At 62.9% G+C, this 55866-nt stretch carries 54 protein-coding genes and 2 pseudogenes (2 of these 56 cut by a window edge); 18 read left to right on the plus strand and 38 right to left on the minus strand.

Annotation, left to right across the window (positions count from 1 at the left end):
• The 5 genes from ACTJJX_RS25035 to ACTJJX_RS25055 form a co-directional block, all read right to left on the minus strand.
• On the minus strand, window positions 1-26 hold the 5' portion of the coding sequence (locus tag ACTJJX_RS25035) for a right-handed parallel beta-helix repeat-containing protein (RefSeq protein WP_016852706.1). It extends 1906 nt beyond the left edge of the window; 26 of the gene's 1932 nt are visible here — the first part of the coding sequence; its start codon is at window positions 24-26; its stop codon lies off the left edge, out of view.
• Between the two features lie 328 nt (window positions 27-354).
• Window positions 355-645 (minus strand): hypothetical protein, encoded by a 291-nt coding sequence (locus tag ACTJJX_RS25040; RefSeq protein WP_004344446.1) that lies wholly within the window; start codon window positions 643-645, stop codon window positions 355-357.
• Between the two features lie 93 nt (window positions 646-738).
• Window positions 739-1335 carry a hypothetical protein gene (locus ACTJJX_RS25045; protein WP_016852705.1) on the minus strand — a complete coding sequence of 199 codons (597 nt, stop codon included), beginning with the start codon at window positions 1333-1335 and terminating at the stop codon, window positions 739-741.
• Window positions 1336-1414: 79 nt separating this feature from the next.
• Window positions 1415-2449: a hypothetical protein gene (locus ACTJJX_RS25050; RefSeq protein WP_003124470.1), complete on the minus strand. Its 1035-nt coding sequence runs from the start codon at window positions 2447-2449 to the stop codon at window positions 1415-1417.
• Window positions 2450-2715: 266 nt separating this feature from the next.
• Window positions 2716-3372, minus strand: a complete 657-nt coding sequence (locus ACTJJX_RS25055; protein ID WP_016852704.1) for a GntR family transcriptional regulator — start codon at window positions 3370-3372, stop codon at window positions 2716-2718.
• A 104-nt stretch (window positions 3373-3476) separates the two neighbouring features.
• Between ACTJJX_RS25055 and ACTJJX_RS25060 the strand changes: the two genes are divergently transcribed.
• The 6 genes and pseudogenes from ACTJJX_RS25060 to ACTJJX_RS25085 all read left to right on the plus strand — a co-directional run bounded on the left by ACTJJX_RS25060 (window position 3477) and on the right by ACTJJX_RS25085 (window position 7690).
• Window positions 3477-4691 (plus strand): MFS transporter, encoded by a 1215-nt coding sequence (locus ACTJJX_RS25060; RefSeq protein ID WP_003090864.1) that lies wholly within the window; start codon window positions 3477-3479, stop codon window positions 4689-4691.
• Window positions 4692-4718: 27 nt separating this feature from the next.
• Window positions 4719-5312, plus strand: a complete 594-nt coding sequence (locus ACTJJX_RS25065; protein WP_016852703.1) for a cysteine hydrolase family protein — start codon at window positions 4719-4721, stop codon at window positions 5310-5312.
• Window positions 5313-5904: 592 nt separating this feature from the next.
• Window positions 5905-5973 (plus strand): annotated as a pseudogene (locus ACTJJX_RS25070) (hypothetical protein); the annotation flags it as partial.
• Window positions 5974-6199: 226 nt separating this feature from the next.
• On the plus strand, window positions 6200-6715 hold the full coding sequence (locus ACTJJX_RS25075; protein WP_023082393.1) for a hypothetical protein: 516 nt from the start codon (window positions 6200-6202) through the stop codon (window positions 6713-6715).
• 125 nt (window positions 6716-6840) lie between these two features.
• Complete coding sequence (locus ACTJJX_RS25080; protein ID WP_023082392.1) at window positions 6841-7218, plus strand: helix-turn-helix domain-containing protein; 378 nt, start codon at window positions 6841-6843, stop codon at window positions 7216-7218.
• Window positions 7208-7690 (plus strand): ImmA/IrrE family metallo-endopeptidase, encoded by a 483-nt coding sequence (locus tag ACTJJX_RS25085; RefSeq protein WP_023082391.1) that lies wholly within the window; start codon window positions 7208-7210, stop codon window positions 7688-7690. Before ACTJJX_RS25080 ends, ACTJJX_RS25085 begins: the two co-directional genes overlap by 11 nt.
• A 393-nt stretch (window positions 7691-8083) precedes the next feature.
• Here the strand turns inward: ACTJJX_RS25085 and ACTJJX_RS25090 are convergent, their stop codons facing one another.
• The 26 genes from ACTJJX_RS25090 to ACTJJX_RS25215 form a co-directional block, all read right to left on the minus strand.
• Window positions 8084-8350, minus strand: coding sequence for a hypothetical protein (locus ACTJJX_RS25090; protein ID WP_023082390.1), 267 nt, complete (start codon window positions 8348-8350; stop codon window positions 8084-8086).
• A gap of 37 nt (window positions 8351-8387) precedes the next feature.
• Window positions 8388-8882 carry a DUF4124 domain-containing protein gene (locus tag ACTJJX_RS25095; RefSeq protein ID WP_071536974.1) on the minus strand — a complete coding sequence of 165 codons (495 nt, stop codon included), beginning with the start codon at window positions 8880-8882 and terminating at the stop codon, window positions 8388-8390.
• A gap of 67 nt (window positions 8883-8949) precedes the next feature.
• Window positions 8950-9543 (minus strand): DUF1737 domain-containing protein, encoded by a 594-nt coding sequence (locus ACTJJX_RS25100; RefSeq protein WP_019486210.1) that lies wholly within the window; start codon window positions 9541-9543, stop codon window positions 8950-8952.
• 10 nt (window positions 9544-9553) lie between these two features.
• Window positions 9554-10075, minus strand: coding sequence for a hypothetical protein (locus tag ACTJJX_RS25105; protein ID WP_023082389.1), 522 nt, complete (start codon window positions 10073-10075; stop codon window positions 9554-9556).
• 3 nt (window positions 10076-10078) lie between these two features.
• Complete coding sequence (locus tag ACTJJX_RS25110) at window positions 10079-10606, minus strand: glycoside hydrolase family protein (RefSeq protein ID WP_023082388.1); 528 nt, start codon at window positions 10604-10606, stop codon at window positions 10079-10081.
• Window positions 10590-10829, minus strand: coding sequence for a holin (locus tag ACTJJX_RS25115; protein ID WP_004354898.1), 240 nt, complete (start codon window positions 10827-10829; stop codon window positions 10590-10592). Before ACTJJX_RS25115 ends, ACTJJX_RS25110 begins: the two co-directional genes overlap by 17 nt.
• 112 nt (window positions 10830-10941) lie before the next feature.
• On the minus strand, window positions 10942-22293 hold the full coding sequence (locus tag ACTJJX_RS25120) for a PLxRFG domain-containing protein (protein ID WP_023082387.1): 11352 nt from the start codon (window positions 22291-22293) through the stop codon (window positions 10942-10944).
• A gap of 15 nt (window positions 22294-22308) precedes the next feature.
• Window positions 22309-24483: a hypothetical protein gene (locus ACTJJX_RS25125; protein ID WP_223813022.1), complete on the minus strand. Its 2175-nt coding sequence runs from the start codon at window positions 24481-24483 to the stop codon at window positions 22309-22311.
• Between the two features lie 356 nt (window positions 24484-24839).
• On the minus strand, window positions 24840-26732 hold the full coding sequence (locus ACTJJX_RS25130) for a hypothetical protein (protein ID WP_023082384.1): 1893 nt from the start codon (window positions 26730-26732) through the stop codon (window positions 24840-24842).
• Window positions 26732-27895, minus strand: a complete 1164-nt coding sequence (locus tag ACTJJX_RS25135) for a hypothetical protein (protein WP_023082383.1) — start codon at window positions 27893-27895, stop codon at window positions 26732-26734. The genes ACTJJX_RS25130 and ACTJJX_RS25135 overlap by 1 nt, the downstream gene beginning before the upstream one ends.
• Window positions 27888-30497: a hypothetical protein gene (locus tag ACTJJX_RS25140; protein ID WP_023082382.1), complete on the minus strand. Its 2610-nt coding sequence runs from the start codon at window positions 30495-30497 to the stop codon at window positions 27888-27890. Before ACTJJX_RS25140 ends, ACTJJX_RS25135 begins: the two co-directional genes overlap by 8 nt.
• A gap of 4 nt (window positions 30498-30501) precedes the next feature.
• A complete protein-coding gene (locus ACTJJX_RS25145) occupies window positions 30502-31092 on the minus strand; it encodes a hypothetical protein (RefSeq protein ID WP_023082381.1) in 591 nt (196 codons plus the stop codon).
• A 67-nt stretch (window positions 31093-31159) separates the two neighbouring features.
• A complete protein-coding gene (locus ACTJJX_RS25150) occupies window positions 31160-32350 on the minus strand; it encodes a hypothetical protein (protein WP_019486217.1) in 1191 nt (396 codons plus the stop codon).
• A complete protein-coding gene (locus ACTJJX_RS25155; protein ID WP_023082380.1) occupies window positions 32350-35313 on the minus strand; it encodes a hypothetical protein in 2964 nt (987 codons plus the stop codon). Before ACTJJX_RS25155 ends, ACTJJX_RS25150 begins: the two co-directional genes overlap by 1 nt.
• A 2-nt stretch (window positions 35314-35315) precedes the next feature.
• On the minus strand, window positions 35316-36173 hold the full coding sequence (locus ACTJJX_RS25160) for a hypothetical protein (RefSeq protein ID WP_023082379.1): 858 nt from the start codon (window positions 36171-36173) through the stop codon (window positions 35316-35318).
• Window positions 36173-36598, minus strand: a complete 426-nt coding sequence (locus ACTJJX_RS25165; protein WP_010793300.1) for a hypothetical protein — start codon at window positions 36596-36598, stop codon at window positions 36173-36175. Before ACTJJX_RS25165 ends, ACTJJX_RS25160 begins: the two co-directional genes overlap by 1 nt.
• Window positions 36599-36621: 23 nt before the next feature.
• Entirely contained in the window at window positions 36622-37029 is a 408-nt protein-coding gene (locus ACTJJX_RS25170; RefSeq protein WP_004349209.1) for a hypothetical protein, read from the minus strand.
• Window positions 37010-37216 (minus strand): hypothetical protein, encoded by a 207-nt coding sequence (locus ACTJJX_RS25175; RefSeq protein ID WP_004349207.1) that lies wholly within the window; start codon window positions 37214-37216, stop codon window positions 37010-37012. Before ACTJJX_RS25175 ends, ACTJJX_RS25170 begins: the two co-directional genes overlap by 20 nt.
• A complete protein-coding gene (locus ACTJJX_RS25180) occupies window positions 37213-37890 on the minus strand; it encodes a phage adaptor protein (protein WP_023082378.1) in 678 nt (225 codons plus the stop codon). Before ACTJJX_RS25180 ends, ACTJJX_RS25175 begins: the two co-directional genes overlap by 4 nt.
• Window positions 37887-38759: a RyR domain-containing protein gene (locus ACTJJX_RS25185; RefSeq protein ID WP_023082377.1), complete on the minus strand. Its 873-nt coding sequence runs from the start codon at window positions 38757-38759 to the stop codon at window positions 37887-37889. The genes ACTJJX_RS25180 and ACTJJX_RS25185 overlap by 4 nt, the downstream gene beginning before the upstream one ends.
• Before the next feature lie 64 nt (window positions 38760-38823).
• Window positions 38824-39303: a hypothetical protein gene (locus ACTJJX_RS25190; RefSeq protein ID WP_016263604.1), complete on the minus strand. Its 480-nt coding sequence runs from the start codon at window positions 39301-39303 to the stop codon at window positions 38824-38826.
• A 58-nt stretch (window positions 39304-39361) separates the two neighbouring features.
• Window positions 39362-40654 (minus strand): phage capsid family protein, encoded by a 1293-nt coding sequence (locus tag ACTJJX_RS25195; RefSeq protein ID WP_023082376.1) that lies wholly within the window; start codon window positions 40652-40654, stop codon window positions 39362-39364.
• A 12-nt stretch (window positions 40655-40666) separates the two neighbouring features.
• The gene (locus ACTJJX_RS25200) at window positions 40667-41797 is read right to left on the minus strand and encodes a hypothetical protein (RefSeq protein ID WP_065423640.1); all 1131 of its coding nucleotides are present in this window, start codon (window positions 41795-41797) and stop codon (window positions 40667-40669) included.
• Window positions 41798-41943: 146 nt separating this feature from the next.
• Window positions 41944-44262, minus strand: a complete 2319-nt coding sequence (locus tag ACTJJX_RS25205) for a hypothetical protein (protein WP_023082375.1) — start codon at window positions 44260-44262, stop codon at window positions 41944-41946.
• A gap of 9 nt (window positions 44263-44271) precedes the next feature.
• A complete protein-coding gene (locus ACTJJX_RS25210) occupies window positions 44272-45555 on the minus strand; it encodes a PBSX family phage terminase large subunit (protein WP_023082374.1) in 1284 nt (427 codons plus the stop codon).
• Window positions 45552-46118, minus strand: a complete 567-nt coding sequence (locus ACTJJX_RS25215) for a hypothetical protein (RefSeq protein WP_004349191.1) — start codon at window positions 46116-46118, stop codon at window positions 45552-45554. Before ACTJJX_RS25215 ends, ACTJJX_RS25210 begins: the two co-directional genes overlap by 4 nt.
• Window positions 46119-46270: 152 nt before the next feature.
• On the opposite strand from ACTJJX_RS25215, the gene ACTJJX_RS25220 reads away from it, so the two are divergent.
• Window positions 46271-46495 (plus strand): DUF7364 domain-containing protein, encoded by a 225-nt coding sequence (locus tag ACTJJX_RS25220; RefSeq protein ID WP_023980885.1) that lies wholly within the window; start codon window positions 46271-46273, stop codon window positions 46493-46495.
• A 2-nt stretch (window positions 46496-46497) separates the two neighbouring features.
• Here ACTJJX_RS25220 and ACTJJX_RS25225 read toward each other — a convergent pair whose 3' ends face one another.
• From ACTJJX_RS25225 to ACTJJX_RS25250, 6 genes are all read right to left on the minus strand, one after another.
• Complete coding sequence (locus ACTJJX_RS25225) at window positions 46498-46992, minus strand: hypothetical protein (RefSeq protein WP_004349189.1); 495 nt, start codon at window positions 46990-46992, stop codon at window positions 46498-46500.
• 78 nt (window positions 46993-47070) lie between these two features.
• On the minus strand, window positions 47071-47685 hold the full coding sequence (locus ACTJJX_RS25230; protein ID WP_023082373.1) for a recombination protein NinG: 615 nt from the start codon (window positions 47683-47685) through the stop codon (window positions 47071-47073).
• A 55-nt stretch (window positions 47686-47740) separates the two neighbouring features.
• Entirely contained in the window at window positions 47741-48292 is a 552-nt protein-coding gene (locus ACTJJX_RS25235) for a hypothetical protein (protein WP_023082372.1), read from the minus strand.
• Complete coding sequence (locus tag ACTJJX_RS25240; RefSeq protein ID WP_021264627.1) at window positions 48285-49142, minus strand: hypothetical protein; 858 nt, start codon at window positions 49140-49142, stop codon at window positions 48285-48287. The genes ACTJJX_RS25235 and ACTJJX_RS25240 overlap by 8 nt, the downstream gene beginning before the upstream one ends.
• On the minus strand, window positions 49129-50097 hold the full coding sequence (locus ACTJJX_RS25245; RefSeq protein ID WP_023082371.1) for a hypothetical protein: 969 nt from the start codon (window positions 50095-50097) through the stop codon (window positions 49129-49131). The genes ACTJJX_RS25240 and ACTJJX_RS25245 overlap by 14 nt, the downstream gene beginning before the upstream one ends.
• A gap of 37 nt (window positions 50098-50134) precedes the next feature.
• Entirely contained in the window at window positions 50135-50374 is a 240-nt protein-coding gene (locus ACTJJX_RS25250; protein ID WP_004354958.1) for a transcriptional regulator, read from the minus strand.
• 109 nt (window positions 50375-50483) lie between these two features.
• On the opposite strand from ACTJJX_RS25250, the gene ACTJJX_RS25255 reads away from it, so the two are divergent.
• Entirely contained in the window at window positions 50484-50957 is a 474-nt protein-coding gene (locus ACTJJX_RS25255; RefSeq protein ID WP_196696653.1) for a hypothetical protein, read from the plus strand.
• A gap of 437 nt (window positions 50958-51394) precedes the next feature.
• Here ACTJJX_RS25255 and ACTJJX_RS25260 read toward each other — a convergent pair whose 3' ends face one another.
• Complete coding sequence (locus ACTJJX_RS25260) at window positions 51395-51991, minus strand: hypothetical protein (RefSeq protein ID WP_023082370.1); 597 nt, start codon at window positions 51989-51991, stop codon at window positions 51395-51397.
• A 76-nt stretch (window positions 51992-52067) separates the two neighbouring features.
• Here ACTJJX_RS25260 and ACTJJX_RS25265 point away from each other — a divergent pair, with 76 nt between their 5' ends.
• The 10 genes and pseudogenes from ACTJJX_RS25265 to ACTJJX_RS25310 form a co-directional block, all read left to right on the plus strand.
• A complete protein-coding gene (locus tag ACTJJX_RS25265) occupies window positions 52068-52280 on the plus strand; it encodes a hypothetical protein (protein ID WP_023082369.1) in 213 nt (70 codons plus the stop codon).
• Between the two features lie 34 nt (window positions 52281-52314).
• Window positions 52315-52491: pseudogene (gene csrA, locus ACTJJX_RS25270) on the plus strand (carbon storage regulator CsrA); the annotation flags it as partial.
• Between the two features lie 278 nt (window positions 52492-52769).
• Complete coding sequence (locus tag ACTJJX_RS25275) at window positions 52770-52982, plus strand: hypothetical protein (RefSeq protein WP_023082367.1); 213 nt, start codon at window positions 52770-52772, stop codon at window positions 52980-52982.
• A gap of 3 nt (window positions 52983-52985) precedes the next feature.
• Complete coding sequence (locus ACTJJX_RS25280; RefSeq protein WP_023082366.1) at window positions 52986-53249, plus strand: hypothetical protein; 264 nt, start codon at window positions 52986-52988, stop codon at window positions 53247-53249.
• A gap of 166 nt (window positions 53250-53415) precedes the next feature.
• Window positions 53416-53568, plus strand: coding sequence for a hypothetical protein (locus ACTJJX_RS25285; protein WP_023082365.1), 153 nt, complete (start codon window positions 53416-53418; stop codon window positions 53566-53568).
• Window positions 53552-53773 carry a hypothetical protein gene (locus ACTJJX_RS25290; protein ID WP_023082364.1) on the plus strand — a complete coding sequence of 74 codons (222 nt, stop codon included), beginning with the start codon at window positions 53552-53554 and terminating at the stop codon, window positions 53771-53773. The genes ACTJJX_RS25285 and ACTJJX_RS25290 overlap by 17 nt, the downstream gene beginning before the upstream one ends.
• The gene (locus ACTJJX_RS25295) at window positions 53770-54141 is read left to right on the plus strand and encodes a hypothetical protein (RefSeq protein WP_004354971.1); all 372 of its coding nucleotides are present in this window, start codon (window positions 53770-53772) and stop codon (window positions 54139-54141) included. Before ACTJJX_RS25290 ends, ACTJJX_RS25295 begins: the two co-directional genes overlap by 4 nt.
• Window positions 54142-54253: 112 nt before the next feature.
• Window positions 54254-54391 carry a hypothetical protein gene (locus ACTJJX_RS25300; RefSeq protein WP_004354975.1) on the plus strand — a complete coding sequence of 46 codons (138 nt, stop codon included), beginning with the start codon at window positions 54254-54256 and terminating at the stop codon, window positions 54389-54391.
• 20 nt (window positions 54392-54411) lie between these two features.
• Complete coding sequence (locus ACTJJX_RS25305) at window positions 54412-55110, plus strand: ERF family protein (RefSeq protein ID WP_023082363.1); 699 nt, start codon at window positions 54412-54414, stop codon at window positions 55108-55110.
• Window positions 55107-55866, plus strand: partial view of a YqaJ viral recombinase family protein gene (locus ACTJJX_RS25310; protein WP_023082362.1) — the 5' end (the start) only. 878 nt of this gene lie beyond the right edge of the window; 760 of the gene's 1638 nt are visible here — the first part of the coding sequence; its start codon is at window positions 55107-55109; its stop codon lies off the right edge, out of view. The genes ACTJJX_RS25305 and ACTJJX_RS25310 overlap by 4 nt, the downstream gene beginning before the upstream one ends.

A 55866-nucleotide genomic window follows, 5' to 3' on the forward strand; every position in this document is an offset into this window, starting at 1 on the left:
ATGGAACCGGTCGTGTCGTAGCTCATGCTTCCTCCTGAAAAATCCGTTTCGCACTTCACCGGGAGAAGGGCAGCCGCAATCGCCATGCTCCCTTGTCAGCAGCCCATGATATGACCGGGATCGTGACAAAGCCCCACCGCCCCAAGTCCTCTGAGCCCCATCGCACCGTGACATCAACTTCCGTCCCAAGCTCGGCATCATTCCTGCGAAAACGAAGCTACGCTACACGGTCTACTGGCGGGGCCGGCTGAACGTCCACCCATTGAAATGGACAACACACTCATTGCCCCCAGGAAAATGATGAAACGGCCCTCATGGCTTGTCGCTCTGCGGGTTGAGGGGAAGTACATCGGGCTAGACGCTGGCAAGGACATAACAAAGCGGCGCCATCCACAGCACCAGGTTGATCGTCCATTGCAGCGCTCTTTCGCGAGCGCTCCCCAGCTTTCGCTGCTGCAGCACGAATGCCAACGCAGTGGAATGCAGCAACAGGGCGCAGGCAGGAAAGACCAGCAGGTAGGCGAACAGCCCAGGCGCATTCATATTGGGATAGCTATGGCTGTCGAGCGATCGCCAGTACGCCACCAGGAAAGCGCTCGCGACCGCGAGGCTGAGCCCCAGGCTGATGCGGCTATACCACTTCATCGATACCCTCCCGACGCGCCTTCCGGACCTACGCCGATCGTCCCGGAAAACGGCCCGATCCGCCTCGCTTCACCCTGCTTCAGTCAGAGCGGCTCAGGGCTTCCGGGGCTCGTTGCCGAGCAGACGATCGAGTTCGCCCATGACGCGATCGCTCTTGGCCTCTTCGAGCTTGCGCCGGGCCTCGGCGAGATTGGCCTGGGCGCGCTCCATCTCGACCATGCCGACGGCGGTGATCACCGCCTGCAATGGCACGCCCCTGCCGGTGGAGCGCATGCCGTTGCGTTCGCGTTGCTGCGGCGCGCAGATGAACTGGAGGACAGCCTCATGGCTTTCGTTGGGCAGCGGGGTCCAGCCCTTGGCGAAGGTGAACTGGAGGTTCGTGGGTTGCCCGTTGTTGGAGAAGGTCTTGGCGTTGACCACCTTCACCTCTCGCGTATCGCAGCGGTACTGGTGCGCGCTGAGCAGATGGAAAGAGTCGAACAGCATGGCGATCTGCACCTGCCAGGCGTTTTCCATACCCGGCACCGGTGCCAGCGAATCGGCATCGGCCAGGAACACGTCAAGCTCGGCAGGGTCATCGCCCTTGTGTACCACCCACCAGTCTTCGGCCCAGGCATGGCCGGATGCGGCCAGCAGCGCGGAGCACAGCCAAGTCACGGCACTGCGGGAAACCTTGCGATAGACGTTCATGTCACCTTCCTTTGTGGGGAAACGCTTCCCTGCCGATCGTGGATAGGGGCGGCACCCGGCGCCCCTGAGCGAACACCCGCTATTTCAATGACAGCGGCACGCCCCAGACCGGGTCTTCCATGCCCTGCTTGCGCAGCGGTGTGATCTGCAGGGGCTGGAGCCTGGACAGCAGTTGCCGGTGCTTGTCGCTCAGGGCCCGCTGGGCGATCAAGGACTGGCTGAAGTCCATCGGCGCCGGCCAGGTGTAGACGGTCAGGTTTTCCAATGGGCATTCGATCTTCTTCGGATCGATCGCCCGGCACTTCGACTGCTGGTACTTGTAGCCGGGGGTCTTGAGGTGCATGCGCGGGGCCAGCAGCAATTGCCCGCCCTGCACGCTGAAGCTGGCCAGCGCCTTGTCGACCGGCAGGCGTGCCTGGATCTTGATCGAAGGTACGTCGCGGGAGTCGGTCTGCTGGTAATAGCCGGCCTGGGAGCCCTGGGTCGTCTGCGTATATTGCTGCTCGCCCCAGCTCACGCAGGCGCCCGAGGCCACATGCACGGCGGTGCAGACCTTCTCGGTCTTGATCTCGCTGCCATAGGTGGCATCTTTCCAGACTTCTTCCCGGTAGTACTCGCGATACAGCTCGGGGGACAGGTACGCGGTGCCGTTGGCGCCATGGCCCGAACCGGGCGGACCGCTGCGGGCGCCTACCTGGTCGAGCAAGCCATGGATCTGGTAGTCGTCGCCGCCGGTCAGCAGGTACTTGCCGGGCGGCAGGATATGCACCTCGAAGGCCTTGAACAGATAGGTCTCGTCGGGCTTCCGCTGCAGCGCGTTGGTCTGGAACTTGCGACCGAAGGTCACCTTCGGGTCCTTCTCGTACTCCCAGATCGCCGTTGGCGTCCACTGGGTCATGGTCAGGGCATCGCTCAGGGACTTGTGCGGCATCACGTCGGCCACCAGTACCACGGCCATGTTCCCTTTCAGCGCCTGGTCGACCAGGTCCAACATCTGCGCGTTGCGCGGATCGTCCATGCTGCCATAGGCGCCCGAATCGAGTTCCGACACGCAACCGGAAAGGCAAAGCAGCAAGGCGGCGGAAAGGGCAAAACGCGGGCGGGGCAGTCTCATGCATCGATCCTTGATAGAGGCTGGTGCGGGTCGTCGGACGGCCCATCTTACTGGCCCCAGCCTGGATCGCAATATTTCAAATGAACTAGGTCGGCAGGGGCACACCGGCAGGGCCAGGAGCTGCCACGGCCCGCCGGCCCTCGTTGGTTCGGCTCCTCCCGATCAGACTGCCCACAACCGGCTGCAGACCTTCAGGCGTCGGAATCGGCGCCGCCTGGCATGCCCCTCCTCGGGAAACGAGACCGAATCGCCCTGCCCGGCCGGCATCACTCAGGAAGAATGGTGATTCCGCGTGCCCTGAGACTGCGCCGGTCTTTTCGGAGAGTTTCCAGCAACCGGTCCCTTGTCTCCCGGACGTGCGATTCGACCATCCCCGCGGCGCGTTCGATATCGCATGCCCTCAAGGCGGCGATGATGGCGCGATGCTCGGCCCAGCCGTGATGTTCCGGTTGGCTCTCCAACCATCTGACACGCTGGAGGCGCGTCAGGGCCTCGCCGAGCCCCCGACTGATGAATTCATTGCGGGCCAAACCGGCAATCCAAAGGTGGAATTGGCGTCCGGCAGACTCGGTCTCTTCTGCCGAGGCATTTATCGGCACCGCATCCAGTATGGCCTCCCCCTCCCGGAAATAGCTTTCTTCCGCCTCTTTTCCACCGAGGCGAACTGCCGTTACCTCAAGCATCTCCCGGTATACGAACAATTGTTCTATTTCCTGAAGATCGATGGGCGGCACCAGCCATCCCCGGCCCTCCCTCGCAACGAGACCTTCAGCCTCAAGACGAACCAGTGCCGTGCGGATAGAGCTTCGCGAGGCCCCTGTCTGCCCTTCGAGCCAGCGCTCCGTCAGGCGCTCTCCAGGGCCGATCTCCATATCCAGAATCAAGCGGCGCAGCCGCTCTTCAGCCTGCTGAATGACCGTCATTAGGTGCCTCCGATTGACAGATCCATTGGCCAACGTCAATGTATACCAAATTGGTATACCAAATTGACTGTGTGGTATCGAGTGTCTCTGATCGGAGTCTGCTGATGCAAGGCAACATGAACGAACCCGCTATCGACTGCTGGCAACGCAACCTCGCCGTGTGCTTGTTCGGAGCCTTCACCACCGTCTTCGCCATGACACTTATCCTGCCGTTCCTCCCGGTCTACATAGGTCAACTCGGGGTATCGGGCCACGCTGCAATCGTGCAGTGGTCGGGTATCGCCTACGCCGCCACTTTCGTCACCGCCGGGTTGGTAGCACCGCTTTGGGGGATGCTTGGCGACCGCTACGGTCGCAAGCCCATGCTGGTCCGAGCTAGCCTGGGAATGGCGATCACCATGTTGCTGATGGGGCTGGCCTCCGATATCTGGCAATTCATCGGCTTGCGCTTGTTGGCGGGAATCGCCGGCGGGTACTCGTCGGGGGCAACGATCCTGGTCGCGGTGCAAGCTCCGAAATCCCGTTCGGCATGGGCATTGGGTCTTCTTTCCTCGGGCGTGATGGCCGGCAATCTGTTAGGGCCGCTGGTTGGCGGCTTCCTGCCTCCTCTGATCGGCATACGAGCCACATTCTGGGGCGCCAGTGGATTGATCTTCATTGCGTTTGTCTTCACGACCTTCATGTTGCGCGAGACTGCACGCCCCTCCGTCCCCGCCGTCGAAGAACCTCCCAAGGTCGGTTGGTCGAATATGCCCAACAAGGCGGTGATCCTCGCCATGCTGGCGACAGGCCTGCTGCTGATGATTGCCAACATGTCGGTCGAACCGATTATCACCGTCTATATCGAAACGCTGCTCGAGGACTCGAGGCGGGTGACGTCTGTGGCGGGTCTGGCCATGTCGGCGGCAGCGCTCGGAAGCATCATCTCCGCGACCTATCTGGGTAAGGTGGCCGACCGGATTGGCTACGGCGTCATCATGATAGCCGCGCTGAGCGTCGCGGCCGTCCTGCTGATTCCCCAGGCTTTCGTATATGCGGGGTGGCAACTCATCGCCCTGCGCTTCCTGATGGGCATGGCGCTTGGCGGCCTGCTTCCGTGCATGGCCGCTGTAATCCGCCATAGCGTCCCGGAGCGATTCGTCGGCTCGGCAATGGGCTGGTCGCTATCCGCGCAATTCGCCGGCCAGGTAATCGGGCCGGTAATCGGAGGGTTCGTCGGTGGCCAGTTCGGGATGCGCAGCGTTTTCCTGGTAACCAGCCTGTTGATGCTGGCAGGGGCGCTATTCAACTGGCGAGCCCTTGGGCACTCCACCCGCTAGACGGTTTTCCACCACCCAGAGGTCGTCATGACTGAGCTCGTGCTTGAATCTCCCTTTAATTCCGCCCTGCTGCTGATGGATTTCCAGGAATTCGTGCTGAACAACTTCGTGCCCGCACCTCGCGCAGCCGAGGTAGTGGCCCGCACCTCCAGATTTCTTTCCAGGGTACGGCAAACCGATATGCTTGTAGTTCATGTAACGGTGGGCTGCCTGCCCGATGGTCCGCCAATGGACAGGCGCAACAGGCTATTCCGCGAGCTACGTGAAAGTGGCTTGATCGAACCGGGAAGCCCCGGGTTGGCGATCACCGCCGCCTTGCAGCCGATCGAAAGCGAACCGGTCATTACGAAGAGTCGCGTCGGCGCCTTCACGGGTACGGAACTGGACGAGCTTCTCTGGGCGCATGATATTGAAACATTGCTCATCGCTGGAGCCACTACCTCAGGCGTAGTGCTGACGACGGTTCGCCAGGCGTTCGATCTGGACTACCAGTTGGTTGTGCTCAGAGACGGCTGTGTCGATGGCGATGCAGAGTTGCATGACTACCTCATGGCCAGAGTCATTTCCGACCACGCCACGATCACCGAAATCGATGAAGTGGCGAAAACTCTACGCATGTAGAGTGCGCCAGCCATACAGAAGCAACGGTCGTTCCCGCGTACCGCCGCCCAGACCCTTGGCAACTTCCCTCGCTCGATCCCACCTCCGATAAAAGCATCGGCGATGTGCTCGGCGACTCCTCGGGGCTATCGAAGCTGACCATCAGTAGCGTCAAGGCCACTCACCGGGAGCGCTCCTTTGGGCTGGAACCCGCCTCCCTGTCAAAAGGCTTTCAAGATCCGGGAGCTCGATACTATCGTCGAGCGCATGTAGAGAGGCCCAGTGGAGGGTAACGACTACCTCCTCGGGTCTGGCAACCATTTTGCCTGGCAGCGCCCCAGAAAATGGCGATCGAGTCCATCCCCACGAAAGATGTACCAGGGGCGGAGATTCTGGTCAGTGACTGAAAAACGGTGGCGGCCCAGGTCGAGAGGCTGATGGAGACATCATCCGAATCGAAGTACTGATGACAGCCTACGAGCCGTGCTGGAAAGCCTCGGGTTATCGGACACCGACGCTGGGCGGGTGGAACTGCTCATTACCGACGATATGGCAAAGGCCCCATCCCTGATAAAATCCCTCGCCCTGCTCCGCTCCCCCTACCGAAGTCCCGATGCGCCCAGAACCGACCAACGCCCCCGCCGCCCTCTCACGCCGATTCTCCGTTGCGCCGATGATGGATCGGTCAAACTAGAAAAAATTACCCAATAAAATCATATAGACACTGGATCAACTCAATTTGCTGTAGCAAATTCGTAGCAAGCCCCTCCCGGGCAAGCATTCTTTACCAGTCCCTCCACTGACACGACCGCTTCTCCTACGACCAGCTTTCCACTCGTCGCCTCCCCGAGAAAGACTGTATATTCATACAGCATAATTTCCGGCCCACCCGACCGCCGGAGATTTCCATGTCCTACTCCGACCCCAGGCATTGCCACAACCAGCGCGTCACCCAATGGCTTGCCGCGATACGGCAGCATGCCGCCTGGCTGTACGCCGCGGATGAGCAGTACCTGTACCTTGTGGCCGAGGCTAACGAGCTATACCAGTGCGGAATCGTGGGCCTGCAGGACCGCCACGACATGGTCACCGACGCCTTGGGGATGTACGGCTGGGCGATCGAGCACGGCATCACACGCGAGACGCACTACTGCGCGGACTGCTGCTACGACGTGCTCGACGGCGGCGTCGTCGTCGGGAGCGTGGACGACGAGGGCATCTACCACGGGCCCGCACCCGCACGACAGCGGCTGGGCTACCTCGGCCGGGATCCCTTGGACGGGATAACATACTTGCGCCTGGGCCAGACGCTTGAGCGCGCCGGCGTTGTGCGCGGTCTGGAGATCGAACTCGACGCCGGCGGCACGCTGCTGCTCCTCGAACAGATACCCGATGACTTCCGGCCATGGCGGTGGGACACCTGATCAAGCATCACCTTCAACGCTTGACGACCGCCAACCTGTCAAGCATTATAGTTTTCAACTAGATTGCTTGAATCGCCGAGAGGCGAGTCAAACCGTAGCATCAGAGGACCAACAGGGAGCTACTTATGTCGCTTACAAAATTTGGTATCGCCGTCCGAGAGTATCGGCGCCAATTGGGGCTGACACTCAGCACAATGGCTGCCTCGCTCAGCACCTCGCCTGCATTTCTAAGTGCCATGGAGACTGGTCGAAGCAAGATTCCAATGGAGTGGGTGGAAAAAATCTCTGAATATTTTGCCGTTAAGGGAATTCCAGTCAAAACCAGAGACCTCAAAGCGCTCGCGTGCGAAGACAACGAAAGCGTTTCTCTAGAGGGCCTGCCTCAACATCACAAAATGCTAATCGCAGGATTCGCCAACTCCGACCTCACCCAAGAACAGCTCGCCAACTTCGGCAAATTGCTCGCCGAAATCTACGAGGAGAAACCCAAAGATGACCGTTGAGGAATTGCCATACCGGATGAGGGGCCACAGGGTCCCCGAATTCTCCTCAGTTCAGATCCGAGCCGTTGCGCAAAAAGTTTGCGATGTGCTCCATCTGAGCCGGAGGTCATTCCGACCTGGAGCTGTGGAAAGCTTGGTCGCCGCGCTCGAGCACTACAGGATCTACGTTGACCCAATTGAAGATGAGGAATGGCTCGACGCCACGAGAGCAACGGTCAATCCGCAGACGGGAATGATCTATATGCCCCTAAAGCTCTACAACGAGCTGTGCCGCGGGAAGCCAGAAGCCATCCGAATCTTCCTACATGAATTGGGGCACATCATCCTGTGCCACAAACCAATGCTTCACTTCTCGGAGGGCCCGAGTAAAAAGGAGTTCGATTCGGAGTGGCAGGCCGATCTTTTTGCGGACTCGGTGATCGAGCACCTCAACCTGCCAAGGTTTGACGGTCAGATGGAATTCAAGTTCTGACCACTTACGTTTGCGGCGTAAGCAGTCAGAACCTGGTGGTTGGCAACCCAACCAAAGAAGTACTCCACCCGCTTCTTGCAAATCGCAAGGAAGTGTGATAGCGGAGGCTCCCTACGCAAGAGCCAAGTCTATACACATCTTTGCGGTTTGTCCAGAAAAGGCAAGTGGTGGCAACCCCCCGAAAGGAGATAGGTCATGACCTACACCGACGAACGGGGCACCTTCATCCTCCGCTGGACACGCCGCTTGAAAAACGGCCAGATCCAGCGCGCGGTGGGCAAGCCCTTCAAAATCTACATCAGCTGATGCAGTAGCCCCAAAAGGGAATGGCCATGCGGCCATTCCCTTCCCTTCTCCAGCAACCCCACTGTATGCTTAACATTGGGTTGTATATCAGCGCTCCGCTTCGTAAGCAGCAACGCCTGAGCCGACGGCGATCCATCCATCTGGCGAGTGCGCGGTGTCGCAGATCGATACGTCCACCGTCTGGCCTTCCTTGGGCTCGGCTGGAAGGATCGCCGCAGTACGCCGCAGGTCGTTCGAAGACGGCGCGAAAGTGCTTTCAGAGCAGTGGAATGCCCATATCCCGTGTTTTCCGGAACTGCCTATCTGGCGGTCCAGCTTTAACGTCCACTTCCCCGCCAATCGAATCACCAGCATCGCCCTGCTCCGTAGGAAAATGCCGTAGTCTACAACTTCAGGGGCACACCATGTTCCCGCCTACGAACTCGCACGCCGGCCCACCATTCGCTGGGAAGTGAGTATTTCCAGCGCCTCGGTTGTACCGGACGCCGTTGCTATCCCAGCACCCGCCAGGATCGCAATTCGTAATCACGCCAGGTGCTTGCCGAGCCGCTGGCGCCGGCAGGACTTGCCGTGGCCTGCCATCAGTTTTCCCCGCCCGGGCTGGGGGTTCCTCACCGCCGACGACAGTAACCGGAACGCCAGGAGAGCCGCCCCTGCTTCGTTCCGGCCGCTGCTCGCGGTACTGGGTGCTGTCGAGGGTGTTCGCGGGGGCGACATCAATGGCCGAGGACGAGTGACCGTCCGCGCAACCTTGATCCGAAAATGTGACCTTTCCAGCGGCATCGACGCATCGGTATACCTGAGCTGCCGAAGCTGAAGGGAAAGACAGCAAAGCGAGCACGGCAAGTGAGGCCGTTGCTCGATAGAAACCCTTGAGGTGCTGCATGACCAACTTCCTTTGGTTGAAGCTCCGTACGTATCAAGCGTACCAGCATCAGCCATGCAGCGCTGTCTTATGGCGCTGCGGATTCCAGCGCCTTGATTCGGGTGGAAAGCGCGGTAAATGCAGTTTGCAGATCCGGTGCTGCCGCCAGACCGCTACCAGCGTCTTCGGCGATTGCATGGTTGTGGTTGCCAGCCGCTGCGGTAGTAGCGGTTATACCGATCGCAAGGCTGGATGTTCCCGCGCCAATAGCCACCCTTGCTGTTGCGGCATCAGCACCAGCCGCAATAACAGCCGGTTTCCCTGTCACATCCCCCCAGGCAGGCGCATAGTTTCCCGCTTTGGCGGTGGTTGCGGTAATGCCCAACTGCAGATTAGAAGTGCCGGCCCCGATTGCTGCACGCCCGTCTTCCTCGTTGACGGCCGTCAGCAGAGATTTGCCGATGACAGAAGCATCGGCGATGTCCTCCACCACGATGGTGACAGGTCCGGTGCCACTACCATCCGGCGTGCCCTTGACCAAAGCCTGGTAGACGGCCTTGTCGTCGGGATAAAGCAGGATAGGCGCACCGAGCGGCTGCCAGCCATCGGCGATGGCCTCGGTCATGAAGCGCTCGATCTGGTCGATAGGCGCCTTAAGCACCCGATATGCGGTGTAGGCCATTGTTTCCTCCCTACGGGGTCGGCTCTTGGGGAATCAACCGGGCGCGACACGAGTTGTAGGCCGCGCTCAGGGTTTCGACTTCGCTCAGGGAGTCGTTAAAGCGTCGAGAATTTTCTTCCGGTAGTAGCCCGTAGGCCGAGGCGGCGTCTCCTGCACCAGCTTCGGCGGCGCCGGCTGCGTCACCTGCGGCGCCACCACTACAGCCCCCACCTGCGGCGGGGACGATGCGCACGCGCACAGGGCGGTCGCGCAGCTCACCAGCAAGGCGAGCGATTTCAGCCTGAGCATCGTTGTCCTTCCTCTCTTGGTCGGCAGCGGCCTTATTGAGCGCTGCCTGTTTCATGTCGCGCTGCGCGGTCAGCTCGGCCAGCTTGGCGTCCGCCTGTTCGCGCTGCTGACGCACCTGGCCTGCCAGCTCGCCGTACTCGCGCAGCATGGACGCGCGCCCGGCGAGGTAGCCCATGCTGACCAGCAGCGCCGAGGCGAGCAGGGCCAACACCGCGCCGACGATCCATTCCTTGATGGTCCCCATGCGTCACTCCTGCGCGGCTATGCACTGCGCATGCCGCTCCTGCTGCCGGGTCCAGACGCCTTTGCAGCCCATCGGCCCCCAGTTCTTCGGCTGCGAGCAATCGCGCCCGCCCTGGTTGCGCCACTTCAGCAGGTCGTCACAGGCCTGTCGGTAGTTGCCGGCCAGCAGGTCGCGGCGCATCGAACTACCGCGCCAGTTGGTGATGCCGAACTGGCCCGTGAAATCCAGGTACAGGTCGTACTCCTCCTGGAACAGCTTCACGCCGGGCAGCGAGGCGCGGAACTGCTGTTCGTCCTTCGCCATCAGGCTGCGCGCCAGTTGTTCGCCGCGCTGGCGGGTGATCGGCGGATCGGTCAGCTTCACCGATTGGCCATTCTCGTAGCGGGTGGAGCCGTAACCGATGGTCGGAACGTCGCCCTTGGTCGGCACGTATGGTTTCGCGCTGAAATCCTCCGACTTCATCCAGGCGCCGAAGCCGGCCAGGCTGACGGTCAGCGCGGCAACCAGCACGCGGTTACGGCTGTTCGACATCGCAACGCCCCCGGATGGCCTCTATGCGGGCAGCGCTCTCGGCTGATTCGCGGCGGTCGCGGCGAACCTGGAAATAGATATTGGCCAGCAGACCGATGACGGCGACCAGCACGCCGATCAGCCCCACCCAGTTGATCTGCGCCAGCCAGCCCAACGCGCCCGCAAGGGCGCCAGCCAGCGTGGTCTTGTTGGCCACCGAAACGCCCACCACCTCTACCGCCATTCCGGCCCTCTCCGACATAACTCCATCCTCCAAAGGCCGGGGCATCACGCCCCGGCTTCTTGGGCAGGTAGTTTTCGGTACAGCCAGAGAACGGCAAATCCTTACAGGGGGTTCAGTCCAGCGTTGCGCGGGTGCGCTCCAGATCCTCTCGCATCTGCTGCCGCATCGCTTTCGGTGCGGTCTTCGCTATCCGTTCGTCCTTCGATAGCGACATTTCGCGGACTCGTCGCATGATGTCTGGCACTCGGATGGCCATTGGCTGGTCAGGGTTGCGCCGATTCCAGTCGGCTATTGCTTGCCGCGCGCGCTCAACCTTGCCCTGGTCTTTCTCGAAGATGCCGGCCGCCCACATGCTGCGAATTTCCTGGGCTTTCAAGTTGTAGAAGGCCTTTGCTTTCTGGTTGAGCATGTTGGCCCCTTGGATAGTGGCTACGCTGGCCGGCTGGAAGCCGATGGACTTCATAGCGGCCTCGAGCACGTTGGTGTCGAGCACCTTGTAGCCCTTGGCGTCCCTGTACATGCCAGTGGCCAGCATATCCACGCCTTTGGCCGCATTTCGCACCGCGCCCGGCGACATCTCCAGGATACCGCTGCCGATATCACCTCCCAGCACCTTGCGAGTACCACTCGCTATTCGGCTGGCAAAGTCTCCCATCGGGCCAGCTATTTCCAGGACGTCTCGCGTATGGCTGGTCTTTTCAGTTAGCAGACCGGTTCCGGGTATCAGGTTCCCCATACCCAGCCGGCCCGATACATCGAGCGGAGCCCCAGGCAGCCCGGACACCCCGCGATCAATGAAGTCGGCAAGCACCCGACCGAACAGACTTTCCAGAAACTCCTGTTTGGCCTTCGCGGTAGAAAAGTTGTAGCCCATGAGTTGCGCCGCACCGTCGATCAGGTCTTCGGCGTCTTCGGCGAACGGCAAGCCACCGGCGCCGCCGACGAGCAGCAGCATGCCGATCATCAGGGCAGCAGCCTTCCGACCGTCCTTGCGCTCCTGCGAACCAGGCTCACCCTGATTCCACAAGCGATGCATCAGCTCAAGATAGGCCACGCTGTACGTCTTGAAGGTCATCAAGGTGCCGCCGACGGCACCACGCCCCCAGCGCATCTTGCTGGCCTTGGAGTATACGAACTGCGTCTCGCGCACGGCCCGGCGCGCGAACTCATCAGGATTGGCCATGTTCTGCGCTTTGGCGATGCGATACGACGCGATGTAGGTCATGCGGCGGTTGATCTGCTCTGCGGCGCCGAACAACTTGCCCCAGGCCATCGACAGGCGCGCCACGCTGTTGGACGCAAGTGCTCGAGCATCACCCAAGCGCGTCCCGTCCCCCGCGCGCAGCGAGCCGCTGCCGCGGGCCTGCGCCATCAACTGGTGGACCTCCTGCGGGGACACCACCCCATCATCTTCGGCGCGCTTTAATGCCCGGGCCAGGTCCGGCTCGAACTGATAGGACCGATGCGCCATCTGACGTGCTGCACGCCCCAGTTCCGTCGCAGCGCGCTTCACCCCGCAATACTGACTCAGCCAGGGAAAAGTCACTTGGACCGGTTGGGTCATGTTGACGAAGGCAGACGCGACGGAGCCGCCGAGGTACTGTGCAAACAGCAGTCCGCGCACCGCCTGCCCCTCCTCTTGCGGGTTCTTGATGTAGTCGGCCAGCCGTACCGCGGCGTCCTTCAGTTCGCCCTGCGCCTGCGGGATGCCGTTCACAGCCTCGGAAAGGTCGCCCATGTGCAGGCCGGCGGCGGTTTGCCGCGCATTGGAGTATACGAACGAAGCCAGTACCCGCCCTACGTCCTCGCTATAACCAGCGATGCCCTTTCGGTGAATAAGCCGGCGCATTGCGCTGCGGTTGGTCTTTGTCAGGCGCAGGTAGTCTTGGAAAGCCTGATCACGTGCGCTATCGCCCTGTGAGTCGAAACCGAGGGCGTTGCCGAACAGTTCCAGCGTTTCCGGTGTGATGCCAGCGAATAGCTTGTACGCTTCCTCGGACAGGGTGCCCTGGCTCACGGTGGCGCCAGGAAACGCGCCACGCATCTGCTCGGCCATCTGGTTGGCCTCGCGCTTCGTCTCGAACAGGCTGAAGTATTCACGCTGACCGTCCTGACCCACCACGTCCACTGTGTACTTGCCGAAGCGCGACAGCGGTGCATAGCCCTCGCCCTGCAACTGGGCGACCTTCTCGGCGCGATCCGTCATGCCGTGTGCCAGGTTCAGCAGGTTCGTGGCGCGTTCCGGCCATGCATCAGCCATCTGCGCCAGGTGGTCGCGCAGTATCGCGGCGCCCTCCTGCGCATCGGCCGCGTCCATCACCTGGTCGCGCAGTTCCTTCACATCCTCGCCGCCGAAGCGCAGCATGTCGGCGCGGGCCATGGTGTCCAGGCTACGGTCGGTGGCGGCGCGGAACTCGCGGTACAGCGCGACCTGAGCATCGTTGAGCTTCCATATGTCGCGCAGCTCAGCGTCGGTCCAGACGATGCCTGCCTTGAGCATCTGCGACTCGTAGCGGCTGTCGATCATCTTGGCGAACTGCTCGGGGCTCAGGCCGCGCCAGGCGCGCAGCAGTCCCTCGGGAATCTTGCCCTGCTTCCGCAGGATGTCCGCCTTCTCGTCGGCCGTCAGACGCATGGCGCGCTCAGCCAGCGAATCGACGCGCACCGGCTTGCCGTCCACGTCGCGCGCCCACATCAGCGTGCCCTCGAATACCGGCTTGGCCACCGCCTTGTTGTCCTCAGCGCCCACCGGGGACTTTGCGATGTCGCGCCAGGTTTCCAGCTTCGGCAGCAGTTTCGGCGCCAGATCAGCCGCATCGCTGGCGTAATAACTCACGTCATCGATGAATCCTTGCGCCGACTCGAAGACCGGTTTGAATGCCGGGGAACGCTCTGCGAGGTTGTACATGGTGCCGATGGTCTTGTGCCACCAGGACAGGCCTCCCGGAGCGCTGAAGGTCTTGTTCAGTTCGGCGGTAGCCTTGCTGGTGAGTTCGCGCAGACCGGAGCGACTGAACTGCGGACCTTCGGGTTCATTCAGGCTTGCGGTCAGCAGCCGCTGGAGTACACTGGCTACGTCTCCTGAACTGGACGAGCCGGAAGGCTGCACTGCCATCGTGGCATCAGCACCGGATACTCGACGGTTCAGGAGATATTCTTTTGTGGCCACCGAATGCAGATACATGCGCTGCATGTTCGGATCGCGGCGCACCAACACGGTCACGATGTCATCCTTATCGTCGATCACCACCGGCGCCGATACGTAGAAACTCTCCCCCTTCTCATAGTCCGCGCGGTGAACCACCACACCTCGCTCCAGCACGTCCTTGACGGCCGCGAACGCCGAGAACTTGTATGGGTTGGCCTTGCCATGCGCCATCGAGTCGCGCACAGCGCGCATATCCAGCACCACATCGCCCAGGTCCGGGTTCACTGCCTTGCCACCTTGAGACTCGAATAGCTTCGCCGCCCACTCGCGAACCGCAGCGAAGCCCTGTGGTGCTTCATTCCCCTCCAGGATGGCCACCGGCGGACCTTGCAGCACGCGCGCCTTGCGCATGTCGTCCTGGCTCATGGCTAGGCCGTCGCCCCGTACCCGGCCTTCGGCGGCGCTTTCCACACCAGCCATCGCATATCGCACCAGATCGTCCACGCTGATACGGCCAACCGGCAGACCGTGGCGCAGCATCCACTGACGGATGTTGGCCAGGAACCTACGCAGGAAGTCACCCACCTGCTTGCCCAGCGCACTGTCTACCCAGGACAGGAACCGGCTATCAGCCTCGGCGAACCCCTGCTCTCGCCCTTCAATAACAGCCTGCTCCACGATATACGGAGCGGCCTCCTTCATGTTGCGGCTCTCGCCGGCCTCGATCATGCGGCTGGCCACACGGTCCAGGAAGGTGCGCAGTTCGGCGCTCCGGACTTTGCCGCGATTCATCAGCATGGCGTGGGCAGCCTGGTCGAGATTCTGCCGCTGCTGGCCGTGAACCATTTCGTGAAGCACCACGGCCGGTGCGGTTACCGGATTCAGGTTCGGGCCGACCAGAAAAGTTAGACCTGATCTGGCATCGTAGAAGCCATTGATGCGCCCGCCATCCTCAAACAGTTGAACGGCATCGCTCAGTGCGGTACCGGATTTCCGCGCGTAGGTGTGCGCGATGCGCAACGGGTCGGCGCTGTCGATCACCACCAAGCCGCCCCGTTGTCCTTCCTTGCCGCGCTTCAGCATCTTGCGCACAGCCTGGCCCAGTGCTGGGAACTGCAGGTCGAAAGCACGCACCAGGCTTTGCGAGGTCATCGGCGGACGCCCCGTCAGGTTCTGCGGCAACGGGCCATTCTCGATGTCGCGGCCATTGAACGACACCAGCACCTGACTTTCAGGGATGTCCGCCGACTCATCGGGTGCAATGTCCCGGCGCAGGCGCGGCGTCATTTTCAGCCGAGCCTGCGTGTTGCGCGCCTCCACCTCTCCAGCCAAACGACGATAGGTAGCCGCACCAGTCTTGTCGAAGTTGCTGACGAAAGCCCTGGCCGAGCCGCCCATGGCGAAACCTTCCCGGATCTGTATCGCATGCTGGAGTTCGTGCAGGATCGCCGAGGCAACCTCGGTGCGGGGCATGTTCGCCTGAACCTCAACTTGGTTACCAGTGGCGAACCGGCGTAGGCGAGCCAGCGCAGTGACGCCCTCTGGCATCACTGCCACCGGGATACGCTGCAGGTCAGGATATGCAGCGAACAGTTGAGGATGGTTGAGCACATCGCCGACGGTCGGTCGACTGCGCTCGTCGTTGATCGCATTGAGGTGGGCCATATTGATGATGGCGCCAGCAGTCTCACCGGCCACGGCGATGCTGGCCTGATGATCGCTGATTTCGAAGCGCCACTTGCCATCAGCGCTACGGTGCCAGCCGGTATCTCGGCGAACGACCTCGGCGTTTTCGCCAATGGCGATGCGCTGCTGTGCTGTGCTCAGGGCATGCAGGTTGGCGCCGACAGCATTGCGTCCGGCGAACGAATACTGCACGGGCGGTTGTTCGCCGGGCTGCGGCGCTGGAGACTCTTCGGCTGCCGGCTTATCGATCACCACCATGCGCGCGTTCACGCCGGTATTGACGGGTAGCGCCGGGTCCATAAACGAACCCTCCGGCAGCCGTTCACTGGTGGCGCCCAGGCCGTCCAGCCAGGCGCGGAAGTTCTCGGCGGCCTTGTTGCTCTGGAAGAAGGCGCCTTCGCTCATGATGGCAACCAGGCGGCCGCCGGGCTTCAGCAGGCTGTAGGCGTGCTGTACGTGCTGGATGTCGCGCCCCTTGGAGAATGGCGGGTTCATCACGATACGGTCGTACTGCTTGCCGGACACGTCCATGAAGTCGGATCCGACCAGGTTGTAGCCCTTGGCCTCCAGCAACTCGCGGCGTTCGCCGGAAAGCTCCACCACGTCGGGCTCCACGCCGGTCTGCTCGCGGATCGCATCGGCCATATGGCCCATGCCGGCGGAAGGCTCCAGCACGTCCATGCCTCCCTGGATGTCGGCGGCGTCGATGGCTTCCTCGGTGACGACGGTCGAGGTCGGGAAGAAGTCCAGTCCGTCATTTCGGCGGCCGATCATGGACCGTTCCATTTCCCTGATCTTGTCGGGCTCGGCGGGCGCCTCGCGCAGCGCTACGAACTCGCGCAGTGCAGAGCGGTACTCGCTGCCGGTGAGGATGCCCATGCTCTCCAGGCGCTTGCGCTTTTCGTGCGCACTCTCCAGCGCCGACGGAACGTTGATCTTGCTGCCGCTGCGCCGACCCAGGGCCTGCACCAACTCGCCACCGAACTCGCCGGACAGCGTGATGCGCTTGTCGCCGTCGCCCTGCCAGAGTCCCAGCTTCATGGCTTCGCTGGGGGCCATGACGATGCGGTTCTGCCCGCGTTTCACCGGAAGCACGATGGCCTTGCCGGTGAGGCCGGAGCGGCGAATGGCACGTTCGGCATCCTCGCGGCTCTTGAAGTCGGCGAACTGGTCACCGCGGGTGAAGCGGCTGACGGACAGAAGGTTCTGCTTGGCCCAGTCGGTGTAGGCCTCGGTCACGTCGTCGGCGACCTTCTCCAGGCGCGCGGCCAGCTTCTTCAGGCCGTCCACGTCCGCCATCTGGCGCGCCAGGCTCGCTAGGTCGGAGCGCATGGCGGTGTAACTGGGGAAGGTGGAGTAGTCCACCGTCTCGGCGTCCACCGGCTCGCCGCGGTGTTTCTCCTGCTCGCCGTAAGTCGGGTACTTCGCACGAATCTGCGCGTCCTTCGCATTGCGCAGTTCCCGCGCCAGGAACTCCACTTGCACTTTCTGCCGCACGGTGTCCAGGAACTTGGCCTTGCCGCCCTCGATGGCATCGGCCAGGTTGTTCATGGTGGCGGCCAGTGCCTTGTCGGACCGCGCAGAGGCCTCGGCGCTGGCGGCCATCCGCGCACGGCGCTCGGTGTTCTGCTTGCGCTCGCGGTTCAGCGCTTCATCGGCCCGCTCGTTGAGGGCCTGAGCCATGGTGCGCAGTCGCTCGGCGGCGCCCTGACTGCGGTCATCCTCGAAGGCGTCGCGGCGCGCTTCTGCAACGGCCTGCGCGTCGGCGGTGTCGCCTGTCACCAACTTACGGAATGCTTCGGCCGCCTCGCGGGTGCGGAACTGGAAGCCGGGGACGGCGCCATTTCCACGATAACTGCTGTAGCTGCCGCCCAGCCGCTTCGCCGAATTGTTCAGGGTGTCGTAGTCCTCGCGGCTGACGCGCTCGGCCAGTTGCACAACGAACAGGTCATGCCCGTGCTTGGTGTGCTTCGTCTCGATGATGTCGCCGGCCGTAGTCTGCCCGGCGCTGGCTACGCGGATCTTGGCTTGTGCCTTGGCCTGCTCACGCAGGGCCTTAGTGCTCTCGGCCTCCAGTTCGTCGTAGCGAATACGCTGTTCCGGCGTCAGGCGCATGAACGCCTCCCGCAGGGACTCCCCGTGCGCCTCCATGTTGTAGCTCACTGCCTGGCGGAACTCGGCGAGGGTCTGCGGGTTGGCGACAGCCTTCTGCTGCGCTTCCCGGCGGGCCTGGACTTCCTGCTGCGCCTCGGCGACCTCGGCGGCGTGTGCCTTGATGTCGTCGTCGGTGGTGTTCGCCACCAGCTCGGCCAGCGCGCTGGCCTTGGCCTGGCGGTGCGCTTCTAGGCCGGCAGCCGACATCACGTAGCTGCTCGGGCCGTAGCTGCGGCCCAGCGCAAATTCCTCCAGCACGCGACCGGCCAGGGCATCGACAATCGCTGCCTTCTTCTCGTTGCGGTAGCGGTGGAAGAAGCTGTAGCCGCCTGACTTCAGCAGGTCATCCTTCTTCATAGTGCCCAGCTCGGCCACCAGGGCGTCGCGGGCGTTCTGCGTACGCTCGAATGCCTGGCGGAACTCGTCGGCGGTCGCCTCCCCACTGCGCGCGCGCTGCATGAGGGCTACATGCGCATCGAGCGTCGGGGTTTTCGAATCGCTGGGCTGCGCGGGCTCGGGCTTGGGTGCCTCTGCCGGTTCGGACTGGGGCCGGGCTGCATCCTCGGCGCGCACGAAATCGACCAGTTCACGCACGCGGCGTTTCGACTCCGGCACGCTCATGCCGCGCTCACGGAACAGCGCCGCCAGGTCGAACTTGTCGCTGGTCAGCACGCTGCCATCGGTCGGCGTCAACTTAATGCTGGTCGGGTAGCCATCCTTGCCGAAGTTCACCCCGGCAAGGTGCGCGGCCTTGGTGATCGCCACCGGCTCGCTGCCCTTCTTCCAGGACAGAATCCTGCGCATCAGGCTGCGGTCCCCGTCTTCCTTGCGCTGCGCCTTGTCGGCGCGGGCCTGCTCGGCGGCCTGGCGATCTGCCGCCTTTTCCTCGTCGGTACGGGCGTCCAGGGCCGCCTGGCGCACGCGATCCTGATTGGCCTTCTGCCAGGCCTCGAATGTGTCGATGGCGCGGTCGTAGGCGCTGTTGCGCCTGTCCGCCTGCTTGCTGTTCAGTCCAGAACGCCCGACAACATAACCGCTGTAGGTGCCGGCGCGCACGTTCATCAGGCGTCGGTACTGGGCCAGGTAATCGGCGCGCAATTCTCGTGCGGCTTGCTCCACGGCCGCCCGCTGAGCATCGGTGCGCGCCACGACAGCGCCCGCGTCGCGGGCCACGTCGATGTAGGTCTGGAACTCATCCGCATCGGACTTCGCTCGCTGGCTGCTGCTGTTCGAGATACCGGAGTAGCTGGCGGCGGCTTCCTTCAAGGGGAACTCATCGGCGGTTGGCGCTCCCTGTGTTGCGATACGGCCGGCCGGGCCGCGCTTCATGTCGCGCGCATCCGGCGCCGTCATGTGAGTGCGCTCGCTCTCGCCCGGGACATCCACCCAGGTGTCGCCTTCCTTGCGTACACTGCGCACCGTGACGGTCCAGCTTCCCGATTCGGTCGGGTTGTAGCTGATAACCCTGTCGTAGTTGGCGCCGTAGCTGCGCACCACGTTGCCGGGAGTGAAGTATTCGGCGCGAGCCTGAGTCTCCGCCTGGTACTTTTTCGCCAACACGCCGCGCAGCTTCTTCTTCGGTGCTTCACTGGCGGCCGGTGCACTTTCATTCACTGGCTTGGTGGTGTCGCCCTCCTTCAGCCAGGCCTTGAACTCGTCCACGCTCATATCGCGGACGGGGCCGACCTTCCAGCCGGCGTCGAAGTTTGAGCGATACGCGGCAACGGCAGCATCCTGGCTGTCGAAGCCCATCATCACCTTATGCTCATCGAACCCGCCCGACTGCTGGTCAAGCTGATCCACCACGTAGATGCGCGCCGCCTCGGGATTCGGGCCGATGTAGGCGTCCACCTGCTCGCCATCTGCGCCCTCGGTACGCTTGATGTAGCCGTAGTGGTCGCTCATGGTGTGGCGCCACTCGGAACCGTCTGGACGCTTGCCGGCGCGGTCGGATCCGCGCGGATTCTCCACCGTGATGTCCAGGCCCTGCACGCGGATATGGCCCTTGGCGTAGTTGCCGGCCTCCTTCTGCGCGTCACTGGGCTCGGGGCGGTCATTCTGCGGGCTGGTGGCAGCCTCGTGCGCAGCGGCCTCGATCTGCTCAGCGGTATCCGCCTGAACCGAGATAGTTTTTTCCACAGTTGCCGGCGGTCCGGCCTCAGCATTGATGTTCGGCGTGTTCGTGGCGCGCTGTTTGTCGTGGTAATCGACGACCTTGCGCGCGACCATTTCCATGCGAGCAGCACCAGCCGCCTCCAAACGGTCGGTGGGGCGGCGATCTCCACGGTCAGCGACCAGTCGCTCGAACTGATCCTTCCCTACCAGGTCAACAGCCTCCTTCATGGCCTGCACAGTTGGGATGGTGTATGCGCGCGCCTTCGGATCGACGTTGCTGTCATCGTCTAGGTAGCGCTGATCCACGCCTTGCGACGGTTCCTGCTTGACCGCATCACCACCCTCAGACTTCGGCGAAACCTTGTCCTGGCGTACCTTGACGATGGCGTCCTTCAGGTTGACCGAAGCGGCTACCGCAGGCGCGGCCGGTACGGGTTGCGCTGCCGGCGTAGGCTGCGCAGTCGGTTGTGCTGCTTGCGCTTCTGCTGGGCGTTGAGCTTCACCTGCATTACCTGCCTCCTTGAGTTGTACGCCGCGCTTGTCCAGCTCCTTCTGGAGCCTCGTGGTGCGTTTGTGGTCTGGGCCGTAGTGAGTAATGGCCTGCTCAATCTCGGCCACGCTCATGTCGGGAATCTTCTTGGCGATCACGCCCTTGATGTCGGCGGGCGCCTGCGCGGCATCGGCCTGCGCCTGCTGGGCGTCGGCGTTGATCTGCGCGGTCTGGATGCCCTGCTGCAAAGTGGTGGGGACCGGTTCGGCCTGCTTGGGCGCGATCTTCTCCAGTTCTGCCTGGAGCCGGTCGCGCTCGGCGATAAGGCGTGAATCCCAGCCGTTGGCGCGCGCGGTCTGCTGCACGTAGTCCAGTCGGCCGCGCAGATCCGTCTCGCGCTCGGTGTTCAGGCGCGCCATGTGAGCGTCGTCAATCTCGCCGGTTTCCGGGTTGATGCCGGCGCGGAACATGTCGTCTTGCACCTGACCTTGCAGCTCAATCTCCGCGTCAAGGGCGTTGTTCAGCATGGCCTCGTCGGGTTGCGCGTCCCTGGCCCTGTCGCCTTTCTTCGCTGCCTCGGCTGCCTGCTGGAGCGCGGCTTGTTGCACCATCTGGTCAGTTGCGCCACTGTCCACGGCCTGCGCAGCAGCACCAGACAGTGGCCCAGCAGCCGGGTCCAGGCCCATCTGCTCGGAGCGCTTTGGGGCCGCCGGGACCGGAGTCACATCGGTGACTTCACCTCGACGGATTCGGTCCAGACGTTCAGCCTCTTGCTGACGCTGTACCTGGGTAGCGGAGTTCTGGTCGACCGTGGTCCGGACCTGGCCGTCAGGACCAGCCTCATACACTGGAGCTGGGAGTGCCAGTGGCGGAGTCGTCTCGGTCTGCCCCTCAAGGCCCGGGGTACTCTCGAAGGTAGCGTCCGCATCAGCCAGGCCACGGGACGCTGCCGGCTGACCGCCATGCAGAACCGCCGCCGGCCCACCCATGGCCATCCCGGCCAGCGTTCCCATTACCATCGCTTCATCCAGGCCGCTGGCCCAGTCCCGTCCCAGCGCCAGGTTTTGCAGAACCTGCTCAGATGCGGACTGTGGCAGTTCCTCAAGGAAGCCCTCGGAGATTGCGCCCTCTATCACCTTCCGCGGAATGCTCTTCGCCGGCATGGACGCCAGCTCGCTGACCAGTTGTCCTGGGTTGGCACCACCAGCGAGGAGGGTATCCGCATCACCGATACCCAGTTTCTTGGCCAAGCTACCGCCGGCAAGGGAAAACAGACTTCCCAACACACCAGTGGCCACCGCAGCTCCCGACTGCGCCGGAGTGAGCAAGCCGTCATCAGTTTCTTGGCGGATCTGCTCTGCTTGCTGACCAGCCATCACCGCCCCTTCGCCAGCCGCGCCGGCTGCCACAGGTGCCAACGCTGGAGCCAGCGCCCGAACGCCACGACCAACCGCGCCCCCCGCCAACATGGAAGGCAAAGACTCCGCTACGGTGTTCACGACCATCGACGGGTTCTGTACAGCATGCAGCGTCTTGTCTACGACGCCATCAGCATCCTGAAAGTCCTGCTGTTGCTGTTTGTACTGATCGGTGTGCAGATCATTCAGGAAATCCTTCGCCTCCCGGGGCCGGAAGCCGAGCATGCCGTCCTGGTTCTCGAGGAACTTACCTACGCGGCCCTCTGTTGGGATATCAGCGAGGCCAACAGCCGCTTCCGGAACCCCAATCACCCCCTTGGCCACAGACAGGCCGAGGTCGCGCGCATGCCCTATAACACCGCGACCCTCTTCCCCCTTGCCAACCACCTCGTCGTTCGCACCGAAGTCCGCGGTATCCACGATCTTGTCGTTCTCGCCCCAGGTATCTGCCATGTCCTCTGTACTCTCTTAGCCCTTGACGCGCAGTTGGCCGTCTTTCATGTACTGGGTGCCCTTGGGAAGGGCCTCGTATTCGGCCGCAGTCTTCGGCTGCGGGATTCCGCCGGCGGCCGCTGCCGGCTGGCCCTGCTGGTCGATAAATTGGCCGGTCTGATTGTTGAGTACTCGTGCAGGGCGCGTCAGAAGTTGCATGGCCTGTGGGTCGTACTCCTGGCCGCCGGGTACCACGGTGAAGCGATTCGGAGCGTCCTTACCGGCTAGCACACGAATCTGTTCGGCGATCGCGGCTCGGTCTTCGGGAGCAGCCTTGTCGTACTGCTCGTACAGCTTCTCGATGCGCTGGGCGGCGCGGGTTTGGAAGCCCCTGGCCTCTTGCTCACCAGCCAGGCGCTGGCGATCGAGTTCGTTGGAGGCGAGGAAGCGCGCGCCCTGCCCCATTTCCTGTAGGGCCGCGCGCTGATTGGCGCCCTGCTGCTGCACCTGCTCCCGCGCCAAGGCCGTGTCGTTATTCGCTCGAGTGCTCGCCAGGGACGTAGCATTGCGGTCATCGCTCTGCTGCAGCCGGAACAGGTTGTCGATCTGGCGGGCAGTTAACTGCCCGTTCGGCGAACCGCGATAAGGTGTTGAGGCTGCATTCAAGGCGGCTTGGCGAACGCTATCGGCCCGAGAGCTATCGGGAACCACGGTTACCCGAGGCGCGCCGGAGTTACCGGCGTTGTACTGAGCCAACGCGTCCGGGGCCATCGGCGGTACCTGGGAGACAGAACTCGGCCTGAACCCCATACCAACATCAGGCGTTCGGGCCAGCAGGTTCTCCACTGCGCGTTGGTTTTGAGCACTCCGCTGACCACCTGGGGTGAACCCGGCAGCTTGAGCCTCCCCGTTAACGGTGTAGCCTGGGCGGATTGTTGTACCGGAGAAGCTGTTACCCACTCGCGTCACGTTGTTGGGCAGGTCCGAGCCTCCGGCGCTTGGCATAGCGGCTCCAGTATTCGCCGCCGACTCCAGCGCCCCGGTTGGCGCACCAGCAGCCGGCAACACCTGGCCTCGCCCCAGCGCAGCACTGGAACTTGGCGCCGCTGCACCCTGGGCTGCCTGCTGACCACGAAGCGCCGGCGGAGTGTCATTCCATCCGAATAGCCCTTTACCGAAGTTGACCACCGGTTCCGCCAGTCGACCGACATCCTCACCAGCATCAGCGAACGCTGCGGGAACCGCCGCAAGGGCCCCACGCACGCCAGTTCCAAAGCCACGGGCATACTCACCCGATGCCCACTGCTGCGCTACGTCGTCACCCGTCCCGCGAAGAACCGAATCGGTTCGCCAGCCTGGTCCCTCGGTGCGGTATTGCGGAGTGAAACCAGCAGCTTTAGATCGATCAGGGCCCGTTACCGGTTGATCAAACTGAGCCTGCATCCTTGCAGCTCTGGCCGGGTCATTACCTTGTCGCGAGGGCGCGAAGCCTTGCGCCGACGGCGCATCTGGCAGCGCACCGGACTGCGCCACAGCCTGTTGCTGTCGGGCTGCATCCGAACGTGCCTGGGCGTTGGCGGTATAGAGGTTGTCGCTGTAGCCAGGCGCCACTCCTGGCTGAAGATTCGCGGCATCAGCAGTGCGCTGCCGATGCACAGCCATTGCTTGCCGTTCAGCATCGATATTGGCCTGCGCCCTTGCCATGGTGGGGTCTGCACTGTAGCCGCTGGTGGCTACGGGAGCCGATGCCTCCGGCACAACGCCAGCAGCACGCTGGGCGGCGGGCGTGTTGGTGATGTCGAAACGGGTCTGCTTTTTGCGCTCTCCATCAACAACCCCGCCGTCGGCGAAGAACAATTCTGGCTTCTCGGCGCCATTCCCTCCCCTTTTACGCGGAGAGAACCCTTTTGCCTGCTGGGCTACCGGCACATGAGTGGCATTCTTCACAGCGTCCAGCGCCTGCACGCCAACGGCGTGAACCTGCTCGGGAGGCATCTGGTACTCGCCGTTACTCAGGCTGACCGGAACCGGCGCCCCCATACCCTGCAACGCCGCTTCCCCAATCTGCTCGGTCGAGTCGGCCGGCATGATGTAGCTGCCCGCAGGTACCTCGGTGTCGATGTCGTCGGAGGTGCCAGTGCCTGGACCACGCACCCGCCCACCATCTGCAAATCGTTGCTTGGGCTTGGCGCCCTTCTTGAACCCGTACATGTGAAGCCCCTAAAGAAACGGCCTGGATACCGGTTCAATATTCCGGTCCAGGCCGCTTCGGAGCTAACCCTACGGGGGGCGGAGCGTTTGGCTATGTGTTTACCCGGTAATCTTCTTCCAAATCCAGATAAGACCAAAAATTATAATAGCCCCGACAACTACGTCTCTTAACTCTAGGTTCCCCGAGCTTTCGCGAATTGACTCATCAACCCCGTATTTGTCTGCAAAAACCAATATTGGGGTAAACAGCGCAATTACTGCCCCCAAAAGCCTAGCGACGACTCTGTGCATGACTCTTCCTTATAGCCGTGGACACAATGAAAGCGCTGAATATATCCCAAGTCAGATCCTGGCCATCAATAGCTGTAGTTGTAACTGGTCTGCGTGCTTTCGCTCTTGCTTTCCTGAGTACTGGCACTTCCGGTTCCGCTGATGCTGGCCGATACATGTGCCGCCGACATGGCACCGGCTGCGAGCTGAGCGGTGTATTGCCCCAGGGCCTTCGCCGCCTCCAGAGCGATCTGAGCCTGCTGTACAGCGTTCTGCATCTTCGCCGTGTACTCGCTGATCTGCATTTCCGCGTAAGCGATGTTAGTCCGGCTGTTCATGTCGGCAAAGCGAGACTGCATTTCGGCGTCGGCCACGTTGGCACTGGCCGCTGCGCGCCAGGCTTCTACCTGGGCCTGGAACACCGACGTGTTGTACTGAACCTCGCTCAGGTTGGCCTGCAGGGTGGCCTTGTAGGCGTCCACGTCGGCCAAGAACTTCGACACCTTGGTGCGCGCCGCTTCCATCCTGATCTGCGCTCCCTTGACCTTGACATCGGCCTTGTTCGCCAGCCCCTGGATGGTTGAAGCGTAGGCACGGGCCTGCGCATCGAGCACATCCGCCTTGGCCGACTCGCCCTTGACGCGGGCCTCGTAGGCGTCGAACTTGACCTTCTCGGCGCCGATCTGCTCGGCATACGCCTGCACGTCTGCGCGGTAGGCATCGAACTGGTTCTTGATCGTCTCGGCGCGCACTGAAGCGCCCTGCATCAGCGCCTTGTAGACCTCGACGCTCGACTGTACGGCGTCCAGCTTGGCCTTAAACACCTCGACGCGCTGCTGGTTGATCTGCCCCAGCGCCACCTGGCCCTCCACGGCGGTCTTGTAGGCGGTCAGCTTGGAAATGGCCGCGTCCAGCTTGGTGCGGTAGACCTGCGCCAGCGTCTCGAAGGCCGCGTTCTGCGCGTTGAACAGGCTGATCTGCGCGTTGAACACGTTGATCTGGCTTTCCGCGTGGAAGCGGGCGACCTCGAACAGGCGCTGCACCATGTTCTGGTGCATGTTCTCGGTCAACTGCTCGAGGGCCAGGCCCTGCTGCACGGCGAAGCGCAGGTTCTCGATTTCCCAGGTGGCCGCTTGCACCAGGATGTCGCGGTTCAGTTCGGCCGCCTTCAGCCGGCCTTGCTCGCGTACCACATCTACCTGCCTGGCGAGCATCCCCGGCGGCATGGAGAAATTGCGGGCGGCCCAAGTATCGACCGCCTCCTGCACGGCGCGGGTGGTTTCGCCACTGTCGCGTTCGCGGGCACGGGCGAACAGCGCCTGCTCGATGGGCGCCGGCAGTCCGGTGCCGCCCGCCATCAGTTCCTTGATCTTCGCTTGCAACTCGTCCAGCACCTCGGACTGGTACTCCGGCTCCAGCCAGTTGATGAAGACGTTGGGCACCGTGATCCCGCTCGCGTCCGGCGGCGTGGCGTCGAACGTGGGCAACTCGGGGAACACGAATTCCGGCAGTCGGATCTGTTCCAGCGCTTCCATGTCCGGCATGGCGATCTGCGGAGCATCGGGAATCTCCACCGTGGTGTCGATGTCCGGGCGTTCCGGCACCGGGATGGCCGTCATGCTCGGCGCGTCCGGGATGTTGATCGGGATCATTGTCGGCGCGTCGGGTAGGTCGTCCATATCGCCCACGTCCAGGTCGGCCAGCAGATCATCGATGTTCAGGCCCCCAGGGGCTTCCGGCTTGATCAGCGGCGACGGGTTATAGGTCGGCTGCTCGCCCAGGTTGACGGGCGGCGGCGAAGCGATAGGCGCATCCGGCCGCGTCGGTGCCGGCACGTCAGCCACCGTGATGTCGCCGATCTTCGCCAGCGCGGCAGACAGCTCTGCGCTGTACTTGCTGCCCAGCGCCTCAAGGTCGTTCATCTTGTCCGTAACGGTGTCCACCGCAACGCCAAGGATGCTATCCGGTGCGATACCCATCACACTCTCCTGTTGGTCGGCGCCGATTCGACGCTCAGGTCATTGATATAGCCGCGCCGGCCGGTCAGGCGCAGCGTGAAGGTGAAGTGCCTGCCGCGCAGGCCCCGGCCGAACTTGAAGCGCCCATTGGTCAACTCGTCTGCAGGCTCGCTCTCCAGCGGGTAGCTGTAGGTCACTGCGCTGCCGCTTTGCGTGGTGGTCACGTCCATGGCCACCGTGCCATCAGCATCCAGTGCATACTCCAGATAGGCGCTATGCGGATGCACCAGCGCGCCCTGGCCGATGTCCAGTTTCCCGGTCGCGATTCTGCCGGCCACCGGCTGGCTGTCACCGTCCAGCGCATAAACGCCGTCTTCGGCGATCCCGTACAGTCGACCGTCGATCACAGCAAGCGACCGGAAGGTATATGGCGCGTAGCGGCTCATCGCCCAGCTATCGACGTTTGCGGTCCAAGCCTGGCCGCCGTCCTGGTCGCCCCCCACGGTGATGTCCTCGATCACCACGGCATCCGATACCAGGTCGCGCGCCACCAGATGGTCCAGCACCAGCGCGGCAATGGATGCCCCGTCCACCAGCAGCGCCTGCACGGCCTGGTGCGCGTCCACCACCTCGTCGGCGAGGGACGCCCCATCCACCAGCAGTACGCGACCGTGCAGCGTCCCAGTTGCCTGATCACTGACGGTGGCGGCGTCCTCGACCAGGACACTGGCGGCCTGGCCGGTGCTGTCGCTGATGCGCGCGGCATCGAGCACCAGGGTGTACGCATGACGGGTGCCGAATGCTTCGTCGGCCACCGTGGCACCGTCCACCGTCAGGCCGCGCACGCGATCCAGCACCCCATCCGACACCAGGGCGTCATCGACGTGCAGGACACGAAGGGTGCCGGTGACGCGATCACCCGCCGTAGCCGTTTCAACCACCAGCACCCTGGCGCGCAACTGGTCGGTCACCTCGTCGCTGGCGTGTGCCTGGTCCGCCAGCAGGTGCCCCGGACGGTCAATTGCCTCGTCGGAAGCCACCGCGGTGTCGGTATGCAGCACCAGCAGGCCGAACAGCACCGTCTCGCTGATCCTGGCGGTTCCCTCGCTGATCGCGGTCAGGCCGATCCAGGCCGAGTCGCTGATTACCGCCGTGTCGTTGGAATCGTCGCGGTAGTCACTCATTGATAACCCCTATGAAGTGGTGGGCCGCCTTGTGATCGGCAAGTGCGGTATGCCCCCAGCGGCGGCGCAGTCCATCCTGGCCCGTCTCGTAGATGCTGGCGTACCGGGCGTCGCCGATGGCGACATGCACGGCGTCGCGGTAGAAGTAAAAGTCGTTCTCGGGCGAGAAGCCCCAGTACCACGAGTGCGGCATGTCCTTGTTGACCTGAACAGCGCCGGCCACGGACAGACACACACTCAGGCGCCCGCTACTCTCGTTGGGGTACTGGGTGTCCTTCCGGTACGGATCGAAGCCTGGCGCCTCGCCGCCGATGATGACGCCGTTGGCGTTGTGGACGGAGTTGCGGTAGGTGTACGGCCCACAGATGCCCGTGACATCCAGAAACCCGCCAGGTGGCAGGTTCAGCCAGTTGCCACTCTCGGCGAAGTCGCTGATTTCGGTGGGGCTGTAGACCAGCGTGTCGACATAGACAGGCACCCCATCCTTGGATGGCGGGTCGCCCCGGTTCCCGTTCCGCGTCTGCCCCATCCAGTGCCAGATGTCGTCGTAGCACCAGAGTTCGTAGGACGTGGGATCAGGCACAGAGCCCTGCGTCGTTTCCTCGTGGGAACTGCGTCCCCCGGTATGGTCCTGGTAGGCGTAGAGCATGCAGTCTCGCTCGAACACCGGCACCAGCGCCGCCACGTCCAGGGTAAACGTCTCGGTAGTGTCTACCGTGGTGCGGTGCATGTAGTACCTGGATCGGCTCACGCCGCCGACGCACCAGAGTGTTGGCGGCGTGGAGTAAGCCGGGTTGCCATAGCCCATGTCGGTGCCGACGATGTTGGTATGGACCGTTACCGCCGGCTGCTCCTGCCGATCGTCGAAGTCGGTCGTGTAGAAGAACCCCATCAGCCCGCTAAGACCAAAGGTTTCGGTCTTCTCCCACTGGCCGACGATCATGTACTGCTCGAACGTGCTTGTCGTTTCCTGCTGGAACTTGCGTTCGTCGTAGAAATACTTGATGACACGCAACTGGTCCTCGACATAGCAGCCGAAGACTATGGTGTCGCACTTCACTGCGCCGCCGGAATAGTCGGGCGAGATGTGCGGGAAGGACTCGCACCCCTGCCCCGTCAGTTCGGGGAACTTCAGGCGGGTGCAAGACTTCAAGACCTTGGACGGCCAGTAGAACGGACCACTGGAGACGCGCGACACACGGCCCTGATGGGCGGCGATGGGCGGCAGTTCCAGGCTGTCCCAGTAGTCCACGTCCGGGCCGCTGGACGAGTCGGCCCGCGCGAGGATGTCGGCGGCCGGAACACGGCGAATCTTGTACTTGATGGCCAGTTCACGCGCCCCGTTCTCTGCCAGTGCCTCATAGACCTTCGCAAGATATGCATTGAGCTTGCCTTGCGCCTCCCTCACGTCCGAATAGCTATCGTAGTCCCAGGTGTTGAGCAGACGGCCTTGGTTCTCCGCAGGCGCCAACGACAGTTTCATCTTGTACGCATGCACCTGCATCAGGCCGGCGCTGTCGTAGGTCCAGCAGGTGTTGAAGCCCTCGGTGCCTCGGCTGTTCACCGCCCAGCCGCAGGCCGCATACATGGCCTCGAAGCTGTAGAAGTCGGCGGTGTCGCACACCTTGATGATGACCCCGGCCCGGCGCCACGCCTCGAAGTCCTGTTCCGCCTGCGGAAAGCCCTCGCCAGTCGGCATTCCGCCGAAGCGGTCCAGCAGCTTCAGCAACTCGTCGTCGCCAACCTCCAGCACGTACTCGCGGAAAGCCTCGGTGGTGGTGGCCGGCACCACAGGCAGCGGCATGGCATAGACGCCACGCGCGTTAATCTGAAGCAACCACGGGCTGTTGCCGGTATCGAAGGCGACCACGTTGCAGCGGCTGGCGCGGTACTCGCACTTGAACTGCCCCTGCTCGTCCGGGAAGCCGGTGTAGGCCGGCAACCGCACGTTGCCGACCTGCTGGCGGATCTGCCGCATGTAACGCTCGGGAATCAGCATCCTTGCGCGCTCAAGGTCGTCCTCTGGCAGTTCGGCCATGACCTGCCGCCCATATCCGCCAGCCACCTGCATGACCTCGGCCATGGCGCCGCTGTACCAGGTCGGGCGTTGCTTGACGTACTGCGTGAAGGTGTAGATGCCCTGCTGGGGCGGCTCAAAGTATTGGAAGCGCGGTTCGTACTTGATGACGAAGCGTTGCAACGCCACATCCTTCGGCGGAAGCGCCGCTTTCGGGTCGTAGGCCACCAGCCGGCGCCGGGTCTGCTCGGTCAACCTGATGCCAACGCCCTGCCCATCGGTCAGCACCTGGGCGCGGGTGATGACGCCGGAGAACAGCATGGGGATGTTGGTCTGTGCCACCCCGTCGAAACGGAATTGCGGAAGCTCATGCTGCTCGAGCACCAGGATGCGAAACACTCCGCCCATGTCGATGGCCACCGCCTGCCGGCCGCTGGGCAGGTCCGCAACGCGCTTCAGGTTGGCGAGGTCAGACGCCTGCTTGAAGTTCGTCAGGTTCCTGGCCAGCCGCTCGACAGCGGCGGCATCGTCGGCGGAAAGCTCCGCGTCTTCCGCGAAACGTCCGTAGGGGCGCGGCGAATACATCGGCTTAGACAGTCAGGTTCAGCCGGTAGCCGATATCGTAGGTGTCGCCGTTCTGGAACACACGAGTCGCCGCGTACTTCGACGCCGATACCAGCGCACCCGTGGTTCCACCCTTGGTGCTGTTGGTCAGCAGCGCGGCGCCGTTGACGTTGAGCTGCGACGCTGTGGCAATGGTTACGGTCGCCACGGTGTTCATGTTGTCGATGGACCCGGTAGCGGTGTCGGTCGGCGTCCAGGCTGGGCGGGTAGCGCTGGTGTAACCCTCGGTCATGCTGGTGATTTCCGAGGCCACCGCGGCGAAGTTAGCGGCGGTCCAGTTAGCAGCAGGTGCTGCCGTCCCGGCGAACAGGGCCAGGAAATACGACACCTTGGGCTTGCTGCCCAGCGCAATGTTGAGGATGTGCGCCAGGCCCTCGGTGGGGATCAGGTTGTCACCTTCCTTCTCCCACTCGCCGCTGTTGATGCGGCCGAAGTATTCGCCACCGGCCAGTACGCTGAGCCGCGGGAAGGCAATGCCGTTTTCGGTGATGTCGAAGCTACCAGTGGCCAGGTCGGCGGCCAGTTCTTTGCGCAGAGCGCTGCTAATGCGTTGCATAGGGTTCTCTCCGAAGTCCCATGCCGCACTCCTGCGCAGCGATTGAAGGCCCGATATTCGGGGTGATTCAGCTTACAGCCGTCAGCAGACGGCGGTCGAACACTACAGAGGTACCGGCACGGCCGGTGATACCGGTGAGCACGCCTGCATGAACTTCGGCGATGGCGCCACTGCTGGTGCCCATGACGTAGCCGTTCTCCGCCAGCCACACGGCGACCGGCGAGCCATCCGGTGATGCGTTGGTGCCTACCGCCTCGGCGGGGACCAGGATCGCACTACCAGGCACCGGAGCCCGCGATGCACGGCGCGACACGCTCAGGCTTGCCGGGTCGATACCATCGAGAAAGGCGACGTGATCAACCTGCCCCACCCAGATCCCGCCGTCCACCGGCTGCAGGAAGGTAATGCGCTGGGGCATCTGCACGAACCCGTAACGCTCATCATGCAGGTGGTACGTCAGCGCTTCGGAGAATCGCAGCACGTTAGCGCGCGCGGTCAGCAGGCGCCCGCGCCAGTACGCCAGGTACTTGCCGGTGGGCATGGGCGACAGGTGGCGGAACTGCGCCGGTCGACCCAGCTCCGGTAGCGTCGGCAGGATGAGCGTGGCCGCGCCCAGCGGGTAGTCGCCGGCCAACAGCAGCTCGCCGCCATTCGCTCGCGTCAGGTAGAGGCGCGCGCCGGTAACGCTGGCATCCAGGCACAGCGGAAAGGTGACTTCCAGCGCGCCGGCATCGGTCACGTCCGCGAAGGCGATCAGCGACGGCGCCGACTCTTGGGGGCCGCGCAGCCACGCCACAGCCGCGCCGTAGGTGCCTTGACTCAACGATCCGGCGCCTGCCACCAGCAGCGGCGGCGCCGGGGTGTCCAGCGTCAAGCGCTCGGCCTTCGCGCCATCGTAGGTGAAGATGCCCGCCGTTCCGGCGACGCACACCCGATTGTTCAGCACCTCGTGGGACAGGTCCCCTTCGCCGATCTGTGCGAGCGGCTCGAACGTCCATGAATGCGGATCGACCTTTCCCCACTGGTCGCCCAGGGCGCCGAAGGCGTCGCCGTGCAGTGGGCTTTGCCAGAGTTGGCGGAACGGCTGGTCCGTGACCTGGCGCGAAGAGGCCCGCAGTTGCGCCTTGCCGGCCGGCGACAGGTCTATGTTCACCGCGTCACGCACATAGAGCCTCGGGCTCTCGCCGCCGCGTTGCAGCGCGGCATCTTCGGCGACGTTGTTGATGCCGGCCAGCGGCACCAGGGAAGTCGTGGCCATCAGAAGGCTCCTTTGCGGTACTGATCGGCGTTGCCGTCAGGGCGGATGTAGTGGACACCTGGCCGCACATTGGGCACGCCCACACCCACTGAATCCAACCCTACAGGTGCCACGGACTGGGCATTTGGACCCGGTGGGATGAAGACGTTGCGGACTCGCATGCGATCCGCGAAGTGCGACGGGTCGTATTCGCAGATGAACGACTCCCAGCCGTCCGGCTCAACCCCTCGTACCCGCAGCGAAACCCAGGCTGTGCCGAATGCTGATGTGTCGGTACCGCTTGGAATGGTCGGCATCGGCGGCCCAACATGCAGCGACTGCCACTGGTACGGACCCTCTCCACGCGAATACCCCATAGCCAGCGACGAGAGTCCGGTCATCTGGAGTCGACGATCCAGCAGCGATACCCATGTCGCCCCACCTGGGCCAGGGGCCAGCAGACCAGCAGGCCGAACCGTTTGCGGGCCGTAGTAGGGGCCACGGGCTACAGCAGGCGCCCCCAGTGACATCGAATCAGCACCGGCGAACTGCGCCACGAACTGGGTGCCATCACCCACGATCGCCCACCCCATGCGATACGCCTGCAGACCCCGCGGCTCTAGGTAGCGACGTTTCAGGTAGATCGCGTGCTCACCCACCTTCGACACGTCGCCCAGCGGGAATGGCTTGAGGATGCCCAAGTAGGTGCTGATGCGCGCCGAGCCGAACCGCTCGCCCGGAGGATAAACCAGCGTTTCCCCTACATAGTGCAGGTTACCGGCTGGATGGTTCTGCTTAGCCTGCTCGGGTGCCTCCTTCACCGCCCAGATGGTGTGCGGCGTGAGACGCGGCTTGGATGGCTGGAACACTTCAGCGTCGGGCCATTCGTCCACCGTAAGCTTGCGCAGCTTCAAGCTCACGGCTGGCAGGCCGTAGCCGTCCACCTTGATGCCGGCGTCGATGTTCACTCCCATGATGCGCACCGTCGGCTCCTCGATGTCCGGCGCCCGGATGCCTGTCGCGTACAGGACGTACTGATTCAGACCGGGCTTTCCGAGCACCGCTCCGGTGTTAACCGCCTGATCAACCATGATGTTCTGCGGCGAGTACGGCGGCGCGCCGGTCTTGGTCACCACCAGCTTGTCGCCCATCCTGAGCAGGTTGGTGCCTGGAACCGTGATGGTCTGCTTGCGGTCGGCGATCTTTGCCTGGCCGAACAACTGCATGTTGCTGCCGTCCGGCGCCACCGGACGCCATTGCAGGCGCACGAAGGCCGAACCGAATTCCTCGGCGTTCGCCCCGAAGGTCGCGACCTCCGGCGTCACGTTGTGGATGCGCGGATCGCCGAACAGGTCTTTGTGCGCCCACCTCGGCCCTATCGCGTTGAAGTGGATCGACAGAGCCGCCAGGCCCATGTTCAGCATGTCGTTGCTTGCCGGATCGACATAGCGCGTGTACAGCTTGACCTCGGGCAACTTGATATCCGGCGGCTCGATGCTGTAGCGCGGCTCGATGCTGATACCGCGAATGGCGAAATCGATGAACGCGATGCCGATATCCGCCGAGTCGAAGCCGCCGATGCGGTCGAAGTAACGCCGCGTGTTCTCCAGTCTCGCAACACCGAAAGCGCTTTGCGCATTCCCGGTCGGCACCAACACCCTCGCGCCGTTGTAGACGGCATGCCAATTCAGGATCGGCGGCGGTTCGATGCCTTCCAGCGGCAGGTAACGGCGGCCGTAGGCAATCATGGCTGCGGTGGTGATCTGCGGCGGCGCCACGCCGCCTGGCAGGATCGGCCTGGCATTGTTGTCGATCTGCGGGAAGCCGGCTGGCGGCGAAGGCATGCCGATGGTGCCCACTTGACGGTTTCGGTTCTCCACCAGCGTCCACTGCGACCAGGGTGGCGGGTTCAACTCGCTGTCCGGGTCGTACTCCTGGACCACGTACTGGCGCAGGTTCCACACGTCTGCGCGGCCCCAGCGGTATTCTTCCTGGACGGTGCTCTGGAATCCGGCCGGCTCGGCAAAGGTGAGCCAGTTGTTGATCGCCTGCTGCCCCCACAACTCGGCGAAGCCTTGAGGCGCGACCGTCTGCGATTCGGGAATGATCCGCGTGCCGAATGCCGAGGAATCCCAGCCTGGCGGCTCCAAGAAGCGCGTGCCGCCGACCATAGGTCTGGCCACGGCATCCAGAAACGTGCCAATGGGCTCCAGAACGCGCGTTCCCTGACTGACCCATGCCGTCCCCATGCCTGGCGCTGGAACACCAGCATTGAGCTGCACGAACTGGCGTTCGTGGCTGATGCGGTGGACATCCGGGATCGCGGTCGCCAGTAGGCCGCCAGGCTTCAGGTAGCGGGTGTACAGCCAAACCGTGGGATTCGCGCCCCACGGCGGCGGCGCAATGTTGCCGGCCGCCACATAGCGGTTTCGGTTGATGATGTTCGCCTGCCCGCTCTGGTAGGCGACAAATCCGGTCGGCTGAACCGTTCGGTGCTTGTTCTGTGCGTTGTGGGATCCGATGACGTTCGAATTGAAGCCGTAGGCCGAAACGAACGTGCTGTACTTCCAAGCCTTGGCGGCGCCGAACGCTTGGTGCGACGATCCTACAGGCAACACAAAGCGATACTGAGTGCGGATCGCCGGTGGCGGTACCATGGAATCGCTGAATCCGCCCGGGAAAACCGTTTGGCCCTCTACCGGCGGCAACTCACCCCACTGAAGCAGCACAGCATTGGACGCTGGCGGCACGTAGGCGGGGTCAACGGTAGAGAAGTCGAGATCCGCCGATGCGTGCGGGTCCGGAAGGATTGTCCGCACTACCCGGGCATCGCGCGAGAGCAGCGGTGGCTGAATGCCCCAAACTCCGATGGTTCCTTCGGGAAGGTTCGCCGGCGGGCCGCCACCCAGCGTGACGTTGCGACTGCTGGAGGGGACGTAGCCGCTGGGTACTGCGTCAAAACGCAGCTCTACGCCCGTGGTCATAGCTACTCCAGCACGATGCGATCGGCGATCACAGCATTGATCAGCGGCGAGTTCTCATCGTCCAGGCCGACTACGTACATGGTGGTACCCACCTTCGCGATGACCGGAATTTCGAACAGACCTGATGAGTCGCTGCGTCCTCTACCAATCACCGACCCTGTTTCGCGCTCGTGAACATGGACGATGCGGGTAGCAGGCTGGCCAGCCTGGTCCACGACGGTGCCCGAGACGGTTCCACCGTAGATGGAACATGTCACCAGTGTGACACCACCCTGAACGATCGTAGTCAGGTCGGTGGAAGACACCACAGTGGTGCCGTTGAGGACCACCAGCTTGATGGGGAGTCCAGCAGTTTGGGCGGTGTTCTTGATGGCCACATCGATTTGCCTGCCCGGAACGACACGCGCCACGAATTGGACGTTTTCACTGGATCGGTTATGCGTGCCGCGAAATAGCGCCAGGTCGGCGTTGTAGTTGCCCGAAAAGCTGGTAATACCTGAGTCGACACCAGTCGGGTGGAAGATAATCGCCAGGCGCAGCCCGCAGTTGATCGAGTAGTACCGGCTAACTCCTGCGATCGCCTGTGAGTAGTGCGTACTGGCCGAGGTGAACTGGTAGGGGACAATCTCCACACCGCACTCGGTAGAAACAACCAACCTATCGGCGCCGCCGGTCCACAACGGCGGGATTGGTAGCAGCGTCGCACTATCATCGGTGCTCGGCCAGCTAGGGTTATAGGCCGTCGTTGGGCCTTGGAAGTCGGCCACCCAGGCGGTATAGATGTCGTCGAGCGATGTCGCACTGGTGACGAATGATGGAGAGACGAATTTTTCGCCGTCCAGGTCGATGGTGTCGGCCATTAATTCGCTCCTTCAACCGGTTGACCGAGGATCGTTTCGTCTGGCCAGTAGCCTTTCGCCTGGTGCCACTGTGCATAGCGCTCCAGCAGCACCCTGTCTCCGACCTGGGCGCCGTAGCGCACACCGTAGTCGATAGCCCACTGCTGCTGGCAGCGGTCGGGCGGACATGGAGCCTGCTCGTGAACGAACATCTGGAACGGAGGCAAGGCGCCTACAGCCTTCCAGTTGACGTACATTTCCTGGCTCGGCGTCAGTTCAATGGGCCTGGGCTCGATACCCTTGACACCGATACCCTGCGCTGGCGGCTTGCCCGAGCCACTCATCAGCCTCATGCAGCCCTCACAATCACAGGGGCGTTCAAGCGGCCGGCATGCCACGCAATGACAGTCGGCGTTCTTCTCGTGCGGGTGTTGATGCCCTTGCATTTCGCACTCCTGCGCGCAGGCGCTCAGACCTTGAAGATTTTGTTGGTGCCGTTATCCCAGGTGACGATGATGTCGCCGCCGTTGGGGGTGATCGGCAGGCCGGTAGCCGTGTCGATGAATGCAATCAGCGGGCTGGTGGACTCGGTACCGGTGTCCTTGTAGATAATGATTGCCTCGATGCTCGCGCCGGACACACTGGTGAACGTCACATCCGCACCGTCGGCGGCGCCGCCAGTGGTGGTCTTCGCGGTGAGAGTGACCGGACCAGCGATCCGGGACGACGACGGGATATCCGACAGGTACTGGTGGATCGCAGTCTGCGGCGTGTAGGCGCCGGTATCGACCAGGATCACCTTGATCGTGTCGGTCATCCAGTTGAACTGACCTTCCAGGAAGCGCTGGCGGGCATAGTCATAGAGGGTATTTGCCATCAGGGGTGTGCTCCAGGTCTTGGAGCGCACTCCTGCGCGCTGCTGCGGGGTTTTGAATAACGGTGCCTTCGTCGGCCGAGATCTGCAGGCGCGCCACCTGCCCGGACTTCTTCTCCAGGCGGATGGCAGTACCATCGATCAGCAGTACCTCTCCGACCTTCAGGTCCACGCTCATCTTCTTGCTCATGGCCAGAATGCCTCTACATGGTGAGGAACGTCCTCACGGGTGATGCGCCGCAGGTCGGAGTCGGGCCGCTGGCCGAAGTAGGCCGTGAAGGCATCCTCGGCCAGTGCGGCGCGGCTCGGGTCAAACGATTCCATGTCGGGGATGCTGAATCCGCGATGCAGCGCCCACTGGACCAGGTGCCGGTGGTGTTCGGGGTGTATCTCCGGCTGCACGGTGTCCTTGTCGGTCAGCGTCATGTCCGCCAGGGGCGTGCGGTAGCCTTCAAGACGCAAGATACCGGCGCGGTCAGGGGTCGGAGCCAGGCGCAGCGTGGTGTCGTGCTGGATTGCGTACAGCGGCTTGCCGGTGCAGGCGCGCCAGCCGGGCCTCTCCGCATCAAGCACCTCGGCCGACTTCAGCACCGGCATGGTCGGGCGCGACATATCGGCCGGGTAGAAGCCAAGGTGCGTCAGTTCGTATAGCGACGCATGCAACTGGTAGACGGCAGTTCCGGCGACCACCTCGATGCGGCAGACGGCGTCGGCCTGGCTCTCGTGGATCAGCCTGCCGCGCACGGCGGCTTCGCGCACTGCGTCGTTGAGCCAGTCGGCCACGTCCTGGTCCGACCAGAAATACGGCTCCACCATGTCATTCGCGTCCGTGCGAACTCGGCGGATCAGGTCGGCCAGCGTCATACCGCGCCACCGAACTGGTCGATGCGTGCGTGGACGGCATCACGGGAGCGCGCCAAGCCGTGCTGCTTGACCAAGTTCAGTCCGTAGCGGTCCTTGGCGAATGCCGCCAGGCTGGTGAAGTCGGCGAAGTTGTCCACCTCCCGGTGCAGGGCCGATAGGTCTTCCTCCTTGCGAGTGCGCTCCTTCTGCTCCTGCTGGGCCTGCGCGATCACCTGCTTGGTGTCGTCGCCGGCCGGTGCGGGGCCGGTGGAGCGCTCGAACAGGTCGCGATGGTTGAGGAATCGACGCGCCAGGTCGCCGGGCACGCTACGCACCTGCCCTTGGGTGAACATCAGCCCCGAGCCATACAGACGGTCGGTGAAGCTTTCCCGCGGGCCGATGTACTTGATGGGCACGCCGTTATCCAGCATGGGCACGCCGTCGCTCGCAATCTGCGCCACCAGGGCCGCATTCTTGCCTAGCACCTCGTTGAGTTGGTCTTGCAACTCAGCCACGCGCGCGTCGGCGTCCTGGCTCCCAGCGTCCGGGATGTCCTTGAGTGCATGAACCACGGCGCGGAACAGGTAGTCCTTGACCTTCTGCGACTCGGGCAACTCGGCGTAGGGAACGCAGCACGGGTGCGTCTTCGCCTCGAAGTCCTTGACCTCGCCATGGACCCAGCCGTTGGCCAGCTTGTCCGCCAGCCAGGACTCATGGGACTGCTCGGGGGTGGTGTCTGGGTTGTCCAGGTGGAGTTGCACGCCGGCCAGGATGCCGCGCTGCATGTCTTCCGGGCACTCGGCGAACGGTGGCGCCACCTTGTCGCCGATGGCGAGGCAGTAGGCGGAATTGATCGCGTGGGCGATGGTGGCGATGAGGATGGGTTTCATGAATGTCCTACTCCTGCGTGACAGAAGGGCCAGCACAGGCCGGCCCTTCGTGGGGCGGCGGCGCTTAGACTGCGCCGAGGCGCTCGCCGTGGACGATCACCTGGAGCTTGCCCGCCTCCGCGACGGCAGCGCCTTTGATGGTGATAACCAGGTTGGCGTCCTTGGGCAGCGCGAACAGCGCCTTGCTGGAACTGGTGCGCAGGCGCGCAGCGGCCGACAGCAGCAGGCCAGCGCCGAAATATGCGGCGTCCTGCGGATAGGTCGCGTCGTCCACGCCGTCGGCGTAGGCAAAGCCCACGTCAGCGGTCACGCCGGCACCGAAGTGGTCGGAAATCACCAGTTGCAGGTCTTCGGCGACGAAGCCGGCGGGCAACGGGAACTCGAACGCCACGACGTCGCCCACCGCCAGCGCGGCGGCGGCACTGCTGTTGAGCAGAACGCCGGCCGCGTTGGTCGCGAGCTGGTAACGCAGGGTGGTCAGGTTGCCATACGGCGTGAAACCGCCGAACTGGCCGCCGAGCGGGATGGTCTTGTACTGGGCCATAACGGGCCTCCTTTCAATCTGGACGAAGGAAAGGGCCGGGATCACCGACCCTTGTCGCTTACTTGCGGGGGCCGATGATCTTGACGGCGGTGTCGATCGCCATCACGCCGTGGTCGGTGTACTCCAAGCCGTTGGTCGCCTCGACGGCGAAACGAATCTTGGAGCAGCCGAGGATCGCGCCGATCAGCAGTTCCAGCTTGTCGCCGTGGTCCATGTCCTTCTCGGACCAGAAGAACGGCATGCCGGAGTGCTCGGAAGCCGCCCAGGCTTGCGCCAGAGCCTGGCCGCCCAGCAGCAGGGCGCGGTCCACCGCGTACTGATTGCCGAAGCTATCCGGCACCACGGCGCTCAACTCGGCTTCCGAGTTGTAGGCGGCGCAATACTTGATGGGGTCGCCCGCGTAGAAGCGGATCGGCTTCGGCATCTTGATGATGAGGGTGTTGGACCACAGGCCCGCATCGACGCGGAAGATCGGGTGCTGCTTGGCGTTCGACGCGCGCGCCAGTGCAGCAGCCTGCCAACTACGGAACTTCTCCTGCTTGGCGAAGCTGTTGTACTGGGCCGGCGAGCACAGCAGGACGCGGATCGGCGAATCCTCGGCGGCCTCGTCGCCCTCGAACTTCACGGGCGGCGGCGGCAGCTCGATCTGGTCCATGTAGGTGGCGATGGAGTCGACCACATCCACGTCCAGCACGTCGGCGGTGGTGATGTTGTACTCCCCCGCATTCGGCGCAACGCCAGTGATGGCATCGGCGCTGGCCACGAAGTGACGATTCTTGGTCGGCGCCTTGACGCGGTTGACCAGCATGTCAGCCAGCTTCGGGTGCGTCTCCAGCGGGAGGCACCACTCCTTGTTGTAGTGGTTACCACGGGCGCCGGCCAGGTGAACCAGCATGGACTGGTCCAGGTAGGCGTCCATGAACCACTTCGCCTTCGGACGGCCGAGGCGGCGCAGGTCGTAGGGGTTGCGAATCTGCGACATCACATCGCCAAGGTCCACCGGGAAGCGGGCCTGGTTGACGCGCAGTTGGTCGCTGCCGATCTTCAAGCCAGTGCCCTTGCCCTCGGCGTACTCGCTACCCATGATCGGGAAGGCGTTCGCCGGCTGCACGAAGTGGAAACGCACCTCGTCGCCCTTGTTGCGGCCCAGGTCCTGGGCCTGGACGATGGGAAGTTCCAGGCTCGACTGGCCCTTGGTCTTCTTCTCGGCGTCGCTGGTGCCGCTCGGCATCTTGCCGGTCAAGCGGTTCAGGGTCGAGTTGCGGCCCTGGCAGAGCGCGAACAAGCCGGCGGCCTGTTGGATCATCGCGTTCGGATCACCGTAACGCATGGTGGTTTTGCTTGCGGTCATGGGGTAGCTCCCTTACATGTTCCGGTTCAGGAATGCCTCGACCTGATCGGGGCTCATACCGCGCAGGGCGTCCGACATGGATGCCGGATCCATTGCTGCGATGGCCTCGAATCGGTTGCCAGCCGGAGGCTTGCCGCCCGGGATATCCGAGAGACTGGCCGGCGGTTCGGTCTTGGCTTTGTTGATGGCAGCCTGGGCCGCAGCCTTCGCGTCTTGCGCGTTCGGTTGCTGCTGCGACTGCTGAGCGTTTCCGGTGGCGGACTTGAACGAACCGAACAGTTCGATGACATCGGCCGCGGTGCCGTCTTCCAGCACCTTGGCGATGCTCGCGCGCTCATATGCCGGACGGGACGCCACCCAGTCCCCGAACTCCTTGCTCTCCGCAATGGAGTCGGCGTCCGGGTGGGCCTCGTAGATCGCATTCAGGTGGGCGCTCGCGGCGCTCTCGGCTTCCTTCTTCTGGATCGGTGCCAGCTTCTGGTCCACGAGTGCGCTCACGCGCGCTTCCACCTTCGCGTCGATCAGCTTCTGGATGCCCGCGGCCAGCGCTTCCTCGCTGAAGTCACCGAAGATCGCCGGGTCAACCCCCTGATCCATGGCAGCCTGAGCCGCCGCCAGTTGGTTGTCCTGCGACGTCGGGGCCTCGCCTGCCGTGGCGCGCGCTGCTGCCTCATCCCGCAGGCGTTGTAGCTCTGCCTGCGCGGCCTGGGCCTGGGCTTTCCAGTGCTGTTCTCCCTGTCTCGCTTCCACCAGCTTCTCGTAGCCGATGGTGTGCTTGCCGTCCTTGGCCAGGATCACGGCGTTCTCGGCGTTTAGCTCTTTGGCGTCGGGCGTCTTGCCCTGTTGGTCGCCACCAGCCGAAGCGCCGGCGTCACCCGCGCCCTGCTGCGCGTCGGTGTTCTGTTCGGTGTTGTCTGCCTGATCGGCGGCATCGGCGCTGGCCTCGCCAGCATCGCCGGCACCCGCGTCGGCTGCGACGTTGGGCTCGTCGCTGTCCAGCATGAAATTGCTGGTATCGCCCATTGCCAGTTCAATCATCCTGGCAGCCTGTTCGGGTGTCGGCCGTCCACCGTCTATCTCTTGGAAAAGCTCGTCTTTTTTCATGCCTATCCCGCCACATATCGCCGTGGCCGCAAGGGTCATCAGCAATGCGGATTACTCCGCGTCTCGCCGGCGTTCGGAGACGCCTTGGCTTGGGCGGCAGTGTCGGAGACAGGTGCAGGAAGAACGAAACCCTACAGGGGGTGGCCCGGTAGGGTTTCAGGTTGGCGAGTTGTAGCGGAGGTGTGTCAGGGCTGCGGCAGGTTGTCAGCCGTACTCGGCGTCTCTATTCCGCGCTGGCCGGTCGGGGCTTCGGCCGGCACCGGCGGATATGTCGGGCTGGTGTTCCTGCGTACCGGAGCCTCCTCGGCCTCAGCTTCTGCTGCTGCCGGCCCCTGCCCTTGGATGTAGGGCGACTTGATGTTCATTGCCGCCGTCTGGTCGGCTACGGGGTAATTCGGGTCGTCACCAGCAGGGTTCGGGCGCTGGTATCCAGCGCTCTGCATCACGGCGTCGGCGATCGGCGCGATCATCGGCATCTGCGCAATCTGGGCGCCGGCCTGCATGGCACTGAATGCGGCCTGCACCCCGATCTGCACTGCCTTGGCGTTCAGCCCACTGATTTCGCTATCCGCCTTGCGCTCCTTGATCTCCAGTTCGCGCAGCTTGATGTCGTTTCCGGCCTTGGCCAGGGCGTCCTGCACGGCCTGGTCGATCTGCTGCTGGATCTGCTCCGGGGTCTGCTGTTGATCAACGGCTCGGATGGCCTCCACCACGTCGCGCTTGAACGGCACGTCCATGAGGCTGACCAGGAACGGCAGGACAGCGGCCTGGTACTGCGGCGGCATGCTCTTGACGGCCTCGGACATCGCGTTGAGCTGCTGGCCGCGGTAGCTGTTGGTGCTGGGAACGTCCTCGAGGGCGACCTTGATCCGAGTGCGCAGCAGATCATTGGACAGGTAGGCGGCGCCGGTCTGCGGATCGCGCTGCGGCTCGTTGAGCACCACGACACGATCGGCGGTCACGGCATCGCCTTCGATAACAACCTCAGTGCGCTCCTGGCCGATGTCCTCGACGATCATTGCCAGCAGCAGTTCGCCCACCAGGGTCCGGCCGGCGCGGAAGTTGTCCATGATCCGGCCAATGGACTGGTTACTCTGCTCGATCTGCTGCTGTTCCTGGATGCCGCTGGTGGCCGTGCCTTTGCGCCCCTGGAAACCGGCCGTGATGTTGCTTACGCGCTCGATGGTGGCGCGGTTGTCCTGGAGCATCTGGAAATGCTGGTCAGTCAGGGTGTAGTCGCGCTTTACCTCGAAGCGAGCGCCCCTGTTGCTTGCGAAGTGCTCAGCGTTCAGCACGATGTCGGCATCCGGACGTGCGATCTGCCGGCGTAGTTGGGCGTCGGTCATGTCTACCGCGCCCTTGGTACGCTCCACTCGAGTGACGCTCATGCCCCAGCGGAGCTTGGACATACCGCTATTCAGGCTGTCCTGGGCGTATTTCATGCCGCGCACGTACCCGTATGGAATTCCGGTGGCATCCTCGCGGAAGCCGAAGAACGGCACGTAGGGGAAGTGACGATGTGTGTATGGGCTTGGCCCATCGTGCAGGCAGTGCGGCCCGAGCCAGTAGGAGCGGCGCACGCGGGATACCGTCACCTTCTTCGGTGAAATGCGGCCGGACGCCAGCGCGATGTTGTGCGCCAGGTTGTTCGGGTCGTACTCGACGACTCGGCCATCGGGTGATTTCAGGACGTGGACCTGCACCCAGCGGCGATACCAGAGTTCCACCAGGCAGATTTCCTTGCTGCTTGGGTTGTACCAGCGGTCCTCCTGCACGGTCCATGCCCGCGCCTCGCTCCATGCGTTGTGCAGACCGGTGGATGTGCCGCCTTCCATCATTCCGAGATCGGGCTGGCCCCACCATGTGCTGCCGTACTTACCTACCATGCCGATCAGTTCGGCATGCTCCGGGAACACCAGGGCAATGCGATCAGGTGACAGCCAGCGCTGCCGGCGCAGGAAGCGGCAAGCCTCCCAGTCGTCGCCGCACTTCATGTCCCAGTGAATTTCGTCGCGGCGGATAGGCCGGCAGCGGTACGGGAACTTGAACGGGTCCGACTCGCGGCTGACCTCTACCCAGCCGATACCGCACGCGATCTGCGGCCGGAACGCTTCGGAGCATGCGCGGTCGGCACCAGACTGGCGCTCTGCCGTGTTCAGCCGGTAGTTCAGGGCGTCGGCCACGTCCTGGCCACCCACGTCGCCGTTCGGCGTCACGCGCCAGTCGGTGCGAGTGACGGCCTCGTAGCCTTGCAGGGACAGCAGGGCCGGGCCAATCAGGTCTTCTACCGCGGGCGGGATGCCCAGTGCCTGCTGGCGACGCAGCAGGTCGGTGTCGAGCTGGTTCCCGTCCGCGTAATCCATTTCCTTGTCGGCGACGGCGCGCCACGCGGGCTGGTCCTCGATTTCGTAGTTGATGTCGGCGTACTCGTCCACGGTCAGCGGCGTGTCGCCGGCCGGTGGCAGGCCATTCATGTACTGGCGGTCATTCTCAGTGATCTGCATGTCGTGTCCTCACAGTCGCCAGTCAGGCGCTTCCGCTTCCTCGTAGGTGCGTTCCATTTCGTTGGGCATGATTTCCACGGCCTGGCCGACGTAGCGGAACATGTCGGAGCCGTGGCTGTATTCGTCGTGCAGGGGCGCCATGGCCTCTCCGGTCTGCTGGTGTAGGGCACGGCGGTAGCGCTTCAGGCACTCCACCAGGCGCCCGGTCTTGTCCTTGTCGAAGTAGCAGCGCGGGAACAGCATGCGGACGGCCTTGATGCCTTCCTCTATGCTGGTGGCGGCCAGGACGTGGACCTTGCGGCCCATCGCCTGTAGCTGTTCCTCGGTGCTCTTGCCGGTCTGGTAGTTGCGGGTACGACCGTCGTGCGGCAGGTAGTCGATGCCCCAGCGATACGGGCGTTTCTCGATCTGCGCCACGTACCAATCCAGCGTGCGATGGCTGTCCTCGATGTAGTCGATGATTCGCACGTCCATCGGCCCGCGCTGGACAAAGCCGATGGTCATAGCGTCGTTCCAGCCCAAGTCCCATACCGTGTGGACGGGTAGCAGAGGGTCGTATGGCACCGGGCGAACGCGCCCGCTTTCCATCAGGTCCAGGATTTCATGGCGGTAGATGGCACCCTCGGCCACGGTGCGCGGCTTGCCTTCCCAGATGTGCTCGTAGTCCTCCTGCGACATGGAGCGCTTGGCGCGCAGGCGCTCCTGGTTGAGGACATCAGGGAACCACGGGTTGTCGCGCCAGTTGATTTCGCAGAGCCACACGTCGTCATCCGGCGCGGCGCAGAACCGCACGTAGGTGTCGTCGGTGTCCATCGCAGGGTTGAGCGTCAGCCATATCTCCGATCCGTCCTTGCGGATTGTCGGGATCAGCACGTCCCAGGACTTCTTGCACACGCCCTGGGCTTCTTCCACCCATACGATGTCTACGCCCTCAAAGGACTTGATGGAATCGACGGTGTGCCCTTGCAGGCCGGAGAACAGGAACAGCGTGCCGTTGCGGCCACGAATCTCGGTGTCCAGCACCTCGTAGAACTCGGTCAGGCCGAGCTTGACGATGTAGTCGCGCAGCAGCCGGTGAACCGAGTCGCGCATAGACTTCTGGATTTCCCGCGCGCAGAGGATGCGCAGGGGGTTGCGCGCGCCCATGTCGAGCAGCACCTGGGCCACGCCATGGGACTTACCGCCGCCGCGCCCACCACGCATGACCTTGTACCGGCGCGCCTCGTACAGAGGCGCCAGTTTGAAGGGGAGCGTGATGTTCAGGTTGAGAGGCGCAGCGACGAAGGTGGTCACTCGTCGTCACCTCGTGGCTTGGGCTGCACGAAGGTGACTGTGCTCTTGACCTCTATGGCGCCACCATTCGCGCCAGTGTGCTCGTTGGTGATGCGGTCGCCATACTTCTTGGGCGCCATCTTCGACGCCAACCACTTTCGAGCATCTACGCGCAGCTTCGACCTGGAGATATGGTCGTAGTCGACATGCGTGCGGCCTTCATCGTCCGTGTATGTGTCGTTCGAGCCGTCGTCGGCGATCTGCAGGATCTCTTCAGCGAGTGTGTCGGCCTGTGCCTCGCGCGCGCGCGCGTACTGCTCTCGCAAATCCGCATGCTGCTCGTCGGCCAGCCACCGGAGGAACGTGGACATCGCTGGCATACCCGGTAACTGGCATACCTTCCGTAGGCTCATGCCCTCGGCAAGCGCGGTACAGACAGCCAGGCCGACAGTGGGCGTATATCTGCTCGGGCGACCCGGTGGCCGTTTCGCTGCGGTCTTGGCTGGGGGACGTGCGGAAGCCCCAGTAGCGCGCTTCTTCGCTACCGGGGCCTTCTTCGGTTTTGTGCTGGGCTTCTGAGTCATGACCCGGAATTGTCCGGGCCAGAGGGGATGGGTCGAACCCTACAGGGGGATCATGCAGGTTGGCGAAAACCCTAATCGTTCTGATAATTGTGACTGGCATCTCGTTTTTGCTACGGTCCCCAACTGCTTATGCGAAGTAGATGGACATTGGAATGGACGAGATACTGAGGCGTCGATTACGGGCAGAACTGCTAGAGGTAGGTTTCCTCAATCAGTGCTGCCTGGACTTGATGGCAGCCATGGAGTCGGAGTTTCGCCTCACTCAGGATCAGCACGAGTGCATCGAGCAACTGAGCCGATTCCTGCAAGAAGGAATCGGCAGGCTGACGGCTCTGTCTGAGCGAGTGGCTGCTGGTGATATCGTCGCCCTATGCTGAGTCTATTGCACAGCAGCGGCATCACTCATGGCTAAGGTGAGTTGCCCACCATCGGTCCTGTCTGCGCGCAATGCTGCCACTTCTCTTTCCAGCTTCCGTATCTTGATCGCCAGCTCTGCGGCCAGTATCTGGTTCGAATGCCCGATATCGATCGCTGCGAACTGCTGAGCAGCACCCGCCAACAGTTCGCCGAGCATCCGCTTCTCCGCTGGCGTAAGCGTGATGACGTGATCATCGCTGATCTCGACCTTCGCCCAGCCACCTGGTATCTGCGTGATAGTGATCGGCCTGGGCGGATCGAACTGCGGTGCCGGTACGAACACTCCGCGCTCGACGCGCAGCACCAGCAAGTCGTCCACCAGAACGGACAGGCGGTCATCGACAACGCCGGGCTTCAGCCCCGTGAGTTCGACCAGGGTCTGGCGAGTAACGATCTGCTGCTGGCTGTGCAGTTCCCGAACGGCGTCGAGTACAACCTGGGTCGAAGATTTCTTCATCTGCTCTCCCCTTCAGCGATGAGCCCGTGTTGACGCAGAATGCGCCACTGCTCCTGCAGCCACTCCTTGAACTGAGGGTCAGCCATGCCCTACTCCCCTCCCCATCTTGCGCTTCAGCTCCCGAGACAGCGCTCGATACTTGGCCTTGATCTCCTTCAGTTCATCGATAGGAAACCGCCGGGGCTCGTGCGGCCCCTCTAGCCATTCGACTTTCTCGGCGCCGATGCGCTGGACCAAGCGTATGCGGTACTCCACCACGTTGCCGGACATGTCCCTGTTGCAACGCACGCACTGCCGATGCACGTTCAGCGGCTCGAAGCGCAGAGCCTGACAAGCACCGACGGAGCGGTAATGCCCTGCATCCCAGCGACTGCCGGTGATCAGCCCTGCGTCATAGGCCGTGGAATCGCAACTGATACATGGCTTGTCGGCGTCGCGTAGGCGAATCCACTCGTTGAAAGCGGCCTGCGCCTCACGCATATGGTCCGAACGGGTCTTGAAGCGTTCCTTGGCCGCACGGATCTCGCGGCGCTCTATCTTCGCCAGAGACTTCCGCTCTCTCTCTCGCTTGGCAGCCGCCAACGCCAATCCGCACTTCGGACTGCACACTGACTGTAGCGATCGCTCCGGGGTGAATACCTCCCGGCACGCCTTGCACGTCTTCTTGCGAGGCTTCTTCGCGGCGACCAGCATCACACCACCTCCGCGGTAGGGTCGACGAATCCCCAGTAGTCGTCGCGGCTCCGGGTCATACCACCTCCTCGGGCATCATGTTGATCATGTCGCCGATCTGCTCTTCGCTCATGCCCGTCCAGTAGTGCTCGATCAGGTGCTGGCAGATGCCTCGCCAGAACTCAAGGAACCGCTCCTCGGGCATTTCGTCGAACGCCAACGACTCCGGCACCAGGCGCGACACGCGCCCCAGCCCGCCCAGGTCGAAATACTCCGAGCTACAGCAGACCCCGGCGTCTCCCTGTAGCTTCTTGATCACCGAGTGCGCATCCATCCCCTGGAACCCATCCACATTGCGCGCGACTAACTGGCCCAGGCGGTGGACCAGGCGGTGCTTGCGAACGTCCCGCGGCTGCTTCAGCTCCGCGCGCACTTTTGCGCCAGCCTTATACCCGCGCTCCTTCAGCAGGAACTTGTCGATGCCGCTGTCGGCGACCAGGGCCAGGCGAACCTCGCCGGTGTCCGGGTCGACCATGCGCTTGAACTCCAGGTAGATCGGCCGCCCGGCGCGCTTCCTCTTCGCCGCCGCGCTCTTGGCCGGCGCCTGGGTTGATAGTGCTTCAGCCATGTTGAACCTCCTGGCTCTGTAGCTGATCGATGGTTTGAAGAACCGCGGCGCGCCGACGGTCCATGTCTTCGCGCTCGTGGCGCAGGTGGCGATCACGCAGTCGGACCTTCGCCTTTTCCCTGCGGACCAAGCGCTTCTTGATGTCTTCAAGCCGCCGGCGAAAGTCGTCTGGCACATCCCCCCCACCAGCAGCCTCCCTCGCAAGGGCTTCGCGGGTCAGTGGGTCATTCGTCAGTGCCAGCAGCCGGTCGGAGGGTCCAGTCAGCAGCCCGGCGATTGCGCTGCCGGCCGGCGAAACCGGTTCGAGTACGTGCTGTTCGAGCAGCAACTGCGCTGCCGGCGCCAGCAGACGCCCCAGGCGTTCCGCTTCCTCGATCGCAGCAGCTCGGCGGCCCGCATCGCTGCCCAACGACAGCGACCACCTGGCGGGCAGCGCCTGCTGCCTGGCACGAGTGAGCAGGCGCTCGTAGGCGGCAATGAACGCCATGCGCGCGCCCACCCGGTCACCACGCCCCTTCATAAGCGGTGCGGCTACCACAGCCGCCTGCTGGATTTCCGGCGTCATAAGCACCGTTTCAGCCTCGTCGAAGCTCTGTAGGGCGATCGCCCAGGCCTCGTTCGGCTCGGGCCGACCGTCGGCGGACTCGACATGCCGGAGTACAGCGGCAACAGTGAATCGTCCGCCCTCCCGGCGAACGGCCTGCAATGCGGCGGTCAGCACTGGCTCTTCGTAGGCAGCCAGGTCTTGAACCATGAGTTGGGCAGCGGCCGGCGTGAGTTGCTGACCCATTGCCTCGGCGGTGCCGAAAAGGGAAAGCAGCAGTTCGTCTTGTTGCTCAGGCGTCAGCATGGGCAGCCCTCCTCGCTCTCTGCTCGGCCAGGGCCTGCTCAGCGGCGGACAAGTTCGATGCGGTGTTCTCCTGCTGGCGTGCCTGCGTTCCGGTGGTCGGGCGATTGGTCAACCACATCGTGTGGTAGCCCTCAGCGTTCGCCAGCAACAGGCCGAGGGGATGGTGCTGAGCAATCAGTCGAGCATCGTGGATGCACTTGACGTAGAACGCGGCCACCTTTGGCGCGTCGGCCTGGCCCACACGATCGATCAGCTTCGAAAGCTTGCCGGCAACCGACGCGTTCCAAACCGGCCAAGCGGTGTATCGAGTGCGATAGGCCATGGCGTAGTTGGCCCATGTGCGGTACGCCTTGCAGTTCGGGTCTTTCGGGCCTGGCATGTCGGCCGGTATCTGGCAGCGCGGCCCGGGCTCTTGCTCGGCGCCGACGAATTCCCCGCCCGGGGCCGGCGCAGCCTCCCCGGCAGAAATCTCAGGGGTAATCTCTGAAGTAATCTCTGAAGTAGTCTCTGTAAGAACTGCGGGTTTTCCGCGACCTTGCTCGCGGCTTTTCCGCGTACTGGCTTGCGGCTTTTCCGCAGACTTGCCTGAAGGATTTCCGCATCCTTGTTTGCGGGTTTTCTGCAAACTGGATTGCAGGTTTTCCGCATTCAAGTTTGCAGCTATCGCGTCCATGTTCACTCGGTAGTAGAGCCGGCAAGGAACACCCTTCTTCATCTCCTCAAGGACTCCGCACTTCACCAGTTTCTTGCGTGCACCCTCCTGCTCGGACCTGGTCATGCCCGTCTCGGCTTCCCACTCGTCCATGGTCTTGTAGAACCAGCCGTCCGCATCTTCGGTGCGGCAGGTCCAATACACCGCCTGCGAGAGCATCAAGGCACCAGTGATGCCGGCGCCCAACGATACGAACGCACGCTGGAATGCAATCGGACGGTCAAGCATGTCCGCGAGATTCATACCTGGGCCAACCTTCGATCACTGACAAGCGCCATGGTTAAATCGCTTGTAGTGACGGGACTGGGCGCTGACGCAAGCAGGCCCAATCGACATCCGGTCGCATCTCTTCACAGGTGACCAGCCCGCCAGTTGCTCGCTCAATAGATGGACAGTGTTCCGCAGGAACCTGCCGCACACCATTGGCCCATTGCGACACAAGGACTGGTGAAACATCGATTTCGCGAGCGAGCCAGGAGCCAGCTCCGCGACGCTGGTCAAGGTAAGGTTTCAGCTTCATTTTTCAGCTTCCGTAGACAGACGCCAGCCAAATATAGCGTAACGCTAGATTAATTCCCATAGCGTAACGCACATATACACAATTAGCGTTTTGCTATGGAATCGACAACATGAAAGACATTGATGAAATTCGTCGAGCAAACATGCGCCTACTCGAGCAGGAGTTCGGGGGGCTGGCGGCTGTCTCTGATCGAATTGGGATGTCTCCATCGCAGTTCGGCAACCTCCGCGATGGAGTCAAGGACTCCAAAACGGGGGTGCGGCGAGGCATGCGGAAGACTACCGCTCGTCGGATTGAAGAGGCTACTGGTAAACCAGCCGGCTGGCTGGATACCGACCACAGTCAGGGGGGACAGGATGAGGTCAGAGAACGACCCACGCCTCCTCTCCTTCGAGCCTACGAACAAGCATCTGCTTCCGATAGAGCAATAGTAGATCTACTGCTAGGAATCGTTACCCAACCTGCCTGGCTGGACACAGCCGCTCTGATGGCGCTGCGCTCACTCAGATGTGCTGCGGAGGAAGCCGTCGTCAAAAGCTCAACCGAGGCGACCAATGCTAAAGCTCGTCTGGTCGGACGGTAACCCCGTCAAGAGCGACTAGCTGCCCCTTCCCTCTCAAACCATCCTTGCCAACCTGAAGCCCGGCCTCGAGCCGGGCTTTTTCGTCTCTCACTACCACTAACCCCACTGCCCATACGGCACAGACCTGGATGCTGGACTCGGCATTTCGCGTTTCGCGAAAAAATCTAGCGTTTCGCTATTTACATATGAATAGCGTTACGCTAGTTTTGCTCATGCCAACTCACCGCAAGACCAGAGTTGAAAACAGGCCGCAGCGAGCCAAGGCCTTGCCGAAAAGCAGAACGGGTTCAGGGGGAGCCTCGCCCCGTGGCCAGCAGCGTAGATGGCCCTAGATCAAGGGAGAGCCAGTGGGTGACGAGCCGCGACTGGCTGTCGGGACCTCAGGTCCCCCGAGAAAACAATCGCCCATCCGCAGGTGGCGTGTAACAGCGGACTGATTACTTGCTTCGTTTCCCAGAGCCGTAGCTTCCAGAAACGATGTGATAGCGGATGTTGTTGAAGCGAGATAGTTTGTGTACCCGCTCGAGCCTGAGCTGGCGCTCTAGCTGTTTTAGTTGGTGGAACAGGCCGCGCTGTCTCTCGAGCGGCGCCTGTTCTAGCTGAGTATTCACTGCAGCGATTTTTCTCTCCAACTGTTCGATTTTTGAGCCTTTAGCGGCTAGGTACTGCGCAGCACGCTTCTCTTCGACCTTTTGCCGACGCTTCTCGCGTCTGGCGTTACGGCAGTTATGACATAGCCAACCGCGCTTTGGTGGCCTGTCTGAAGCGGTCGGATACTCCGATTTACATTCAGCACAAATCTTTTTCACCGCTGGCGGCTGAGTAGGTACGGAAGTCTTCGGAGGTTTTGCCGCAGCGGTCTTCTGGTTAGTTGGCCTGGAAAGCTTGTGCCGAGCCAGCTCTCTGAATATCTCCTCCGACTCTTCGCTAAAGCCTTGCCCAGGTACATGCGGTTTCTTGGGCTGCTCTACAGGCTTCTCTCGCTCCATCACCTCCTTTAGTCGGCGAAGCACTTCCAGATTCTTTTCATCCATAGATAGGCCTCCATTCCCAGGACTCTTCCGAATCTATCAGTGGAGTGCGGCAATAGGCCATAGGAGATCCATTGCCATGAAGAAGAACGCCAACCCGGCGGCGACGGTTGCTGCCTGGAATTCCGCATACCCCGCCGGCACCGAGGTCAACTACCGGTCTCATCGCCACGCCACGCCGAAGCGCACCCGTACCACTACTGAAGCCCAAGTCCTCGGCGGCCACACCGCTGTCGTCTGGCTCGCCGGCGTGTCTGGTTGCGTTGCCCTTTCCCACTGCGAGCCGGCCTGAGCCCGCGCGCCCAGCATCCTGAACGGAGGCACACATGCTGATCCTCACTCGCCGAGTCGGCGAAACCCTGCACATTGGCGACGACATCACCGTGACCGTCGTCGAGAACAGAGGCGGCCAGATCCGCCTCGGAATCGTTGCTCCGGAAGCGATGGCCATTCATCGCGCCGAGATCTACGCCCGGGTTGGCGCCGTCCGGCCCGCCTCACCCAAAGACCTGGTTGAAGAGTGGAATCGCACGCACCCGGCCCAGGTGGCCGTTGAGTACCGTCCGCTCCGCGACTCCATCCCCATCCGCACCAGAACGCTCACTCAAGCCAAAGTTTCCGCCTCCGGCATGGCGGTGATCTGGCTAGAAGGTCAGGCCACGCCGGTGCTGCTGCGCAACTGCGTAGCGATCTCCTGACTTCGGCGCCTGGCCCATTGCCGGACGTTTAACCCACGGCGAGTGCTCGCCGGTCCAACGGCGCGCACAACGGAGACTTCACCATGAACATCAGCGTTATGAACTTCACGGCCTACAAGATCAATGTCGATTCTTCCAGCCGCACAACGATTGGAGTCTCTGCATTCGATGCGGACGGCGCCTCGGTGATGGAGAACTTCGACATCGAGCAGATCGTTAACCACTTTGGCGCAGAGGCCCTCCTTGATGAGATCGGGGAGCAGGTTGCACGCCGCCACTTCAGCATTGAGGGATGAGAGATGGCCGCCACTTACGGACGCAGCCCGGCTGAGATTGCTGAGGACATGGTACTGACCATGGCCACCACAGTCTTCAACATCAGCCGCGAGTTTGCAGCGCGTTATAGCGAGCAGCGCTTTGAACTCGAATCAGCCAAGCCCCTTCGTGAGCAGGCAGAGACGCTGCTTGAGGGGTGGGAAGGTACGAACGCGAATATCGCCGCCGCGATGCAGATGTGGCCGATCTGGTGCTACGCAACCCGCGCGCATCGGTTCAACACCTAATCCGATTCCCTGGCTTAGCCAGGGCGCAGCGTTCCCCCTCTTCGCCCGGCTCCGGCCGGGCTTTTTTCAACCTCCATTCGAGAGCACCCACCACGGCGCCCCACCGGGCGCGACTGCCGTGCGCCTGGGTGCTGCCGAATGCAGGTGAACCACGGAGAGCATCCCGATGTGGACATACCGCGAGCGCCGCAACCGCGCGGCTTTCAGCAACGCCCAGCACGCCTGGGACTTCGCCAGAGACCCGCTCTGGGACCAGCCGGACCCGGAACCAGAGCACGACGACGAAGAGCAGGAGGACGACGATGGCCTGGGCGAATGAACGCGCGGTGCTGATGATCGAGGAAGGCATTACGGCGATGCGCCGATCACCGTTCCCGCGCCCGGACCAGAAGTTCATCCACGGCCAAATTGAACTGGCCTATGCGGTCGGCTTCATCGACACCCGTATTTACGACGACATGCGCCACCGGCTCGACGCCGCGTCGGACGCCCGCTGGGCAGAACTCAGGAGCACTCGGGTATGAATCCAATCACCCGCTTTCAAGTCCGGGCCGGCCGAGACGCAGCTAGCCGCTGTGAGTTCGTTCGGGAAACGAAGGCCTACTACGTTCGAGCCGACGGCACGCGCATCGCGAAGCGCGCTGACTGGTACAGGTTCTACGCCACCGAACAGGAAGCGCAGTCTGCAATCGAGCGCGACAACCGCAAGCGGGCGGAACGCGCAGCACGGCGGCGCGTTGAAAGCTACGGCCCCGAATTACTCATCGCCCTGGAGCAGGCGTACTGCGCGCTGGTCGGCTATCTGCCGCAGCATCGCAACGCGATCACAACTGCGGCGATCGAGGCGGCCCGAAGCGCAATCGACAAAGCCAAGGGAGGGGCCTCCGCATGAAGCCAAATGCGACTGGCGCCCGCCGGGCGCTCACCGAAGTTGCGTCGGCCATCGGCGTGCTGGCCCTGGTGGCTCCGTTCTACGGCTGGCTGATCTACAGGATGCTCCCGACATGAACGCGAAGCGCAAAGCCATCTGGTACGGCGCCCTCGGCGCAGCCGCTCTCTACATCATCCTGATGCTCGGACCAGCTATCGGCGGCCGCATCACTGCAGAACACCCCGCTACGGCACCAACCGCCGCTAAGTGATCCCAATTACCGGAGAAACCATGGACGACACCATCCTCATTTACCGCGCGACCTACGGCACTCCCGAGCAAGTCGCCCAGCTCTACGCGGCCTTCGCGAAAGCTCAGGGGGCATTCGAGCCGATCGCAAAAAACCGCGAAGTCGAAATTCCCATCAAAGACAAAAACACCGGCGCGCAGCGCGGTTCCTACAAGTTCCGCTACGCCGATCTCGAGGAAATCAACAGCAAGACCCGAAAACCGCTCAGCGAAAACGGCCTGGGCACTATGCAGTCGATCGGGCGCAGCACCACGACCACCGGGACCTCGATCTACACGCGCCTGACCCACGCCGGCGGCGCCTGTATCGAGGATGAAATCCCTCTCCCCGCGCAAGACAAACGCGACATCAAGGACTACGGCGCGATCGTGTCCTACCTCCGCCGCTACGCCAAGACCGCGCTGCTGGACATCGCCGCCGACGACGACCTCGACGCCAACGGTGACCGGGACGACGACACCCAACCGGGCGCACAGGCAGAGCAGCAGCCGGAGGGCAACGGCAAACCGTCGTACCCGGACGAGAAGCTGGAGAAGATGCTGCCGCAATGGCGAAACCTCATCACCAGCGGCAAGAAGACCGCCGACCAGGTTATCGCCACGGTCAGCAGCGGCAACACCCTATCCCCCCAACAGGTCGAGAAGATCCGCGGCCTGGTCACCGAAGGAGCATCCGCATGATCATCCACAACGTAGTCCAGGGCTCGCCGGAATGGCACGCGCTGCGTGCCCAGCACTTCACCGCTTCCGAGGCTCCGGCCATGATGGGCGCCTCGAAGTACCAGTCGCGCAGCGACCTACTAAAGCAGAAGAAGACCGGCCTGGCCGCCGAGGTCAGCCAGCACCAGCAGGCGCTGTTCAACCGCGGTCACGCCGCTGAAGCTGCCGCCCGGCTGATCGTCGAGGAGATGATCGGCGAGGAGCTGTACCCGGTCACCGCAAGCGAGGGCACCTTGCTGGCGAGCATGGACGGCATGGACATGGCCGAGACCGTCCTGTTCGAGCACAAGCTGTGGAATGCCGACCTCGTCGCCCAGGTCCGCGCTGGCGAACTGGAGCCGCACTACTACTGGCAGTTGGAACAGCAGTTGCTGGTCAGCGCCGCCGAGCGCGTGATCTTCGTCTGCTCCGACGGCACCCGCGCCAACTTCGTTCACATGGAATACCGCCCGGTCGCCGGCCGCGCCGAAGCGCTGCAGGCTGGCTGGCGCCAGTTCGCCGCCGACCTCGAGGCCTTCGAAGTCGAGGCGCCCAAGGCCGAAGCCGTGGGCCGCGCGCCGGAGCACCTGCCGGCCCTGCGCATCAAGGTCACCGGCATGGTCGAGGCCAGCAACCTGGCAGAATTCAAGGCCACCGCCCTGGGCGTGCTGGCCAAGATCAACACCGACCTGACCACCGATCAGCACTTCGCCGACGCGGCGCTGACCGTGAAGTGGT

It is taken from the genome of Pseudomonas sp. 22490 (assembly GCF_052044465.1).
GTDB classification, from domain to species: domain Bacteria; phylum Pseudomonadota; class Gammaproteobacteria; order Pseudomonadales; family Pseudomonadaceae; genus Pseudomonas; species Pseudomonas aeruginosa.

Coding starts and splice junctions, on each gene's coding strand:
- ACTJJX_RS25115 (WP_004354898.1), bottom strand. CDS start 10,829: ATGGCGGTAGAGGTGGTGGGCGTTTCGGTGGCCAACAAGACCACGCTG.
- ACTJJX_RS25150 (WP_019486217.1), bottom strand. CDS start 32,350: ATGGCCACGACTTCCCTGGTGCCGCTGGCCGGCATCAACAACGTCGCC.
- ACTJJX_RS25060 (WP_003090864.1), top strand. CDS start 3,477: ATGCAAGGCAACATGAACGAACCCGCTATCGACTGCTGGCAACGCAAC.
- ACTJJX_RS25180 (WP_023082378.1), bottom strand. CDS start 37,890: ATGACGCTGGCCGACCTGATCCGCCGAGTTCGCACGGACGCGAATGAC.
- ACTJJX_RS25085 (WP_023082391.1), top strand. CDS start 7,208: ATGACCGTTGAGGAATTGCCATACCGGATGAGGGGCCACAGGGTCCCC.
- ACTJJX_RS25175 (WP_004349207.1), bottom strand. CDS start 37,216: ATGAGCAAGAAGATGAGCGTGGACCTGAAGGTCGGAGAGGTACTGCTG.
- ACTJJX_RS25240 (WP_021264627.1), bottom strand. CDS start 49,142: ATGCTGACGCCTGAGCAACAAGACGAACTGCTGCTTTCCCTTTTCGGC.
- ACTJJX_RS25155 (WP_023082380.1), bottom strand. CDS start 35,313: ATGACCACGGGCGTAGAGCTGCGTTTTGACGCAGTACCCAGCGGCTAC.
- ACTJJX_RS25100 (WP_019486210.1), bottom strand. CDS start 9,543: ATGGCCTACACCGCATATCGGGTGCTTAAGGCGCCTATCGACCAGATC.
- ACTJJX_RS25225 (WP_004349189.1), bottom strand. CDS start 46,992: ATGAAGAAATCTTCGACCCAGGTTGTACTCGACGCCGTTCGGGAACTG.
- ACTJJX_RS25050 (WP_003124470.1), bottom strand. CDS start 2,449: ATGAGACTGCCCCGCCCGCGTTTTGCCCTTTCCGCCGCCTTGCTGCTT.
- ACTJJX_RS25190 (WP_016263604.1), bottom strand. CDS start 39,303: ATGGCCCAGTACAAGACCATCCCGCTCGGCGGCCAGTTCGGCGGTTTC.
- ACTJJX_RS25045 (WP_016852705.1), bottom strand. CDS start 1,335: ATGAACGTCTATCGCAAGGTTTCCCGCAGTGCCGTGACTTGGCTGTGC.
- ACTJJX_RS25125 (WP_223813022.1), bottom strand. CDS start 24,483: ATGTACGGGTTCAAGAAGGGCGCCAAGCCCAAGCAACGATTTGCAGAT.
- ACTJJX_RS25275 (WP_023082367.1), top strand. CDS start 52,770: ATGAACATCAGCGTTATGAACTTCACGGCCTACAAGATCAATGTCGAT.
- ACTJJX_RS25250 (WP_004354958.1), bottom strand. CDS start 50,374: ATGAAGCTGAAACCTTACCTTGACCAGCGTCGCGGAGCTGGCTCCTGG.
- ACTJJX_RS25220 (WP_023980885.1), top strand. CDS start 46,271: ATGGACGAGATACTGAGGCGTCGATTACGGGCAGAACTGCTAGAGGTA.
- ACTJJX_RS25095 (WP_071536974.1), bottom strand. CDS start 8,882: ATGCAGCACCTCAAGGGTTTCTATCGAGCAACGGCCTCACTTGCCGTG.
- ACTJJX_RS25245 (WP_023082371.1), bottom strand. CDS start 50,097: ATGAATCTCGCGGACATGCTTGACCGTCCGATTGCATTCCAGCGTGCG.
- ACTJJX_RS25110 (WP_023082388.1), bottom strand. CDS start 10,606: ATGTCGAACAGCCGTAACCGCGTGCTGGTTGCCGCGCTGACCGTCAGC.
- ACTJJX_RS25160 (WP_023082379.1), bottom strand. CDS start 36,173: ATGGCCGACACCATCGACCTGGACGGCGAAAAATTCGTCTCTCCATCA.
- ACTJJX_RS25145 (WP_023082381.1), bottom strand. CDS start 31,092: ATGCAACGCATTAGCAGCGCTCTGCGCAAAGAACTGGCCGCCGACCTG.
- ACTJJX_RS25255 (WP_196696653.1), top strand. CDS start 50,484: ATGAAAGACATTGATGAAATTCGTCGAGCAAACATGCGCCTACTCGAG.
- ACTJJX_RS25280 (WP_023082366.1), top strand. CDS start 52,986: ATGGCCGCCACTTACGGACGCAGCCCGGCTGAGATTGCTGAGGACATG.
- ACTJJX_RS25185 (WP_023082377.1), bottom strand. CDS start 38,759: ATGAAACCCATCCTCATCGCCACCATCGCCCACGCGATCAATTCCGCC.
- ACTJJX_RS25040 (WP_004344446.1), bottom strand. CDS start 645: ATGAAGTGGTATAGCCGCATCAGCCTGGGGCTCAGCCTCGCGGTCGCG.
- ACTJJX_RS25130 (WP_023082384.1), bottom strand. CDS start 26,732: ATGGGTATCGCACCGGATAGCATCCTTGGCGTTGCGGTGGACACCGTT.
- ACTJJX_RS25170 (WP_004349209.1), bottom strand. CDS start 37,029: ATGGCAAATACCCTCTATGACTATGCCCGCCAGCGCTTCCTGGAAGGT.
- ACTJJX_RS25230 (WP_023082373.1), bottom strand. CDS start 47,685: ATGCTGGTCGCCGCGAAGAAGCCTCGCAAGAAGACGTGCAAGGCGTGC.
- ACTJJX_RS25065 (WP_016852703.1), top strand. CDS start 4,719: ATGACTGAGCTCGTGCTTGAATCTCCCTTTAATTCCGCCCTGCTGCTG.
- ACTJJX_RS25235 (WP_023082372.1), bottom strand. CDS start 48,292: ATGGCTGAAGCACTATCAACCCAGGCGCCGGCCAAGAGCGCGGCGGCG.
- ACTJJX_RS25290 (WP_023082364.1), top strand. CDS start 53,552: ATGGCCTGGGCGAATGAACGCGCGGTGCTGATGATCGAGGAAGGCATT.
- ACTJJX_RS25300 (WP_004354975.1), top strand. CDS start 54,254: ATGAACGCGAAGCGCAAAGCCATCTGGTACGGCGCCCTCGGCGCAGCC.
- ACTJJX_RS25165 (WP_010793300.1), bottom strand. CDS start 36,598: ATGCAAGGGCATCAACACCCGCACGAGAAGAACGCCGACTGTCATTGC.
- ACTJJX_RS25205 (WP_023082375.1), bottom strand. CDS start 44,262: ATGCAGATCACTGAGAATGACCGCCAGTACATGAATGGCCTGCCACCG.
- ACTJJX_RS25305 (WP_023082363.1), top strand. CDS start 54,412: ATGGACGACACCATCCTCATTTACCGCGCGACCTACGGCACTCCCGAG.
- ACTJJX_RS25090 (WP_023082390.1), bottom strand. CDS start 8,350: ATGCTGGTGATTCGATTGGCGGGGAAGTGGACGTTAAAGCTGGACCGC.
- ACTJJX_RS25295 (WP_004354971.1), top strand. CDS start 53,770: ATGAATCCAATCACCCGCTTTCAAGTCCGGGCCGGCCGAGACGCAGCT.
- ACTJJX_RS25075 (WP_023082393.1), top strand. CDS start 6,200: ATGTCCTACTCCGACCCCAGGCATTGCCACAACCAGCGCGTCACCCAA.
- ACTJJX_RS25105 (WP_023082389.1), bottom strand. CDS start 10,075: ATGGGGACCATCAAGGAATGGATCGTCGGCGCGGTGTTGGCCCTGCTC.
- ACTJJX_RS25080 (WP_023082392.1), top strand. CDS start 6,841: ATGTCGCTTACAAAATTTGGTATCGCCGTCCGAGAGTATCGGCGCCAA.
- ACTJJX_RS25055 (WP_016852704.1), bottom strand. CDS start 3,372: ATGACGGTCATTCAGCAGGCTGAAGAGCGGCTGCGCCGCTTGATTCTG.
- ACTJJX_RS25215 (WP_004349191.1), bottom strand. CDS start 46,118: ATGACTCAGAAGCCCAGCACAAAACCGAAGAAGGCCCCGGTAGCGAAG.
- ACTJJX_RS25135 (WP_023082383.1), bottom strand. CDS start 27,895: ATGAGTGACTACCGCGACGATTCCAACGACACGGCGGTAATCAGCGAC.
- ACTJJX_RS25120 (WP_023082387.1), bottom strand. CDS start 22,293: ATGGCAGATACCTGGGGCGAGAACGACAAGATCGTGGATACCGCGGAC.
- ACTJJX_RS25195 (WP_023082376.1), bottom strand. CDS start 40,654: ATGACCGCAAGCAAAACCACCATGCGTTACGGTGATCCGAACGCGATG.
- ACTJJX_RS25140 (WP_023082382.1), bottom strand. CDS start 30,497: ATGTATTCGCCGCGCCCCTACGGACGTTTCGCGGAAGACGCGGAGCTT.
- ACTJJX_RS25265 (WP_023082369.1), top strand. CDS start 52,068: ATGAAGAAGAACGCCAACCCGGCGGCGACGGTTGCTGCCTGGAATTCC.
- ACTJJX_RS25200 (WP_065423640.1), bottom strand. CDS start 41,797: ATGACCCTTGCGGCCACGGCGATATGTGGCGGGATAGGCATGAAAAAA.
- ACTJJX_RS25285 (WP_023082365.1), top strand. CDS start 53,416: ATGTGGACATACCGCGAGCGCCGCAACCGCGCGGCTTTCAGCAACGCC.
- ACTJJX_RS25260 (WP_023082370.1), bottom strand. CDS start 51,991: ATGGATGAAAAGAATCTGGAAGTGCTTCGCCGACTAAAGGAGGTGATG.